The organism is Streptomyces sp. NPDC056296, assembly GCF_042268605.1.
GTDB lineage: Bacteria > Actinomycetota > Actinomycetes > Streptomycetales > Streptomycetaceae > Streptomyces.
This window is the reverse complement of sequence record NZ_JBHJRX010000009.1, coordinates 56,092-113,027: the sequence shown is the minus strand read 5'-3', so window position 1 is coordinate 113,027 and position 56,936 is coordinate 56,092. Positions and strand designations below refer to the sequence as shown.

Sequence of the window (56,936 nt, the reverse complement as noted above, 5' to 3'; positions counted from 1 at the left end):
CGTACCTCGTCATCCGTGAGCCGCAGGGCAGTCGCAACCGCTCGCCGCTCGACATCCCCGGCGTGATCCTGTCCACCCTCGGTCTGGTCGCGCTCGTCTACGGCTTCACCCGCGCCGAGTCGAACGGCTGGAGCGACGCGGTGACGGTCGGCATGTTCGTCGGTTCCGCCGTGCTGCTCCTCGCCTTCGTGCTCGTCGAGTCGAAGGTCAAGGCCCCGCTGCTGCCGCTACGCGTGATCACCGAGCGCAACCGGGGAGGGATCTACCTCTCGCTGGGCCTGGCGATCATCGCGATGTTCGGCCTGTTCCTCTTCCTGACGTACTACCTGCAGATCGTGAAGGGCTACTCGCCGGTGGAGACCGGCTTCGCCTTCCTGCCGATGATCGCGGGCATGATCGTGGGCTCCACGCAGATCGGCACCCGCCTGATGACCCGGGTCGCGCCCCGGCTGCTGATGGGCCCCGGCTTCCTGGTCGCCGCCGTCGGCATGCTGCTGCTGACCCAGCTGGAGATCGACACCTCCTACGCGGGCGTCCTGCTGCCCGGCATGCTCCTGCTCGGCCTCGGCATGGGTACGGCGTTCATGCCGGCCATGTCCCTGGCCACCATGGGCGTGGAGCCGCGGGACTCCGGTGTCGCCTCCGCGATGGTCAACACCTCGCAGCAGGTGGGCGGCGCGATCGGTACGGCGCTGCTGAACACGATCGCCGCCTCGGCGACCACGTCCTACATCGCCGACAACATCGGCGGCGCGGCCTCCCGGTCCCAGCAGCAGCTGGTCCAGCTGGAGGGCCAGGTGCAGGGCTACACCAGCGCCATCTGGTTCGCCGTCGGCATCCTGGTCGCGGCGGCCGTGATCGCCCTGACCCTCGTCAACGCCGGCCGCCCGGGCGGCACCGCCGTCACGGGGTCCGGTTCGGGCGACGCGGCCGAGGACGAGCTGCGGGTGCCGGTCGTCGCCCACTGACGACGCCGGACGCGGTACCCCTTCGGGTCTTCGGGCCACCTGTTCCATCCGTGCGCGGGGGGGAGGGGACGCCCCTCGCGCACGGTTCCCAGGACCTGCCCCGGCCGCGCGCTCAGCGCAGCCAGGGCAGGTCCGCACCCGCTTCGCTCGGCTGAAGTCCCTCGGCGACGATCCGCATGATCTCGCCGAGGGACTTCTGCTGTTCGGGCGTGAGCCGGTCGAACACGGCCTGGCGTACGGCGTCCACGTGGCCCGGCGCGGTCCGGCCCAGCACCTCGTACCCCTCGTCCGTGAGGATGGCGAACTGGCCCCGCTTGTCGGAGGGGCAGTCCTCGCGGCGCACCCAGCCGTTCTTCTCCAGGCGGGCGATCGCGTGCGAGAGACGGGAGCGGGTGATCTTCGCGTATCTGGCCAGCTCCGTCATCCGCAGCCGCCGCCGCGGTGACTCGGCGAGCTTGACCAGCAGGCCGTAGTAGACGTGCGGCATGCCCGCGTCACGCTGGAGCTGACGGTCGAGGTGGTCCTCCAGGAGGGTCGCGGCCTCGATGTAGGAGCGCCAGACGCGCTGTTCCTCGGCGGTGAGCCAGCGGGGCTCTTCGGCGGGGGCGGCCGGGATGGGTGCCGTGTTCATGTAACCCATCGTACGCAACCACTTCTTGAAGATTAAACAAATAAGGCGTAGATTCACGCAAAGAGAGATTGAGGGTTCAAGTAAGTTCAAGTGCTGGGAGCCGCCCTCATGTCCGCCGCCACTCAGGAGCGCATGCCCGCCCTCTACCTCAGTCACGGCGCCCCGCCGCTCGCCGACGACCCCGTCTGGCCCGGCGAACTCGCCGCGTGGGCCGCCGCCCTCCCGCGCCCCAAGGCGATCCTCGTCGTCTCCGCCCACTGGGAGGAGGCCCCGCTCGCCCTCGGCGCCACCCGGACCGTCCCCCTGGTCTACGACTTCTGGGGCTTCCCGGAGCACTACTACCGGGTGCGCTACGAGGCCCCCGGCGCCCCCGCGCTCGCCGAATCCGTCCGCAAGCTGCTGCGCGCCCCCGGCACGCCCGTGCAGGACGTCCCCGACCGCGGACTCGACCACGGCGCGTACGTGCCGCTCGTCGAGATGTACCCCGGCGCCGACATCCCGGTCCTCCAGGTCTCCATGCCGACCCTCGATCCCGCGCGGCTCATGGAGACCGGCCGCAGGCTCGCGCCGCTGCGCGACGAGGGCGTGCTGATCGTCGGCTCCGGCTTCTTCACCCACAACCTGGCCGCGCTGCGCCAGAGCGGCACCCCCGCCTGGTCCGCCGAGTTCGACGACTGGGGGCGGCGGGCGCTGGAGGCCGGTGACGTGGACGGGCTGCTCGACTTCGCCCGCAAGTCCCCGGCGGGCCTGCTCGCCCACCCGCGCACCGAGCACTTCGCCCCGCTGTTCGTGACGATGGGGGCGGCGGACGCGGCCGGTGAGCTGGACCTGCGTGAATCCGTGATCGACGGGTTCTGGATGGGACTGGCCAAGCGGTCGGTGCAGTTCGGCTGAGCCCCGCCCCGCGGACACGGGAAGGGCTACAGTGGCTTCTCGTACCAGGCCACGTCCCAGTACCGGCCGAACTTCCGGCCCACCTCGCGGTACGTACCGACGTGCCGGAAGCCGAAGCGTGCGTGCAGCCGGGCGGAGGCGGCGTTGGGCTGTGCGATGCCCGCGTAGGCGCGGTGCAGGTCCTCGTCGGCCAGGGCCTCGAAGAGGGACACGTAGAGCAGCGTGCCGATGCCCCGGCCGCCGGCCCGCGGGGCGACGTAGACGGTGGTCTCCACCGAGGTGCCGTACGCGGGCTTCGCGCGGTAGGGGCTGGATGTGGCGTACCCCAGAATCTCCTGTGAGTCGGCGTCCGTGGCAACCCTCAGCCGGTGCGGGCCGTCTTCAGGGTGGGAGAGCAGCCAAGGGCGGCGCTCCTCCGGGGTGAAGGGGTCGGTGTCGAACGTGATGGGCGTCTCACGTACGTAGTGGTTGTAGAGGTCGGTGAGGGCCTTGAGATCGTCCTCGATTCCCGGTCTGACCTGGACCTCCGCACGTCCCGACAGCATCGTGCCTCCTCATGTGGCGGCACAGGGTACTGCATGATCAGAAAAATCGGGGGGCGGGTTGGGAATTCTGTCCGGATTCCAGTCGTTGTTTCCATCGGATGCAGGGCACCCGAGGAGAGTCCCGAGAGGGACCGAAGACCGGATCCGGGACCGAGAAGACCGGAGACGACAACCTCACACGGCGCCCGGTGTCCACAGGACCACCCGCTGAACCACCATCGCAAGGGAGCACGCATGGCAACCCGTGCCGTCGCCCGTCGTAAGTCCGCCACCGGCGGGACCTCCGACGCGGCAACCAGCGTCCGCGCAGGCGGCGGCGAGCTCGCCGACCGCGATCTGGTCGGCATGTACCTCGACGAGATCGCACGGACCCCCCTGCTCGACGCCGCCAAGGAGGTCGAGCTGTCCCAGACCATCGAGGCGGGTGTGTTCGCGCGGCAGGTCCTCGAAGGCTACGAGGAGACCGGGGCGGACGCCACCCGGGAGGAGCTGGAGGCCCTGATCGAGGAGAGTGAGCGGGCGAAGGACGTCTTCATCCGTTCCAACCTCCGCCTCGTCGTCGCGGTCGCCCGCCGCTACCCCCGCAGTGGTCTGCCCCTCCTCGACCTCATTCAGGAGGGCAACGCCGGTCTGGTCCGCGCGGTCGAGAAGTTCGACTACCGCAAGGGCTTCAAGTTCTCGACGTACGCGACCTGGTGGATCCGCCAGGCCATCACCCGGTCGATCGCCGACCAGTCGCGCACCATCCGGCTGCCCGTCCACCTGGTGGAGGAGCTGGGCCGGATCCGGCGCGTGCAGCGCGAGTTCAACCGCGAGCACGGCCGCGAGCCGGAGCCCACGGAGATCGCCGCCGAGCTCGGTTCGACGCCGGAGCGCGTCACCGACGTACTCGACTGGGCCCGCGACCCCGTCTCGCTGAACATGTCGGTGGACGACGAGGGCGAGACCCAGTTCGGCGACCTGCTGGAGGACACCTCCGCCGTGTCGCCCGAGCAGTCGGTGATGACGCTGCTGCGCAGCGAGGAGCTCGACGACCTCATCGGCCGCCTCGACCCGCGCACGGCCTCCATCATCAAGATGCGGTACGGCATCGTCGACGGCCGCGAGCGTACGCTGACCGAGGTCGGCAAGGAGCACGGGCTCACGCGCGAGCGGATCCGGCAGATCGAGAAGCACGCGCTGCTGGAGCTGAAGAAGCTGGCCCGCGACACCGGCTTCGAGGCGGCGGCGTAAGCGGGTGGCGAGACGGCGGGCGGCAACGACGGGTTCGGGTCCCGGGTCGGGTCGCCGGGTCGGGTCGCCACCGGGACCCCCGGGACCCCCGGAGCCACCGGAGGTCGTGATGCGGGGGCGTGACGTGACGCGTGGGGCGTACGCCGGTGGCCGAACCCCGCGCAAACATGGCCGTACAACGCTGCTTCAACCGGCGGGGGCCCGGGAAAAAGAACTCCGGGCCCACCAGTTCGGGCCCGGGGGTGCCGGCCCCGAACCGGCCCCGAACCGGTCCCTTCCGCCCCTTTGGACCACGTCCCGACGCACTCCCCCCGGCGCCGGGACTTTCCCGAGCCGGGCTCGGCGCCTCTCCCCCCGAGGCGCCGCAGCCCGGCTCCTTCCGTGTGGGAGGCGGGGCACCCCGAACCTGAACCCCGGGGTGGCCCGCCGAATGGCAGATTCTGCCACAGCGGCATAGCCTGCCGAAGTGAGCAGCACCACCCCACCATCGTCGGCGGCCCCCACGCCCGGTCCGGCGCCCGTCTCCCTGACCGAGCGGCGCAAGGCCGAGACCCGGATGGAGATCGCCCGCGCGGCGGCCCGTCTCTTCGTCGGCCAGGGCCTGCGGGCCACCAGGGCCGAGGACATCGCCCGGGCGGCGGGAGTCGCCCCGCGCACCTTCTACCGCTACTTCGCGACGAAGGAGGAGGCCGTCGCCCCGCTCTACGCCCTCGGCGCCGAGCGCTGGGCGCAGGCGGTGCGCGAGGCCCCGGCCGAGCTGTCGCCGCCCGAGGCCCTGGAGTACGCCGTACGGCACACGCTGACGCCGGGCGCCGGGGTGTCGGCGCCCTCCTGGGAGTGGGCCCGCACGCTCATCCGCCTGGCCGAGACCAGTCCGGCGCTGCGGAAGGTGTGGGCGGAGGTCTGCCAGCAGGCGGAGCGGGGGCTCGTGGAGGTGCTGGCCGTGCGGACGGCACGGGGGGACGACAACGTTGCCGCGCGGCTGCGAGCCTCTCCCGAGCTGCACTTCGCGGCAGCTGTGGCGGGTGCGGCGGTGCGCGTGGCGGTGGAGTACTGGGCGACCTCCGCGGAGGGCCCCTCGTCCGAGGGGACGAGGGCCGGGAATCCACTGGAGCTGGCGTTGCGGAATCTCCGGGTGTTGCGGGAGGTCGCTTGGGAGGACGACCCCACGGGGTAGCCGACGAGCGACCGGGTGCACTTGCGCTTCGGTGCCGCCGGTTCCCGGGGGCCGGGGCGTGGCGGGGCCGCAGTATGGGGGGCGGAGGGTGGCGGAGCCGGGGCGTGGCGGGGCCGGGGCTTGGCGGCGCCGGAGCATGGCGGGGCCGCAGTATGGCGGGGTTGGAGCTTGGCGGAGCCGGGGCTTGGCGGCGCCGGAGCATGGCGGGGCCGCAGTATGGCGGGGTTGGAGCTTGGCGGAGCCGGGGCCTGGCGGGGCTGGAGCTTGGCGGCGCCGGAGGTTGGCGGAGCCGCAGTATGGTGGGGTTGGAGCTTGGCGGAGCCGGGGCGTGGCGGGGCTGGAGCTTGGCGGCGCCGGAGGTTGGCGGAGCCGCAGTATGGCGGGGTTGGAGCTTGGCGGAGCCGGGGCGTGGCGGGACCGGGGCTTGGTGGCGCCGGAGCATGGCGGGGCCGCAGTATGGTGGGGTTGGAGCTTGGCGGAGCCGGGGCGTGGCGGGGCCGGGGCTTGGTGGCGCCGGAGCATGGCGGGGCCGCAGTATGGCGGGGTTGGAGCTTGGCGGAGCCGGGGCCTGGCGGGGTTGGAGCTTGGCGGAGCCGGGGCGTGGCGGGGTCGGAGCTTGGTGGCGCCCGAGCATCGCGGGGATCGGTCACCGATCCGTTGCCGCCCTCACCAGCTTCGCCCCCAACCCCCTTACGCACTCCACCAGTTCCGCCGGCTCCCGCACCCGGAAGTCCACTCCCAGCATCGCGAGACGTACCGCCATCCACTCCACCGCGTCGGACACGGTCGCCCGCAGGACGCACGACGCGCCGCCGTCCGTCGGCTCCGGTGTTCCGAGCCACTGCGGCAGCCGTGCCGCGACGACCTCGGCCGGTGCGTCGAAGGCGACCACGAGCTCGTACGAGTCGCCGCGCCGCTGCATCGAGCGCCGCAGGTACTCCGCCGCGTCCCCGGTCGGCAGCTCCCGCGGTGCGAACCGCGCGCCGGTCGCGAACGGCTCGCTCACCCGGTCGACCCGGAAGGTCCGCCAGTCGTCCCGGTCGAGGTCGTAGGCGACCAGGTACCAGCGGCGGCCCGTCGACACCAGCCGGTACGGCTCCGTCACGCGCCGCGACTCGACGCCGTCCCCCGCGCGGTAGGCGAACCGCAGCCGCTCCCGCCCGGCCACCGTCGACGCCATGACGGTCAGCGTCTCGGGCGCGATACTCGGACCGTCCCCGCTGGTCAGCGGCGTCGTCGCGGCCTGGAGGGTGGCGACGCGGTGACGCAGGCGGCCCGGCAGCACCTGCTCCAGCTTGGCCAGCGCCCGTACCGACGCCTCGTCCACGCCCTCGACCGCGTGACCGGCGCCGGCCCGCAGCCCGACCGCGATGGCCACCGCCTCCTCGTCGTCGAGGACGAGCGGCGGCATCGCCTTGCCGGCCACCAGCCGGTAACCGCCGTCGGAACCCATGGTCGCCTGCACGGGATAGCCCAGCTCGCGCAGCCGGTCGATGTCCCGCCGGACCGTGCGGCGGGAGACGCCGAGCCGGTCGGCGAGCTCGCCGCCGGGCCATTCGCGGGGCGTCTGGAGTAGGGAGAGGAGCGTCAGGAGCCGGGCCGGAGTGTCCGTCGTCATGCGTTCGAGGATGCCGTAGATCTAGGACGTGACCTGTCCTACCGGGGTCATAGCTTTCCTCCATGACCTCAACGCACACCCCAGGGCCCACACCCGCCCAGCCCGCCGCGGGCGACCGACGTCGCTGGTTCGCCCTCGCGATCGTGATGACCGCGGCGTTCATGGACCTGGTCGACGTCACCATCGTCAACATCGCGATCCCGTCGATCCGGCAGGACGAGGGCGCCTCCTTCAGCCAGATCCAGTGGATCACCGCCGGTTACGCCCTTGCCTTCGCCGCCGGTCTGATCACCGGCGGGCGGCTCGGCGACATCCACGGCCGCAAGCGGGTGTTCCTCGTCGGCATCGGCGGCTTCACCGTCGCGTCCGCGCTGTGCGGCCTCGCCGTGAACCCGGAGATGCTGGTCGCCTCCCGCATCCTCCAGGGCGCCATGGCGGCGCTGATGGTGCCGCAGGTCCTGTCAATCGTGCACGCCACCTTCCCGGCGCACGAACGCGGCAAGGTGTTCGGGCTGTTCGGCGCGATCGTCGGACTGGGAGCCGTCTCCGGTCCGCTGCTGGGCGCCCTGCTCACCGAGTGGAACCTCTTCGGGCTCGAGTGGCGGCCCATCTTCCTCATCAACCTGCCGGTCGGTATAGCCGGACTCGTCCTCGGCAGCCGCTTCATCACGGAGTCCAAGGCGCCGCGCGCCCTCAAGCTGGACCTGGTCGGGGTCGCCCTGGTCACCCTCGGTCTGCTGATGCTGGTCTACCCGCTGACCCGGGGCCGCGAGCTGGACTGGCCGCTGTGGGGGTACCTGTCGATGGCCGGCTCGGTCGTCGTCCTCGCGGTGCTGGTGGCGTACGAGCGGCGGAAGACCGTGCGGGACGGTTCGCCGCTGGTGGAGCTGTCGCTGTTCAAGGTGAAGAGCTTCGCGGCGGGCATCGCCGTGCAGACCGTCTTCGGGGTCGCGCTCGGCATCTTCTTCCTGGTGTGGACGCTGTACATGCAGGAGGGGCTCGGCTGGACCCCGCTGCGGGCCGGGCTGACCGGCGTACCGTTCTCGATCGCCGTCGCCGTCGCGGCCGGGGTGTCGGTGCAGAAACTGGTCCCGCGCTTCGGGCGCAAGGTGCTCCAGGCGGGGGCGCTGGTGATGGCGGCCGGAGTACTGCTCTACATCTGGGAGTCCGAGCGTTACGGGCTCGGCATCACGTCCTGGCAGATGGCGCTGCCGCTCGTCGTCATGGGAGTCGGCATGGGTCTGATCGTCGCCCCGCTGACGGACGCGGTGCTGTCCCAGGTGCCGCGGGAGCACGCCGGAGCGGCGTCCGGGCTCATCAACACCGTGCAGCAGATGGGCAACGCGCTGGGGCTGGGGCTGGTCTCGGTGGTCTTCTTCGGCACGATGAGCGACCACCTGGCCCCGTCCCGCATCGGCCCGGAGTACGCGGACGGCTTCCAGAACGCGCTGGGCTGGGTCGCCGGGGTGATGGGAGTCATCTTCCTGCTGATGTTCGCGCTGCCCAGGCGGCCGGCCCAGCACGTGGAGGGGGCCCAGGAGGAGGAACGGGCGGAGGAGAAGAAGCCGGCGCTGGTCTGACGGCCGCGCTCAGGGGGGCGGGGAGGGGCGGGTCCGGTACTTCGGTGCCGGGCCCGCCCCTTCTTTCGTGATGTCCGTTCATGCCTGTTTGGGCCCGAGCGCTTCCGATTCCCTGTTTACATTCCGGAATACCGGGCGTAATCTCCGAGTGAAACCACAGGTTCGGGCACAGGTGGAGGCGAACGGTCATGTACGCACCGGAGCGGCAGCAGGAGATCCTCCGGCTCGCCCGGGACGGCGGCCGGGTGGACGTGGTGTCGCTGGCCGAGGAGTTCCAGGTGACGGCGGAGACCATCCGCCGCGATCTGAAGGCGCTCGACCGCGCCGGTCTGCTCCGCCGGGTGCACGGCGGCGCGATCCCCGCCGGGCGGCTGGACTTCGAGCCGGACCTCGCCGAGCGCGAGTCCACGGCCGCCGACGAGAAGGACCGGATCGCCAAGGCGGCCCTGGCGGAACTGCCGGCCGAGGGCACGATGATCCTCGACGCCGGTTCGACCGTGGCCCGCATGGCCGCCGCGCTCCCGCCGGAGGCGTCGCTGACCGTCGTCACCCACAGCCTGCCCATCGCGGCCCGCCTCGCCGACCACCCCGGCATCCAGCTCCACCTGGTCGGAGGGCGCGTGCGGCACCGTACGCGCGCCGCCGTGGACGCCTGGGCACTGCGCGCGTACGGCGAGATCCGCGCCGACGTGCTGGTGGTGGCGGCCAACGGCTTCTCCGTGGAGCACGGTCTGACCACCCCGGACCTCGCCGAGGCCGCCGTCAAGCGGGCCGCGGTCGCCGCCGCCCGCCGCGTGGTGCTGCTCGCCGACTCCTCCAAGCACGGCCAGGAGCACTTCGCCCGCTTCGGCGCCCTGAGCGACGTGGACCTGCTGATCACCGACAGCGGGCTGAGCCCCGAAGACGCCACCGCCATCGAGCGCGCCGGCACGGAAGTAGTACGCGCATGATCCTCACCGTCACCCCCAACCCGTCCCTGGACCGCACCTACGAGGTCCCCTCCCTCGACCGCGGCGAGGTCGTCCGCGCCACGGGCGAGCGCGTGGACCCGGGCGGCAAAGGAGTTAACGTCTCGCGCGCGGTGACGGCGGCCGGCCGGCGAACCGTCGCGGTGCTGCCGCTGGGCGGCCCGTCCGGCGCCCTCGTCACCGAACTGCTCGACGCCCAGGGCATCGAGGTCGCGCCGGTGCCGATCGCCGGGGTCACCCGGGCCAACATCGCGCTCGCCGAGTCCGACGGTGTCCTGACGAAGATCAACGCACCGGGTCCCGAACTGTCGTCGGCCGAACGGGAACTGCTCCTGGAGACCGTACGGCGGCAGTCGCCCGGCGCGGACTGGATCGCCTGCTGCGGCAGCCTGCCCCGCGGACTCGCCCCCTCCTGGTACGCCGACTTGGTCGCCCGTGCGCACGGCGCCGGTGTTCGCATCGCCCTGGACACCTCCGGGCCCGCCCTGCTCCAGGCGTTGCGCGAACGGCCCGACGTGGTCAAGCCGAACGCCGAGGAGCTCGCGGAGGCCGTCGGGCGCCCCCTGGCCACCATCGGCGACGCCGTGAAGGCCGCCGAGGAACTGCGGGAGCTGGGCGCCCGGTCCGTGCTCGCCAGCCTCGGCGCCGACGGCCAACTGCTCGTGGACGACGCGGGCACCTGGTTCGGCAGCGCCCGCGTGGACGCCGTACGCAGCAACGTCGGCGCCGGTGACGCCTCCCTCGCCGGGTTCCTCGTCGCCGGCGGTGCCGGTCCGGGCGCCCTCGCCTCCGCCGTCGCACACGGCGCCGCCGCCGTCCAGCTGCCCGGCAGTGTGATGCCGACGCCGGCCGACCTGGACCCGGGGGCGGTGACGGTCACGGCGGAGGTGCCGGTGGACCGCGCACTGAAGGAGCCGGCGTCATGAACCCCCACCCCGTCCCGGACCCCGGTGGCCCGGACCCCCGCCCCCACCGCAGTGCCCCCGTCCCCCCTCCCCGCCCCGTCCCCCTCCCCGCCCCCGCCCACCACCCCACGTTCCGGGCGATACGCGAGCTAAGGAGCCCGCGATGAGCGACATGATCACCGCGGATCTGGTCGACCTCGACCTGTCCGCCGACACCAAGGAAGTGGCGGCGCGCGCCCTCGCCGAGCGGATGGTGGCCCAGGGCCGGGTGACCGACCTGGACGGCTTCCTCGCCGACGTGGCCGCCCGTGAGGCGCAGATGCCGACCGGCCTCGACGGCGGCATCGGCATCCCGCACTGCCGCAGCGAGCATGTCACCGAGCCGACGCTCGCCTTCGGTCGCAGCGCGGCCGGCGTCGACTTCGGGGCGGCGGACGGCCCGGCCGACCTGATCTTCCTGATCGCCGCTCCGGCGGGCGCCGACGACGCCCACCTGACGATCCTCTCCGCCCTGGCCCGGCAGCTGATGAACGCCGAGTTCACCACCGCGCTGCGGTCGGTGGGCGACGCGACGGCCGCCGCGGCGCTGATCCGCGGGGAGGAGCCGGTGGCGGCCACGGAGGCCGCCGGGACCGCCGGGACCGCCGGGACCGCTGGGACCGCTGGCACCGGAGACTCCGTGGCGGTCTCGGCGGCGGCCTCCGCCGAGGCCGCCATGGGCACCCCCGACGAGCAGACCGGCGAACCCGAGCGTCCCTTCCGTGTCGTCGCCGTCACCTCTTGCCCCACCGGCATCGCGCACACCTACATGGCGGCCGAGTCGCTGGAGAACGCGGGCCGCGAGGCGGGCGTCGAGGTCGCCGTCGAGACCCAGGGCTCGGCCGGCTTCACCCGGCTCGACCCGGCGGTGATCGAGGCGGCGGACGGCGTGATCTTCGCCCACGACGTGCCGGTGCGGGAGAAGGACCGGTTCGCCGGGAAGCCCACCGTCGACACCGGCGTCAAGGCGGCCATCAACCGGCCCGGCGAGCTGATCGGCGAGGTCCGCGGCAAGGCGGCCCGCGGCGAGGTCACGGCGACCGGTGCGGGCGGCGGCGCCGGTTCCTCCGGCGCGTCGCCCGTCGAGCGCGGCGGCGGGTCCGGTGAGGGATACGGGACGAAGCTGCGCGTCTGGCTGATGTCCGGCGTCAGCTACATGGTCCCGTTCGTCGCCGCGGGCGGTCTGCTGATCGCCCTGGGCTTCGCGATCGGCGGCTACGAGATCAACAAGGCGCCGTCGGTGATGGATCACTTCGTGTGGTCCCAGGCGGACAGCTGGGCGGCGCTGCTGTTCCAGATCGGCGGCGTGGCCTTCGCCTTCCTCGTCCCGGTGCTGGCCGGGTACATCGCCTACGGCATGGCCGACCGGCCGGGCCTGGTCCCCGGCTTCGTCGGCGGCTCGATCGCGCTGACCATCAACGCCGGGTTCCTCGGCGGCCTGGCGGCCGGTCTGATCTCCGGTGCCGTGGTGATGGCGATCCAGCGGATACGCATCCCGGCGGCCCTGCGCGGCATCATGCCCGTGGTGGTGATCCCGCTGATCTCCTCGGCGGTCGTCGGGTTCCTGATGTTCGTGGTGATCGGCAAGCCCATCGCGTCCGCGCAGAAGGCGATGACCGACTGGCTGAGCGACCTGTCCGGAGCCAACGCGATCCTGCTCGGCGCCCTGCTCGGCCTGATGATGTGCTTCGACCTCGGCGGCCCGGTCAACAAGGTCGCCTACGCCTTCGCCACCGCCGGCATCGCGGTCTCCGACCCGAGCGACTCGGCGATGAAGATCATGGCCGCGGTCATGGCGGCCGGCATGGTCCCGCCGCTGGCGATGGCCCTGGCCACGACCGTGCGCGGCAGGCTCTTCAACGCCGCCGAGCGCGAGAACGGCAAGGCCGCCTGGGTGCTGGGCGCCTCCTTCATCTCCGAGGGCGCTATCCCGTTCGCGGCGGCCGACCCGCTGCGGGTCATCCCGTCCTCGATGGTGGGCGGCGCGGTCACCGGCGCCCTCTCGATGGCCTTCGGCGCCACGCTGCGCGCCCCGCACGGCGGCATCTTCGTGGTCCCGCTGATCGGCAACCCGCTGCTCTACCTGGTCGCCATCGCGGCGGGCGTCTGCGTCACCACGGCCCTGGTCATCGTCCTCAAGGGCCTGCGCAAGCCGGCGTCCGGAGCGGCGGCCCAGGGTCCCGGCGGCGCGGACCCGTCGGCCTCGACGCCGGGGGCGAAGCAGCCGGTGGCCGCGTAAGGGACGGTCTTCGTCGACGCTTCACGGGCCGGGTTCCGAGAGGGACCCGGCCCGGCGGTGTTCGTACCGCACTCCTGGAAGGCCTCTGCAAGGGCCTCTGGAAGGCATGCCGACAGGCCCGCCAGCGGGCCCGCTGGGAGATCCTGCCAGAGATCTGTCAGGAGACCTGCGCCGCGCGCAGTTCCATCGCGCGGCGGGCGGTGTCCTCGCTGTCGTACACCTCGCACATGTGCCGCCCGTCGGGTGTGGCCGTGTGCTCGACCTCCCAGAGGGAGACCTCCGCGCCGTCCCGCAGCAGGAACGCGTGCTCGTAGAGCGAGAAGCCGATCCGGGCGCGGCCCGCGCGGCCGGGGCCGCCGAACGCCTGGGTGATCTGGTGCGCGGACGCCGTCGCCAGCAGCGCGGCGACGTCGGCGCCGGGCCGGTCCGGGTTCTCCGCGCGGCGCAGCAACCGGCGGGCGTGGTCCGCCGAGGCGTCGGGGACGTAGGAGTGCCGCGGGGCGGGGACCGGGGACAACTGCACCTGCACCGGCAGCTCGAAGTCCGGTGTGTCCGGCGGCAGCGCCAGCCGCGCGGTGGCGGTGCGCAGCTCCTCCTCGTCGACGTACACCTCGTGCTGCGGTTCACTGCCCGGGGCGGTGTTGTGGACGAGCTCCCAGAGCGTGACCGACGAGCCGTCGGCGAGCAGCCAGGTGTGCCGGTACGTCTCGCGGTGCAGCCCCGCGCTGTGGTGCGCGGAGTGCAGGGAACCGTCGTGCGCCAGCGCGCAGTCCAATTGCCGAATCGTCTCGTCGGGCAGCTCGAACGAGTTCAGTGCGCGACCGAGCAGTCGCATGAGGTGCTCCTCCGGAGACTCGGGCGACTCGGGTGGTTCGTACGCTGCCGTCTCGTACGGAACGCTCAAGGTTTCTCCCGGCGTTGCTGCATGTCACCTTGTGGGTGCATACCGTAGCCCCTCGGTCGGACATCATGTCCGGGAACCGAGAAAACGTACGCCCGAAAAACGCGCGGACCGCGCGAAAAGTTCCCGCGCGACCCGACGAAACGTCAAAATCCGCTGTTCAGAGGCCTGTTCGCGACGATCACGACGTCCCCGATGAGCGAACTGTCGTAGAACCACTTGGCGGGGGTGTCACCCTGCCCGCCCTGGACGTCCCGCAACCCTGCGCTCGGATCCGGTCAACCCGCCCTGGAAGGCCTCCCGTAGAGCTCCCCGTACGACGGCCACGCCCCGCCCGGCCCGTCCACCGGCTCGGCGGCCAGGACGGCGCGCACGATCGCGCGCGTCACCATGTCCGCGCCCGCCGCCAGCACCTCGTTCAGCGCGAGCGGCTGCCCCGCGTCGAGCGGACGCTCCCCGGTCGCCAACGTGAACACCGTGTCTCCGTCGCTGAGCAGGTGCACCGGCCGCACGGCGCGCGCGATGCCGTCGTGCGCCGTGCCGGCCAGCTTCTGCGCCTGGGCCTTGGACAGGTCCGCGTCGGTGGCGACCACGGCGAGCGTGGTGTTCAGCGGGGGCGGCGCGTTCCTCGCCGCGACCTCGGCCAGACGACGCCCCGCCGCCTCGTGGACGCCCGGCGCCGGGTACTCCACCCGTCCGCCCCGGAACAACTCCCCGTACAGCACCCCCGTTTCCGGATCCGTCACCGACCCCGCCGCGTTGGCCACCACCAGCGCCGCCACCGTGATCCCCGAGTCCAGCACGGTGCTCGCGGTGCCGATACCGCCCTTCAGTGTGCCGACCACAGCTCCCGTGCCCGCCCCGACAGATCCCTCGGTCACCCCCGCGCCCGGCGCGCTCGCCTGGGCCGCCTCGGCCGCCGCCCGTCCGGTGGCCGCGTCCGGCCTGGCCCGGAAGTCGCCCCCGCGCCCCAGGTCGAAGACGCACGCCGCGGGCACCACCGGCACCACGTGCGCGGGGTCCGGGCCGACGCGCACCCCGCGTCCCCGCTCCTCCAGCCAGGCCATCACCCCGGACGCCGCGTCGAGCCCGTACGCGCTGCCGCCGGTCAGCACCACCGCCTGGACCTTCTGCACCAGGTTGCGCGGATCGAGCGCGTCCGTCTCCTTGGTGCCGGGGCCTCCTCCGCGCACGTCCACGGCGGCGACCGCCCCTCCCTCCGGCGCGAGTACCACCGTCGTGCCCGTGAGCCACCCGTCGCCGGTGCGCGTCGCGTGCCCCACCAGCAGACCGGCCACATCCGTCAATGCGTCAACTGTCATGCCGCCAGTCTCGTCCAGGCACCGGCGCCTGGCGGCGGTACCGGGGAACATCAGGGGGGGGCACCGGGGGCATCAGGGGGCAGTGCGGCATAAGGGGGACGCCCGGGGGCCTACTTGGAGATCCGCTGGGGGCCTACGGGGGGGCGCCCTGAGCCACTGCGCCGACATGGCCACCCGCATGATCACGTAGCCGAGGACGACGGCGGTCCAGTCGTGGTCCTCGAAGGCCCGCGAGACCCCGGCCGCGAGGACGAGCACACCGGCGATCTGCACCAGGGTGACGATCCGGTAGGGCACGTCGTCGTTGTCGTAGGCCGAGGCGAACCAGGTGAAGTTCATCCACGCCCACCAGATGGCGAAGAAGACCATCGCGTAGTTGAGGACGCCTTCGCCGGCGTGGCCCTCGGCGACGGAGTGCACCAGCTGGACGCCCGCCTGGGCGACCGCGACGACGAAGCACAGGTCGAAGAAGAGCTCCAGCGGCGTGGCGGCACGGTGCGCCTCGTGCCGGCCGCGGGCCGCGAGCCGGCGCACCGGCGGCCGAACGCGGGGCGGGCCGGAGGACGCGCTCGCGGGGGGAGGGCTGGACATCATGGCTCCCAGCACAGCAGAGACGGCGCGGACGCGCCCCCGGACGGCACCGGAGGGGCCGTACCCTGGAGCCATGAGCACCGGCCCCGAACCCGAGCCCCGCGCGCCCCGGCCCGCGCTGGTCTTCGACGACCCGCTGGACCAGCAGACCTCGGACGACACCGACCGGGGATGGGGCGAGCGGCCCGAGGGCGACAGCGCGGCCGACCTGAAGCGCTTCCTCGACGAGAAGCCGCCCCACCACCTGTGAGCCGTGCGGGTATCCGCACGCCGCCGGGCCCCTCCTCCCGCCGTGGGCGGTTCTACGGGCGGTCGTGACCGGAACCGCGCTGCGCGACCAGCGCGTCCCGGATCTCCTTGAGCACCTCCAGCTCGGAGACCTCCACGATCTCCTGCGTGCTCTCCTTCGCCTTGCGGCGGGCCTCCTGCCGCGCGAGGTACTTCGCCATGGGCAGGACCATCAGGAAGTAGACGACGGCCGCGGTGATCAGGAAGGTGAGGGTGGCTCCCAGCACCGCCCCCCAGAGGATTCGCACGCCCGTGGCGGTGTCGCCGGTACCGGTGCACGGACCCTTGAGGCAGGAGCTGTAGCTGTCCAGGCTCTTGGTGCCGAAGGCTCCGATCAGGGGGTTGATGACCCCCTTCACCACCGAGTTGACGATGTTGGTGAAGGCGGCGCCGATGACCACCGCCACCGCCAGGTCGACGACGTTTCCGCGCATCAGGAAGGCCTTGAAACCCTGCCAGACGCTCGGCTCGTTCTTCTCGCTCACCTCGGGGGCTCTCCTCGTGTGCACAGGTCTCGTGCGAACGGATCTCGCACGAACAGGGTGTGGAACAAAACGCTCCGCAACCTACGTCAGCGCTGTGCCATCCTGTCCAATCAGGTCCTTCGAACGAGCGACTTGACGGGCTCAGCACAGCGTCACCGCCAGCCGCGACAAGGCGCTCGCGCCGACCAACCGGTGCGCGGTGGCGCGCGGCACCGAGACCACCACCAGTGCCCCGCCGGCCGCGGTCCCGTCCATGGGCTCGGGCACCTCCGCCACCAGCGCTCCGCGCGCGATCACGGAGGCGTCGTCCGCGCCGCCGTCCCCGGCCGCGACGACGTCGACCCGGTCGCCAGGACCGAGCAGCCGCACCGTGGCCGCGTCGGCGATCCGCACCGGGGCCGTCACGAGTCGCGCGCCGTGCCGACTACCTGCCGCCTCCCTCGCCCTCGCCCTCGCCCTCTCCCTCTCCGGCTCCGTCTGCCTCTCCGGCTCCGTCACCGGGTGCCCGCGTGCCCGTTGGGTGTCCTGTGCGTCGACGCCCGGGTGCGGGCCCGCCGCGACCAGCGCCGCGGCGGTGACGGCGAGCCCGGCGGCCACGGCGCGCCGCCGGTGGCGTACGAGCCGGTGCAGCAGATGACCTCCACCGCGCACCCGGACCGGGGCGAAGTGCGGTACCTCGCACGTGGGCGGCGCGTCGGTGCCGAGCGGGAGTGGTAGCGGTAGCGGTAGCGGGGAGGGAACGGTGGAACGGGACACGGTGACCACCACCTGTGACGAGGAGACGACGAGGGATCGGCTTGCGCTCCCACGATGAGGCTTCTCGCCGTCGCCCGCCGGAGCCCGTGTGTCCCGGGCCGGTTGTGGACAACTCCCTCACCTGAACGGGACGTTCCGGCCCCCAAACCTCACCGGCCCCAGGCCACCGCCTGCCCTACGGCAGCGCGATCCCCGGATCCATCCCGCCCAGCGCCGCCCCGCACCGGCAGTCCCGCTCCCCGGTCGCCGGCAGCGCGGCCACCGCGTCGAACAGGACGCCCCGCAGCCGGTCCACGTTCGCCGCGAACACCCGCAGCACCTCCTCGTGCGAGACGCCCTCGCCGCTCTCCGCGCCGGCGTCGAGGTCGGTGACGAGGGTCAGCGAGGTGTAGCAGAGCTCCAGTTCACGGGCGAGCGCCGCCTCGGGGTGGCCGGTCATGCCCACCACCGACCAGCCTTGCGCCCGGTGCCACAAGGACTCCGCGCGGGTCCCGAAGCGCGGCCCCTCGACCACGACCAGGGTGCCGCCGTCCACCGGCTCCCAGTCCCGCCCCCGGGCCGCCTTCAGCGCGGCGGCCCGTCCGGTGGAGCAGTACGGGTCGGCCAGCGACACGTGCACCACGTTGGGCACCGTGCCGTCGGGCATCGGCAGCCCGTCGAAGTACGTCGACGGGCGGGACTTCGTACGGTCGACGAACTGGTCCGGCACCAGCAGCGTGCCCGGCCCGTACTCGGGGCGCAGGCCGCCGACCGCGCACGGGCCGAGGACCTGGCGCGCGCCGACCGAGCGCAGTGCCCACAGGTTGGCCCGGTAGTTGATCCGGTGCGGCGGCAGATGGTGGCCGCGCCCGTGCCGGGGGAGGAAGGCGACCCGCCGGCCGGCGACCTCGCCGAGGAAGAGGGAGTCGCTGGGCGGACCGTACGGGGTCTCCACCTCGACCTCGGTCACGTCGTCGAGGAACGAGTAGAAACCGGAGCCGCCGATCACGCCGATCTCGGCATTCACCTTGTTCGCCATGCCCGCACCCTAACCGCCCCGGAAAACGCCGAGGACCCCGTCGTCGGACGACGACAGGGTCCCGTAAGAAGTCCTGATGTGCCTTACGCGGCGGTGGTGCTGGAGGAGGAGCTGCCGGAGCTGGACGACGACCCCGAGCTCGACGACGACCCCGAGCCCGACGACGAACCGGAGTCCGAGGACGTCGACGAAGAAGAGGACGACGAGGACGTCGAGGACTTCGACGCCGTCGAGCTGCTGGACGAGCTGCCGCGGCTGTCGTTGCGGTAGAAGCCGGAGCCCTTGAAGACGATGCCGACCGCCGAGAACACCTTCTTCAGGCGGCCCTGGCAGTTCGGGCACTCGGTGAGGGCGTCGTCGGTGAACTTCTGCACCGCCTCGAGGCCCTCGCCGCACTCGGTGCACTGGTACTGGTACGTCGGCACTTGTCTTCCTCCTGGCACTCTCACTCGATGAGTGCTAACAGTCGTCAATAGTAACCCGTGCGGCAAGCGAATGAAGTAACGTACATCACCTGTCCACGGACAGCGGTCAGGGCTTGACCGTCATGAGGGCAATTGCCCAAGTGAGAAGTCGCGTTGGCGACGGAGTCACAGTGACGTATTCCGTGGATCTCATTCTCACGTCACATCTCACCGATCGCGGCAGGTTCGCGATGGCCTGCGCCGCGCGTGACCACTCTGGCCACGCGCGGCGGCGCCAGCCGCGACCGCAGCGCCACCAGCGTCGCCAGCGCGAGCACCGTGCCGCCCATCGGCACCAGGAACCCGGCACCGCCCCAGAGGCGGTCCTCCAACTGCCCGGAGACGGTCACGGCCGCCGCCTGGCCGAGTGCCACGGCGCCGGTCAGCCAGGTGAAGGCCTCGGTGCGGGCGCCGGCCGGGACCAGCCCCTCGACCAGCGTGTAGCCGGTGATGAGGGCGGGCGCGATGCACATGCCGACGAGCAGACCGAGGCCGGCCAGCACGAGCACCGAGTGCGCGGCCCACAGCCCGGACGCGGTCAGCGCGAGGGCGGCGTACCCGACCAGGAGGCGCCGCTGCGGGGCGACCTTCCAGGCGATGGCGCCGCAGGCCAGGCCGGAGAGCATGTTGCCCGCGGCGAAGATCCCGTACAGGACGCCGTTCAGCCCGGGCTCGCCGATCGACTCGGTGAACGCGGCCAGCGAGACCTGCATGCCGCCGAAGACGGAGCCGATGCCCAGGAAGACCACGATCAGGACGCGCACCCCGGGGATGCGCAGCGCCGGAACGTGCTCCGCGCGCGCGTGGTCGCCGTCGGCGCGGCCGACCGTCGGCTGGGTGCTCTTCTGGGCGGCGAACAGCAGACCGCCCACCAGGGTGAGCGCCGCCTCCGTGACCAGGCCCGCGGCCGGGTCGACGGTCGTGCACAGGGCGGTGGCGATCAGCGGGCCGAGGACGAAGGTCAGCTCGTCCGTGACGGACTCGAAGGCGGCCGCCGTGCCCATCAGGGGGGAGCCCTTGAGCTTCACGCCCCAGCGGGCGCGCACCATGGGTCCTACCTGTGGCACCGAGGCACCGGTGGGCACGGCCGCCACGAACAGCGCCCACAGGGGCGCGTCCGCGAGCGCGAGGGCGGTCAGGATCAGACCGGACGCCGCGTGCACGAGCACGCCGGGGAGCAGGACGGCGCGCTGTCCGTAGCGGTCCGCGAGCCGGCCGGTGTAGGGGGCGAACACGGCCATGGCGACGCCGGTGACGGCCGCGACGGCGCCCGCGACGCCGTAGGAGCCGGTGGTGTGCTGCACGAGCAGCACGATGGAGAGCGTCAGCATGGCGAAGGGCTGGCGTGCCGCGAAGCCGGGAAGCAGGAACGTCCAGGCGCCGCGGGTGCGCAGCAGCTGTCCGTATCCGGGGCGTGCGGAGTCGGTCGCGGCGTTCCGCTTCCCCTCCGGCGACTTCTTCGACGGGGTGACCGTGGATGCCACGGCCCGTGCCTTTCTGCCGCCTGGTAGCGCGGTCCGCCTCGCGGCTGTCGCCGTGCGGGAGCGCCGAGAGCTGTCCTCTTGCGCGGACTGCGGTAGATGCCGGAGCCCGGTTGGGGAGGGGGCGTGCCGGCCGCCATACGGTCGCGCCAGCTCTGCGTCAGGCAGAGTTGGTTCGATCAGGTGCCGCCTTCATCGTACAGGGGTCAAGAGGGGCGCAACCTGTGAAAGCGCGCACTCCTCTCCTTCACGCCTGCGATTGCCTCACGCTTGCGCTTGCGCTCGCCGCGCACCGCCTGCGCTCGCCGCACACCGGCCCTTGCCGCCCACCGGCCTGCCGCACACCTGCCCTTGCCGCCCACCTGCGCTCGCCTCTCACGCTCGCCGGTGATTGCCGCCGGTGTCTCCGGTGCCCAGCCAGCCGGCCAGCTTGCCGCCGTGGCCGACCGCGCGCAGCCGCGCCTCGGCGGCGTCCCGGACGGGGTCGGTGGCGACCACGAGAAGTTCGTCCCCGCGCCGCAGTCCCGTCGTGGGCAGCGGTACGAACGACTTCCCGTCGCGGACGACCAGCGTGACGGCTGCCCCGGTCGGCAGCCGCAGCTCGCTGACCTCGACGCCGTGCATCTTCGAACCCTCGGGGATCGTGACGGACAGCAGATGCCCGCGCAGCCGTTCCAGGGGCGCCGACTCGATGCCGAGGTCGGCGGCCTCGTCCCCCTTGCCCAGGCGCAGCTTGCGGGCCAGCCACGGCAGGGTCGGTCCCTGGATCAGCGTGTAGACGACGACCAGGACGAAGACGATGTTGAAGATCCGGCGGCTGCCCGCGACGCCCTCCACCATGGGGATCGTCGCCAGGATGATGGGCACCGCGCCGCGCAGCCCGGCCCAGGACATCAGGGCCTGCTCCTGCCACGGCACCCGGAACGGCACCAGGCACAGCACGACGCTCAGCGGGCGCGCCACCATGGTGAGCACCAGTCCGATGACCAGGGCGGGCAGGATGTCGTCGCCCAGCTCGTGCGGGGTGACCAGCAGGCCGAGCAGTACGAACATGCCGATCTGGGCGAGCCAGCCGAGCCCGTCGGCGAACCCGCGGGTGGCGGGCCAGTGCGGCAGCCGGGCGTTGCCCATGACCATCGAGGCGAGGTAGACGGCCAGGAAGCCGCTGCCGTGGGCCATGGCGCCGGCGGCGTAGGCCGCGACGGCGATCGACATGACGGCGATGGGGTAGAGGCCGGAGGCGGGCAGCGCCACGTGCCTCAGCCCCAACGACCCCAGCCAGCCGACCGCGAGTCCGATGGCCGCGCCGATGGTCAGCTCCAGGGCGATCTCGCCCAGCAGCACGTACCAGTGCTCGATCGGGCCGGCCGTGGAGAAGGCGACCACCAGGATGACCACCGGGGCGTCGTTGAAGCCCGACTCGGCCTCCAGGATGCCCGTTATCCGCGAGGGCAGCGGGATCCGGCGCAGCACCGAGAAGACGGCCGCCGCGTCCGTGGAGGACACCACCGCCCCGACGATCAGCGCCTGCCGCCACTCCAGCCCGGTCAGGTAGTGCGCGCCCGCCGCGGTCACGCCGACGCTGACCGCGACCCCGGCGAGTGCCATCGCGGAGGCGGCCGGCAGGGCCGGTTTCGCCTCCTTCCACTTCGTGCCGAGACCGCCCTCGGCCAGGATCACGACCAGGGCGGCGTACCCGATGACCTGGACCAGTTCGGCGTTGTCGAACTGGATGTCGCCGATGCCGTCCTGGCCCATGGCGACGCCGATCGCCAGGTAGACGAGCAGGCTGGGGAGCCCGCTGCGCGAGGAGATCCGGACCGCCGCCACGGCGATGAGCAGGACGAGCGAGCAGACGAGCAGGAGCTGGTTGAGGTGGTGGACAGTCAGCGGCCGTTCCCTTCCCTGGCGCACAGCACGGATCGCGACACGGACCACGGTGCGGATCACAGCACGGACGAGTGCTCCCGCGCGGTGCGCGAAAGTACACCCCCATGGCACACGAGACCGCAGTGCTCTGCGGACAACTACTTCGTTACCTTACCTAACTCTTGACGATTTCTTGACGCTCGGCTTGGCAAGATCGAACGCCCGTGCGTCCCGGTACCCGACTCCGCGTCAAGGGGGCGTGGGCCCTGCGCCTACAGTTGCTCCAGCGTTCAGTACAAAGCACAGCCCGCCCCTGCCGCTCGTGTTAGGACAGCAAGGACAGCGATGCCCCCCACCAACACCGCCTCCACGGGTCAGCAGCCCGGCAAGTCCGGCAGGAAGAAGGGGCGCAAGGCGCGCCTGCTCGTCCTCGTGCTGGTCCTGGCCATCATCGGCGGCCTCGCCTACGGGGCGTACTGGTCCATCAGCACCGTCCGCGCGTCCTTCCCGCAGACCAAGGGCTCGATCACGCTGGAGGGCCTGTCGGGGCCGGTGGACGTCAAGCGCGACGGCTACGGCATCCCGCAGATCTACGCCTCCTCCGACGAGGACCTGTTCATGGCGCAGGGCTACGTCCAGGCGCAGGACCGGTTCTACGAGATGGACGTGCGCCGCCACATGACCTCCGGGCGCTTGTCGGAGATGTTCGGCAAGGGCCAGGTCGACAACGACGAGTTCCTGCGCACCCTGGGCTGGCACCGGGTGGCGAAGAAGGAGTACGACGAGAAGCTGTCGGACTCCACCAAGAAGTACCTCCAGGCGTACGCCAAGGGCGTCAACTCCTACCTGGAGGGCAAGGACGGCAAGGACATCTCCCTGGAGTACGCCGCCCTCGGCTTCACCAACGACTACAAGCCCCAGGAGTGGACGCCGGTCGACTCGGTGGCCTGGCTGAAGGCCATGGCCTGGGACCTGCGCGGCAACATGCAGGACGAGGTCGACCGCGCCCTGATGACCAGCCGCCTCGGTCCCAAGCAGATCGCCGACCTGTATCCGGCGTACCCGTACGACCGGAACAAGGCGATCGTCCAGGAGGGCCAGTACGACGAGCTCACCGAGACGTTCGACGGGGGCGGCACGTCCGGCGGCGGCGACGACTCCTCGTCCGGGACCGGCACGGGCACCGGGACGGGTACGGGCACCGGGGCGGGTACGGGCACCGGGGCGGGTACAGGTACGGGCAATGGCATCGGTGCCGGCACCGGCACCGGCACCGGCACGGGCAACGCCCTGCAGGGCCAACTGGCCGGGCTCCAGAACGTCCTGGACGACCTGCCCACCGCCGTCGGCGTGAACGGCAACGGCATCGGCTCCAACTCCTGGGTCGTCTCCGGCGAGCACACCATCACCGGCAAGCCGCTGCTGGCCAACGACCCGCACCTGTCGCCGTCGCTGCCGTCCGTCTGGTACCAGATGGGCCTGCACTGCCGCAACGTCTCCGCGAAGTGCCAGTACGACGTCGCCGGTTACACCTTCGCGGGCATGCCCGGCGTGGTCATCGGCCACAACCAGGACATCGCCTGGGGCCTGACCAACTCCGGCGTCGACGTCACCGACCTCTACCTGGAGAAGATCACCGGCAACGGCTACCAGTACGACGGCAAGGTGGTCCCCTTCGAGACGCGCGAGGAGACCATCAAGGTCGCCGGCGGCGAGTCCAAGAAGATCGTCGTCCGCGAGACCAACAACGGCCCCCTGCTCTCCGACCGCGACGACGAGCTGGTGAAGGTCGGCAAGAAGGCCACCGTCGACACCGCCGCCCCCGACCGGGGCGACGGCTACGGCGTCGCGCTGCGCTGGACCGCGCTGGACGCCGGCACCACCATGGACGCCGTCTTCGCGATGGACAGGGCGAAGGACTGGGACTCCTTCCGCGAGGCCGCCGCCCTGTTCGACGTGCCCTCGCAGAACCTCGTCTACGCCGACGAGGACCACATCGGCTACACGCTGCCCGGCAAGATCCCGGTGCGCGCCGAGGACCACGACGGTTCGGTCCCGGCACCGGGCTGGACCTCCAAGTACCGCTGGACCGGCGAGTACATCGACCCGGACGAGCTGCCGTACGAGTACGACCCGGAACGCGGCTACATCGTGACCGCCAACCAGGCCGTCGTCGACGCCGACGAGTACCCGTACACGCTGACCACGGACTGGGGCTACGGCACCCGCAGCCAGCGGATCACCTCCCTGATCGAGCAGAAGATCAAGGACGGCGGCAAGATCTCCACCGACGACATGCGCCAGATGCAGCTGGACAACAGCAGCGAGATGGCCAAGTTGCTCGTCCCCCAGCTGCTGAAGATCGACGTCGGGGACAAGGACGTCCGCGAGGCGCAGAAGCTGCTGGAGGGCTGGGACTACACCCAGGACGCCGACTCGGCGGCCGCCGCCTACTTCAACGCCGTGTGGCGCAACGTCCTCAAGCTCGCCTTCGGCAACAAGCTGCCCAAGGAGCTGCGGGTCGAGGGCCAGTGCCTGTGGGTCGACCCGGTCAACACCACCGGCCCCGCGGACGAGACCAACAAGGTCCGCGAGTGCGGCCAGCGCGACACCGACCAGGCGCAGCCGGATGGCGGCGACCGCTGGTTCGAGGTCGTGCGCCAGCTGATGGAGAAGCCGAAGAGCGACTGGTGGACGACGCCGGCCAACGGCACCCGCAAGGGCGCCGACCACAACCGCGACGACCTCTTCAAGCGCGCCATGATCGACGCCCGCTGGGAGCTGACCGCCAAGCTCGGCAAGGACATCGACACCTGGAACTGGGGCCGCCTGCACCGCCTGTTCCTGAAGAACCAGACTCTGGGCACCGAGGGCCCCGGCTTCCTGAAGTACGCCCTCAACCGCGGCCCGTGGAAGCTCAGTGGCGGCGAGGCGGCGGTCAACGCCTCCGGCTGGAACGCGGCCGGCGGCTACGGGGTGGTGTGGGTGCCGTCCATGCGGATGGTGGTCAACCTCGGCGACCTCGACAAGTCGCGGTGGATCAACCTCACCGGCGCCTCCGGACACGCCTACAGCGCCCACTACACGGACCAGACGGAGAAGTGGGCGGACGGAGAGCTGCTGCCGTGGGCCTTCTCGAAAAAGGCGGTCGACGCGAGTACGAGCGACACACTGGTGCTCAAACCGTAGCCACCGGTGCTCAAACCGTAGCCACCGGCTGACACCCCGAGGCGGACCCCACGCGCGCGTGGGGTCCGCCTTCGCGTTCACGTGAACCTGCGCACTCCCGACGGCGTCACCACCGCGTCCACCGGCCGGTCGTGGGGCTCGGCGGGGACCTGCGCGACGACCTCGGAGTCGTACAGCAGGACCAGCAGCGCCGGACGCGCGCCCGCCCGGTCCAGCCGCGCCAGGACCCGGTCGTACGACCCGCCGCCGCGCCCCAGCCGCATGCCGCGCCCGTCGACCGCCAGGCCGGGCAGCAGTACGACGTCGGCCTCCGTGACCGAGTCCGGCCCCAGGCGCTCGCCGGCGGGCTCGGACAGGGCCATCCGCCCGCCGTGCCGCACGAGCGTCAGGGAGTCCACCCCGGCGTACTCGCCCCAGTCCAGGTCGTTGTCCGGCAGCAGCGCCGGCAGCAGGACGCGCACCCCCCGCGCGCGCAGCGCGTCCAGGAGCGCGAGGGTGCCCGGTTCGGCGCCCACGGAGACGTATGCCGCCACGGCGTGCGCCCGCGCCACCTCCGGCATCGCGAGCGCCCGTGCGGCCAGTGACTCCGCGGCTTCCCGCACGTCATCCGCCGTCAACCCGTTCCTCACCGTGAGGAACTCCCGCCGCAACGTCCGCTTGTCAGGTTGGGCAGTAGGTCCGATGTGACTCAATGGTCGCTCCCGTACCGCTCTAATGTGCTCATATGAGCGCCAGCCATCCGGAGTCACAGATTCTCCCTATTGGCACCGGATATGGTGGCGCGCATGACTCAGTCCCACCCCAGGATCAGCAAGGCTGTCATCCCAGCAGCCGGTCTCGGTACCCGGTTCCTGCCGGCCACCAAGGCCACTCCAAAGGAGATGCTGCCGGTCGTCGACAAGCCGGCGATCCAGTACGTGGTCGAAGAGGCCGTGGCCGCGGGCCTCGGCGACGTCCTCATGGTCACGGGCCGCAACAAGCGCCCTCTGGAGGACCACTTCGACCGCAACTACGAACTGGAGTCCGCCCTCCAGAAGAAGGGCGACGCGGGCCGGCTGGCCAAGGTCCAGGAGTCCAGCGACCTCGCGATGATGCACTACGTCCGCCAGGGCGACCCCAAGGGCCTCGGCCACGCCGTCCTGTGCGCCGCCCCGCACGTCGGCAACGAGCCCTTCGCGGTCCTGCTCGGCGACGACCTGATCGACCCGCGCGACCCGCTGCTGCAGCGCATGATCGAGGTCCAGGAGCAGTACGGCGGCAGCGTCATCGCCCTCATGGAGGTCGCGCCCGAGCAGATCCACCTCTACGGCTGCGCGGCCGTGGAGAGCACCGAGGACGGCGACGTCGTCAAGGTCGGCGGACTGGTCGAGAAGCCCGACCCGGCCGACGCGCCCTCCAACTACGCCATCATCGGCCGCTACGTGCTCGACCCGCACATCTTCGACATACTCCGCAAGACCGAACCCGGCCGCGGCGGCGAGATCCAGCTGACCGACGCCCTCCAGCAGCTCGCCGAGACGCATACAACAGCGGCTACCGCCGAGGGAAAGGCCGGCGGCCCGGTGCACGGCGTCGTCTTCAAGGGCCGCCGCTATGACACCGGTGACCGGGGCGACTATCTGCGTGCCATTGTCAGACTCGCGTGCGAACGTGAAGACCTGGGCCCGGACTTCCGGACCTGGCTTCGCAGTTACGTAGCCGAGGAGATGTAGGGACGTTGAGCAGCGCAGCGCACCGTGACACCGGCCACGACCACGCCCCCGCGGACTTCGGTCCGGACCGGCTGTGGTCGGTGCAGGACCACCTGGACGACATCCTCGCCACCGTCCGCCCCCTGGAACCCATCGAGCTGAACCTGCTCGACGCCCAGGGCTGCGTCCTGGTCGACGACATCACGGTGCCGCTCTCCCTGCCGCCGTTCGACAACAGCTCCATGGACGGGTACGCGGTGCGGGTCGCCGATGTCGCGGGCGCGAGCGAGGAGTTCCCCGCCGCCCTGGTGGTCGTCGGGGACGTCGCCGCCGGCCGGGCCGACCCGCCGTCCGTGGGCCCCGGCCAGGCCGCCCGCATCATGACGGGCGCCCCGCTCCCGCCCGGCGCCGAGACCGTCGTCCCCGTCGAGTGGACCGACGGCGGGCTCGGTGAGGGCCCGGTGGCCCAAATGCGCGCCCGCAGCCTCGCCCCCGAGGGCGCCGAGGGCCAGGTCCACGTGTACCGCCCGGCCGAGGCACGCGCGCACGTCCGCGCGAAGGGCAGCGACGTCAGGTCCGGCGACCGCGCCCTGGAGGCCGGCACGGTCCTCGGCCCGCCGCAGATCGCGCTGCTCGCCGCGATCGGCCGGGGCAGGGTCCGCGTCCACCCGCGCCCCCGCGTGGTGGTGCTCTCCACCGGCAGCGAACTCGTCCAGCCCGACGAGGAACTGGCCCACGGTCAGATCTACGACTCCAACAGCTTCGCCCTCACCGCGGCCGCCCGCGGCGCCGGCGCCATCGCCTACCGCGTGGGCGCCGTCGCCGACGACGCCGAGACCCTGCGGTCCACCATCGAGGACCAGCTGGTCCGCGCCGACCTGATGGTCACCACCGGCGGGGTGAGCGTCGGGGCGTACGACGTCGTCAAGGAGGCGCTGGCACACGTCGCCGACGAGGACGAGCCGGGCAGCGGAGTGGACTTCCGCAAGCTCGCCATGCAGCCCGGCAAGCCCCAGGGCTTCGGCTCCATCGGCCCCGACCACACCCCGCTGCTCGCCCTGCCCGGCAACCCGGTGTCGTCGTACGTCTCCTTCGAGCTGTTCGTCCGCCCCGCGATCCGCACCCTCATGGGCCTCGCCGACGTCCACCGCCCGACGACCACCGCGTCTCTGGCCACGGAGAAGGCGCTGACCTCGCCGAAGGGGCGCCGGCAGTTCCTGCGCGGCAGCTACGCCGACGGCTCGGTCACCCCGGTCGGCGGCTCGGGCTCCCACCTGGTGGCCGCCCTCGCGCACGCCGACGCGCTGATCGTCGTCCCCGAGGGCGCCGAGTCCGTCGAGCCCGGCGCCGATGTCGAGGTGGTCCTGCTCGGCTGACCCCGCCCGCTTGGCGGTACCGTGTCGCGCACAGCAGGCCCACGCGCCGCACCGCGCCGGGCCCGGACCGGGAGCGCCACACGAGCATGAGTACGCAGGACCGACCCCCGCACCACGGCCAGGACGCGCACGACCCGCAGGACCGGCTGACGCACATCGACGAGGCGGGCGCCGCCCGGATGGTCGACGTGTCCGCCAAGGAAGTGACCGCACGCACCGCGCGCGCGAGCGGACGCGTCCTCGTCGCGCCCCGTGTGGTCGAGCTGCTGCGCGGCGAGGGGGTCCCCAAGGGCGACGCCCTCGCCACCGCGCGCATCGCGGGCATCATGGGCGCCAAACGCACCCCGGACCTGATCCCCTTGTGCCACCCGTTGTCGGTCTCCGGTGTGAAACTGGACCTGTCGGTCGCGGACGACGCCGTGGAGATCACCGCCACGGTGCGCACGACGGACCGCACGGGTGTCGAGATGGAGGCGCTCACCGCGGTCTCCGTCGCCGCGCTCACCGTGATCGACATGGTCAAGGCGGTCGACAAGGGAGCGGTCATCACGGACGTGCGCGTGGAGGAGAAGACGGGCGGCAAGTCGGGCGACTGGAGCCGGGCATGACACTGGACGGACCGAGCGGAGGCGCCCTCCTCGCGCCGTACAGCGCCCTCGTGGTCACCGCCTCCAACCGGGCCGCCGCCGGGGTCTACGAGGACAAGGGCGGGCCGCTGATCGCCGAGGGCCTGCGCCGCTTCGGCTTCGCCGTCGACGGCCCCCGGGTCGTCCCCGACGGCGACCCCGTCGAGGCCGCCCTGCGCGCGGGCGCCGAGGCGGGCTACGACGTGATCGTCACCACCGGCGGCACCGGCATCTCGCCCACCGACCGCACCCCCGAGGCGACGCGGGCGGTGATCGACTACGAGGTCCCCGGCATCGCGGAGGCCGTCCGGGCGTACGGCCGGGACAAGGTGCCGACCGCGGTGCTCTCCCGGGGCCTGGCCGGAGTGGCGGGCGGCACGCTGATCGTCAACCTGCCGGGTTCCTCCGGCGGGGTGAAGGACGGCCTCGCCGTGCTGGAGCCGCTGCTGACGCACGCCGTGGACCAGCTCCGCGGCGGCGACCACCCCAAACCCGCCAGTGGTGGGGGTGCGAACTGAACAGCCCATCCTGGCCCGCGGAGCTGGTGGACGGCGACATCGTCCTCAGGCCGATAAGGCTGCGCGACCAGCGGGCCTGGCGGGAGGTCAACCGGCGCAACCGCGACTGGCTGCGACCGTGGGAGGCGACGATCCCGCCGCCGACGCCCGGCGGCCCGCTCACGCACCGGCCCACCTACCGCCAGATGGTGCGGCACCTCCGCTCCGAGGCCCACGCGGGCAGGATGCTGCCGTTCGTCATCGAGTACCAGGGGCGGCTGGTCGGGCAGTTGACGGTGGCCGGCATCACCTGGGGCTCGATGTGCTCCGGACACGTCGGCTACTGGGTGGACGAGTCGGTGGCCGGCCGCGGGGTGATGCCGACCGCCGTGGCGATGGTGACGGACCACTGTTTCCGCACCGTCGGACTGCATCGCGTCGAGGTCTGTATTCGCCCCGAGAACGCGCCCAGTCGCCGGGTCGTGGAGAAACTCGGATTCCGCGAGGAGGGCCTCCGGCCGCGTTATCTCCACATCGACGGAGCCTGGCGCGACCATCTCGTCTTCGCGCTCACCGCGGAAGAGGTCCCGGAGGGGCTGCTGCGGCGCTGGCACCGGTCACGGGACCGGAGTACGCGGAAGACCGGTAATTGAATAAACGTTCGAAATTGGCCCGTGTGACACCTGAGTGCGACCGTCCGAAACGGATAATTTCGCGACTCTGGTAGTCGGCTGATCGCATCGGTCACAAAAAAAGTTCGAAATATCAGCCAGATCGTGCGACACACCGGCTCAATTGGCGGATGGCCCCAAGCAAACCCCTCTACCGTGTGAGGCGTGAGCAGCAGCGGCCTCATCTACGCAGTCATCGTCGGGGCCTGGGCCGCCTACTTGGTGCCGATGTGGCTCCGTAGGCAGGACGAGCTGAACGAGGCCCGTCCGACGGAACGCTTCAGCACCGCCATCCGGCTGCTGTCCGGACGGGCGGGCATGGAGCGCCGGTACGCCAAGGACCTGCGGTCGCGCTCCGCCGACGAAGCGGAGCCCGACGCCGACGCCCCGGACGCCGCCACCGACTCGGTGGACGTCCGGGCCTTCGCCGTGTCCAGAACGCACCGGCAGCCTCGGCCCGACGCACGGCAGCAGCCCGCGGCCCAGCCCGCGGAGCAGCCCGGACCGGCACGGCAGACCGAACCGGCGCACCAGGAGACCGGCGGACGCCCGCACGGCCCCAGATCCGAACAGTCCTCCGGAGCCGGAGCCGGAGCCGGAGCCGGAGCCGGTGCGGCAGCGGCGCGCAAGCGCGTGCCGCAGGCCCGGCAGGCACCCGTCTCACCGGCGGCCGCGGCCCGTGCCCGGCGCACCAAGGTGCTCGCGCGCCGCCGGCGTACGACGGTGATGCTGTTCCTGGCCTTCACGCTCGGCTCGGTCGTCGCGGCCGTCGGCGGGCTCGCCTTCCTGTGGGCACCCGGGGTGCCCGCCGTGCTGCTCAGCGCCTACATCGTCTACCTGCGTTCGCAGGAACGCCACCGGTTCGCCTTCCACATGGACCGCCGCCAGGCGGAGGTCGCCGCGCAGCGGCTGCGCGACGGCGACCGCCGGCCGCGCCGGCGCACGCCCGCCGACCCCGCCGACCCCGCCGGCACCGTCGGCGACCCCGATGCCGAGGAGCCGGACGACGGACCCGAGGAGGAGCCCGACTCCGGCCTGTCGGCGCTCGCCGCGGACCGGCGCGCGCTGGTGGAGCAGACCGACCACGCCGAGTGGGTCGACCAGCAGCGCGAACGGCAGCGGCGGCCGCAGGGCGACAGCTGGGACCCGGTGCCCGTACCCCTGCCCACCTACGTGACCGCCCCGGTCGCCCCCCGCGCCACGCCCGACGTGGACCTCGCGGCGCCGGACGCCTGGAGCTCGGCACGCTCCAGCGCCGTCGCCGACCAGGAGGACGTGGCGGCCGACCCCGGGCCGGACCACCCGGCGGCCCACACCGAGGACCGGGCGGAGACCCCGGGGCGCAGCGACGCCCGCCGCGCCGCGTCCGCCCGCCGGTCCCGGGAGCGGGGCCGGACCCCGCTCTTCGACCAGTACGAGGACGGGGACCGCCCCCGCGCGGCCAACGAGTAGCCTCCCGCCCGGGCCGCCTGCTCGCCGGTCGGAAGCGATTTTTGAGCAGGCCGGTCGGGGTGCTAAAGTTTCACTCGTCGCAAGGGCCTGTGGCGCAGTCTGGTAGCGCACCTCGTTCGCATCGAGGGGGTCTGGGGTTCAAATCCCCACAGGTCCACGCACATTGGCGAAGGCCCCGTCCGGTCATCACGATCGGACGGGGCCTTCGTCGTATCCGGGTCGCACCCGTAGTCGTTCCCGTACGACCCCGTACGACCCCGTACGACCCTGGCGGACCGTGGCCCGTAAGGCCGAGATAAATCCGTGACCGGGCATCGTGCAACCTTCACCGTTACCAGTGGGTCACCTGTGAGCGGCGTCACCGCAGTGGCGCCGTCTTGTCGTCTGGGGAACGGAAAAGAATATGAGACGTAGCTCCCTGCGCGCGCCGTGGGCTCGCGCGGCAGTGGCCGGAGTGGCCGCTGCGGGACTCGCCACGCTCGGCCTGGCCGGAGTCGCACAGGCGGAGGACGGCCAGGCGCCGCTGCCCGTCACCATCACCGGTCCGGACAAGGTGGACCTGGCGCTGGACGGGGCCGAAGGCGAGCCGGGGGAGCCGCAGATCCGGCTGGGAATCACCGGGCCGGGGGAGTACGACCCGGACAGCGACACGGATCCGGAGCCGGTCCCGAACAACGGCTACAGCGTCACCATCGACGCCACCGCGCTCAACGGCTTCGCCGAGGTCGACCTGCCCTCGTCCTGCGACGTGGACGGACTGACCGCCGTGTGCAACACGAGCAGCCTGTACCCCGGCGACTCCTACAACCCGAGCTGGAGCATCCGCCTCGACCTGAAGGACGGCGCCGAGGCCGGGGACTTCGGCAAAATCGAGGTGACGGGCGAGGGCGAGGGCCTGGAGTTCAACGAGCACACCGTCGACGTCCTGGTCGGCGGGCCGGAACTGCTGAAGAAGAAGCTCCCGGCCGAACCCGGCGACTTCGAGGCCGGTGACACCTACAGCGCCCCCCTCGGCTTCCGCAACGTCGGCAGCATGTCGGCCGACGGCGTGGTGCTGCGCTTCGGCGGCTCGCGCGGCCTGTCCTTCCCCGACTCGTACGACAACTGCTCGTACGCGGAGGAGAACAAGGACGACCTGATCCGCTATCAGAAGGTCGCCCTGTGCACCTTCGAGGGCGAATTCCTGCCGGGCACGGCCTACGAACTCAGCGAGCCGGTCCGGGTGAAGACCGCGGACTTCGCGCTCGGCGACATCTTCCACTACGGCTTCGACGCGGTCGGCGCCAAGGAGGTCGGCGCCCTGCGGTCGGGCGCCGACTACCGGCAGGGAACCGGCGAGACGCTCACCCTGAAGCCGGTCGAGGGCGGCCGGAACGGCGACTACACGAAGTACGCCGAGATCGACCTGCCCACGCAGAACAGCTACGACCTCGACCTCACCGGTGCGCGCGTCGACGGCGAGCAGGGCGAGACCGTCACGGTCGACATCGCCCTGAGCAACCACGGGCCCGCCTGGATCGGGGCGCTGCGCTCGGGCGGTGAGCCGCTGGGCTTCAGCGTGCGGATCCCCGAGGGCGCGAGCGTCGTGGACAGCCCCTGCCGTCCCATGAACGACGAGGCCACGTCCGAGTACCTCTGCTTCGCCGACACCCCGTTCCTGGAGGACGACCGGCGCACCTTCGCCTTCAAGCTCCGCATCGACAGGGTCGTCGAGGGCGCCAAGGGCAAGATCGCCCTTCCGGAGTGGGACAACCCGTGGGAGGGCGACCCGTCCAACGACGCCGGGTGGATCGTGCTGAACGGCACCGGCGACGAGGAGACGCCGGGCGACACCGGCGGGACCACGGGCGGTACCGACGGCGGCGCCACGGGCGGTGCCGGCACCACCGGCGGCTCGGAGACCACGGGCGGCACCGGCACGACCGGCGGCTCGGCCTCCACCGGGGGCGCCACCGGCGGCACCGGCACGGGCGGCGCCGGGTCCACCGGTGGCACGACCGGCGGCCAGTCGCCGCAGGGCGGTCAGGACGGCCAAGGCGGCCTGCTGGCCTCCACCGGCTCCACGGCTCTGCTCGTCTCGGCCGGCGCGGCGCTGGCACTCGCCGCGGGCGGCGTGCTGTTCGCCGTCTCCCGCCGCCGCAGGGCAGCCGACACGGTCTGACGAGGGCCTGATGGTCCAGCGCTACGGGACCTGGAGAGCCTTCGCGTAGCAGAGGCTCTCCTCGTGGAAGCGGTAGAAGCCGAACTTCCCACACGGTTCGTAGCCGCTGGAGGTGTACAGGGCCACGGCCTCCGGCTGCTTGGTGCCGGTCTCCAGCACCATGCGGGTGCGGCCCGCCGCACGGGCGTCCTCCTCCAGGGCGGCCAGGACGCGGCGGGCCAGCCCACGGCCGCGCACCTGCTCGATCACGAACATCCGCTTGAGCTCGGCGTCCCCGTCGAGGTAACCCTCGTCGTTGGTCTCCTGGCTGCGCCAGCCGCCGGAGGCGACCGGGACGTCGTTCTCGTCGTACGCGATCAGGTAGAGGCCGTTCGGCGGCGCGAAGTCCGACGGGTCCAGGTGCGTGGCGTCGCCGCCGTCGCCGTAACGGACGTCGTACTCCGCCTGGACCTCGTCGTTGAGCTTCACGGCGTCGGGGTGGTCGAAGGGGACCCGGCGTATGTTCATGCTACCTACCGTATATTAATGCGTCATCCGGAGCGGGACATCGTCCAGTGTGCCGGTATCGTGCCCTGGTGCTCACCGTGACCAGTGTCAACGTAAACGGTCTGCGCGCCGCCGCGAAGAAGGGCTTCGTGGAGTGGCTCGCCGACACCTCCGCCGATGTGCTGTGCCTCCAGGAGGTGCGGGCCGAGCCCCAGCAGCTGCCCGAACGCGTCCGCACCCCCGACGGCTGGCACGTGACGCACGCCCCCGCCGCCGCCAAGGGCCGCGCCGGTGTCTCCCTCTACACCCGCCGCGAGCCCGACCGCGTCCAGGTCGGTTTCGGCTCGACGGAGTTCGACGCCAGTGGCCGGTACGTCGAGGCCGACCTGCCCGGTGTGACGGTCGCCTCCCTCTACCTCCCCTCCGGCGAGGTCGGCACCGAGCGCCAGGAAGAGAAGGTCCGCTTCATGGGCGAGTTCTTCGCCTACCTCAAGGAGCTTCGCGAGCGGGCCGCCGCCGACGGCCGCGAGGTCGTCGTCTGCGGCGACTGGAACATCGCCCACCGCGAGGCCGACCTCAAGAACTGGCGCGCCAACAAGAAGAACTCCGGCTTCCTGCCGGAGGAGCGCGAGTGGCTGGGACGCGTCCTGGACCCGGCGGAGGGCGGCTACGTCGACGTCGTACGCGCCCTGCACCCGGATGTCGAGGGGCCGTACTCGTGGTGGTCTTACCGGGGGCGGGCCTTCGACAACGATTCCGGATGGCGCATCGACTACCACGTGGCCACCGCGGGGCTGGCCGCCAAGGCGGTCAAGGGCCACGTCGAGCGGGCCGCCACGCACGCCGAGCGCTGGTCCGACCACGCGCCGGTGACGGTCGTCTACGACCGCTAGACACTCGTCAGTCCTCTCCGCCTTCTCTGCTCGGCTGCCGTATCCGCCGGTCCAGCGCCAGGGACAGTTCCGCCTCGATCACGCTGCGGGCGAGCGGGCGCAGGCGGTGGAGTTCCTGTTCGGGGGCGTGGCGCAGGATCAGGTCGGCGAAGAGGTCGGCGAGGGCGTCGGCGTGTTCGCGGACGAGGGCGCCGGCCTGGAGGACCTCGCCGAGCGGGATGCCCTCGCGGACCAGGGCCGAGGAGACCTCCAGCAGGCGGTGGCTGATGTGGACGAGTTCGTCGCCGTCGGTGCCGAGGTAGCCGAGGTCCATCGCGGCGGCGAGGTTCTCCGGGGTGACCTCGCCCTCGAAGCGGGCGGCGAGTTCCTCGGGGGTGAGGCGGACCGGGGTCTCCTCGGTGGGTTCGCCGAGGCCGAGCAGGTCGCCGACGTCGCGGCCGTGGTCGAAGGCGTCGGCGAGTTCCGCGATGCCGTTGAGGGTGTGGCCGCGTTCCAGGAGTGCCGCGATGGTGCGCAGGCGGGCCAGGTGGTGGTCGTCGTACCAGGCGATGCGGCCCTCGCGGCGGGGCGGGGGGATCAGTTTGCGTTCGCGGTAGAAGCGCAGGGTGCGCACCGTGATGCCGGCCAGCCGGGCCAGGTCCTCCATGCGGTATTCGCGCTTCTCGGTCACGGCGTCGAGCCTACGGCGTACCGTCGGTAACTTTCCTCGCGTGCCCCCTACCCATCAGTACGGTGCTGCTCTACTCTCCCCATTGCGCCAGTGTTCACTGGCAGAGTTCTAGGCGACGCGTGGAGGCTTCGGGATGGCCGAGCACGAGCAGGTTCAAGAACACGTGCGGGTGGCGGTGATCGGGTCCGGCTTCGGCGGGCTGGGGGCCGCCGTGCGGCTGCGGCGCGAGGGGGTCACGGACTTCGTGGTGCTGGAGCGGGCCTCCAGCGTCGGCGGCACGTGGCGGGACAACAGCTACCCCGGGTGCGCCTGTGACGTGCCGTCCCACCTGTACTCCTTCTCCTTCGCCCCCAACCCGGAGTGGCCGCGCACCTTCTCCGGGCAGGAGCACATCCGCGCCTACCTGGAGCACGTGACCGACACCTTCGGGCTGCGCCCCCACCTCCGCTTCGACTCGGAGGTGAAGCGGATGGCGTGGGACGGCGAGCGGCTGCGGTGGGAGATCGAGACCACGAGCGGGAATCTCACCGCCGACGTCGTCGTCTCCGCCACCGGGCCGCTGTCGGACCCCAAGACGCCGGACATCCCGGGTCTTGACTCCTTCCCCGGCAAGGTCTTCCACTCGGCCCGCTGGGACCACGACTACGACCTCACCGGCAAGCGGGTCGCCATGATCGGCACCGGTGCCTCCGCGATCCAGATCGTGCCGGCCGTCCAGCCGAAGGCCGGCCGCCTCACCCTCTTCCAGCGCACCCCGGCCTGGGTGATGCCCCGCATGGACCGGCCGATCAGCGGCGCCGAGCGAGCCCTGCACCGGGCACTGCCCGTCACCACCAAGCTGCGCCGCGGGCTGCTGTGGGGCATCCGGGAACTCCAGGTGCAGGCCTTCACCAAGCACCCGAACGAGCTGGGCTTCGTCGAGCAGATCGCCAAGCGCAACATGGGTGCCGCCATCAAGGACCCGGCCCTGCGCGCCAAACTCACCCCCGACTACCGCATCGGCTGCAAGCGGATCCTGCTGTCGAGCGAGTACTATCCGGCGCTCGCCAAGCCCAATGTGGACGTCGTCGCGAGCGGGCTCAGCGAGGTGCGCGGCTCGACCCTCGTCGGCGCCGACGGCACCGAGGCCGAGGTGGACGCGATCATCTTCGGCACCGGTTTCCACGTCACCGACATGCCCATCGCCGAGCGTGTCGTGGGCGCGGACGGGCGGACCCTCGCCGAGACCTGGAAGGGGGGCATGGAGGCGCTGCGCGGTGCCTCGGCGGCCGGCTTCCCGAACTTCATGACGGTCATCGGGCCCAACACCGGCCTCGGGAACTCGTCGATGATCCTGATGATCGAGTCGCAGCTCAACTACATGGCCGACTACCTGCGCCAGATCAACGTCCTCGGCGGCCGGGCCGCCCTCGACGCCCGCCCCGCCGCCGTGCGGAACTGGAACCACCGGGTGCAGGAGCGCATGAAGCGCACGGTGTGGAACACCGGCGGCTGCACGAGCTGGTACCTGGACGCGAGCGGCCGCAACACCACCGTCTGGCCCGGCACGACCGCCGAGTTCCGGCGCGTGACGCGGCGCGTGGATCTCGCGGAGTACGAGGTGCTGCGCCCGGCCGTCGCCGGGGCGCGCGTCGGAGCAGCCGCCGGGGCGTCCGCGAACACCGGCGCGGACGCGAACGCCAAGGCCGAGGCGGCCCCCGGCGGCGCGGGCGCGAACGCCGAGGTGGCCCCCGGCGGCGCGGGCGCGAACGCCAAGGTGGCCCCCGGCGGCGCGGGCGCGAACGCCAAGGTGGCCCCCGGCGGCGCGGGCGCGAACGCCGAGGTGGCCCCCGGCGGCGCGGGCGCGAACGCCGAGGTGGGCGCGTGAGCCGTCTGCTGCACGTCGCCGCCGGGCCGTACGCGCCGCCCGTCCCCGCCCGGGAGCTGACCGTCACCGCCGCCGACGGCGCCCGGATACACGTCCAGGTGCACGGCCCCGAGCACGCCCCCGCGGTCGTCCTCGCGCACGGCTGGGCCTGCTCGACCGCCTTCTGGGCGGCGCAGGTCCGCGCGCTGGCCGTCGACCACCGGGTCGTCGTGTACGACCAGCGCGGGCACGGCCGCAGTCCGGCGAACCCCGCGTGCGGCACCGAGGCCCTCGCCGACGACCTCGAAGCCGTCCTCACGGCCACGCTCGCGCCGGGCGAGCGGGCGGTGATCGCCGGGCACTCCATGGGCGGGATGACGGTGATGGCCGCCGCGACCCGGCCCGCGGTGCGCGAACACGCGGCAGCCGTCCTGCTGTGCAGTACGGGCAGTTCGCGGCTGGTGGCCGCCTCGACCGTGGTGCCGCTCGGGGAGGGCCGGGTGCGGACCTGGCTGACCCGGCGGATCCTCGGCTCCCGGGCGCCGCTCGGGCCGGTCACGCCCCTCGCGCGCAGGATCCTCAAGTACGGGACGATGGGCCCCGGTTCGGCCCCGCACATGGTCGACGCCTGTGCCCGCATCGTGCACGCCTGCCCGCGCAGGGTGCGCCACGCCTGGTCGGAGGTGCTGGACCTGCTCGACCTCGACCAGGGCATAGGGGAGTTGACGATGCCGGTGGAGGTCGTCGTCGGCACCGCGGACCGGCTGACCCCGCCCGTGCACGCCCGCTCGCTGGCGGCCGCGCTGCCGAACTGCGTGGGTCTGACGGAGCTTCCGGGTCTCGGCCACATGACGCCGGTGGAGGCGCCGGAGCTGGTCACCGGGAAGATACGGGCCCTCGCCGCCACCTACATATCCGAGGCACGCAGCGAGCGTGCCGTACACGCCGAGGAGAGCGCATGAGCAGGGTGAGCCTGGAAGGGCGGGTCGCGGTCGTCACCGGAGCCGCGCGGGGCGTCGGGGAGTTGCTGGCCCGCAAGCTGTCCGCGCGCGGGGTGAAGGTGGCGCTGGTCGGTTTGGAGCCGGACGCGCTCAAGCAGGTCTCCGCCCGGCTGCACAGCGAGAGTGAGCACTGGCACGCCGACGTCACCGACCACGAGGCGATGGCCCGGGTCGCGGGCGAGGTCAAGGAACGCTTCGGCCGGATCGACATCGTCGTCGCCAACGCGGGCGTCGCCACCGGCGGGCCCTTCGTCGACTCCGACCCGGAGTCCTGGCGGCGGGTCGTCGAGGTCAACCTGATCGGCTCGGCGGTGACGGCCCGCGCCTTCCTGCCGGCGCTGCTGGAGAGCCGCGGCTACCTGCTCCAGATCGCGTCCCTCGCCGCCATCACCCCCGCGCCGATGATGAGCGCCTACTGCGCCTCCAAGTCCGGTGTCGAGGCGTACGCGCACTGCCTGCGCGGCGAGGTCGGGCATCGGGGCGTGAAGGTCGGCGTCGGCTACCTGTCCTGGACCGATACCGACATGGTGCGCGGCGCCGACCAGGACGACGTCATGCGCGAACTGCGCCAGCGGCTGCCCTGGCCGTCGAACAAGACGTATCCGCTGGGCCCGGCGGTCGACCGGCTCGTGGAGGGCATCGAGCGCCGCTCGGCTCACGTCTACGGGCAGTGGTGGCTGCGCGGCATGCAGGGGATGCGCGGCTACCTGCCGGCCGTCATCGGCACCGTCGGTCAGCGCGAGATGCGGCGCTTCGGGGACCGGCTCGACAGTGTGCGCACGGGCCTGGTCGGTGCGGGCGGAGCGGCCGACGAACAGCGTCCGACCAGCACGACTACGGTCCGTAAGTGATCGACATGCGCACGGTCACGGCCCATGTGAATCTGATCGAGCCAGGCCGATCCGGCCGGGCCCGAACATCACAGGAGTGAACCCACATGGGTATGAAGGACCAGTTCCAGGACAAGGCCGAGCGCATGCAGCAGCAGGGCAAGCAGCGGGCCGACCAGGCCAGGGAGCAGTTCCCGAACCGCGACCGCCGTCGTGACGAGGACGAGATGGACCCGTCGCGCCGCCGGGACGCGGAGGAGCGTGAGCCCTCGCGCCGCCGCGACGCGGACGAGCGGTTCGAGGAGAGCTACGACGCCTGACGCGCCGTCGCCGAGTTGAAGGGGCGCCCCCCGTTCGTCACGGGGGGCGCCCTTCCTCATGCCCTGGGTGGCAGCGGCGGCCGTGACCGGTCGGGTACGTCGTCGTAACCGGGCGGCGTCGCGGGCGGGTTGCTCTCCAGCAACTCCAGCGCCAGCCGGACCGCCTCGTCCAGCACCGGGTAGCGGCCCTCGGCCCAGTCCAGTGGCGTGCGCAGCGCCTCGACGTCGGGGGCGACGCCGTAGTTCTCCACGGACCAGCCGTACGCGTCGAACCAGGCCGCGTTCATCGGCACCGTGATCACCGTGCCGTCGCCGAGGCGGTGCCGGCCGGTCATGCCGACCACCCCGCCCCAGGTGCGCTGCCCGACCACCGGGCCGAGCCGCAGCAGTCTGAACGCGGCCGTGATCATGTCGCCGTCGGAGGACGTCGCCTCGTCCGCGACCGCCACGACCGGCCCGCGCGGGGCGTTGGAGGTGTACGACACCGGCTGCGCGTCGCGCGTCAGGTCCCAGCCGAGGATGGTGCGGGTCAGCTTCTCGATGACGAGTTCGCTGATGTGCCCGCCCGCGTTGCCGCGCACGTCCACGATGAGCGCGGGCCGGGACACCTCCATGCGCAGGTCGCGGTTGAACTGCGCCCAGCCGGAGCCGCCCATGTCGGGGATGTGCAGATAGCCGCACCGCCCGCCGCTCAACTCCCGTACCACCTCGCGGCGCTTGGCCACCCAGTCCTGGTAGCGCAGCGGCCGTTCGTCGACGAGCGGTACGACGGCGACCCGGCGGGCAGGCCCCGGGCCGCCCCCGCCCGGTGTGAAGGTCAGCTCCACCGTCGTACCGCCCGCTCCCGCCAGCAGCGGGTACGGACCCGCCACCGGATCCACCGGACGGCCGTCCACGTGGGTCAGTACGGCGCCCTCGCGGATGCCCGTGCCGGCCAGCGGGGAGCGGGCCTTGGAGTCGGAGGAGTCGCCGGGCAGGATGCGCTTGACCACCCAGTGGCCGTCCCGGCACACGAAGTTGGCGCCGAGCAGGCCCTGCCAGCGCTGGTAGTGGGCCGGGCCCTCGTTGCGCCGGGCGGCGGCGACGTACGCGTGCGAGGTGCCGAGTTCGCCGAGCACCTCGCGGAGCAGGTCGGCGAACTCGTCCGGGGAGGCGACCCGTTCGAGCAGCGGCCGGTACTGGTCCAGCACCGCGTCCCAGTCGATGCCGCACATGCCGGGGTCCCAGAAGTAGGCGCGGATCAGGCGGCCCGCCTCGTCGTACGCCTGGCGCCACTCGGCGGCCGGGTCGACCTCGTGCAGGATGCGGCGCAGGTCGATCCAGGTGGTCGAGTCGCCGTCGCCCGCCTCGGTCGCCGGTACGGCGCGCAGGTCGCCCTCGTCGAGCACGACCAGGCGGCTGCCGTCGCCGCTGACCCGGAACCAGTCCAGGTGGTCGACCAGTTCGGACTTCTTCGCCTTGGCGAGGTTGAAGTGCTCCAGGGTGGGCCGCTCGCTCGGGTCCGCCGGGTTGGCGAAGGTCTCGCCGAGCGCGCCGGAGATCGGCCAGCGCAGCCAGACCAGGCCGCCGCCCGCGACCGGCTGCAGCGCCGAGTACTTGGACGCGGTGACCGGGAACGGGGTCACCCGGCTCTCCAGCCCCTCCACCTCGACGGTCACCGCGCCGCCCTCGCCGGGCTCGTCCTCCAGCGGGTCCAGCCCCCCGGCGGCGGGACGGCCCTCCGGGTTCAGCGCGAAGGGGGAGGGGGTCGCGGAGGACAGCGGCACCAGGTAGGGGCGGCAGCCCAGCGGGAAGGACAGGTCGCCGGTGTGCACGTCGTACACCGGGTCGAAGCCGCGCCAGGACAGGAAGGCGAGGTAGCGGCCGTCCCGGGTGAACACGGGGTTCTCGTCCTCGAAGCGCCCGTCGGTGACGTCGACGACGAGCGGGCCCTGCTGTCCGTGCTGTCCGTGCTGCCCGTGCTGCCCGTGCTGTCCGTTGTTCCCGTTGATCCGGGCCATCTTGATCTGCCGCAGGGAGCGTCCGATGCCCGGGTGCGACCAGGTGAGCCAGGTCCCGTCCGGGGAGAAGGCGAGGTCGCTCACGGGACCGTTGACGGACCGGATCAGCTCGGTGACGGGCCCTCCGGCGGCCTCGGTGAGGCCGGGGGCGCCCACCGTGCCGCTGCTGGTGTCGGTGTCGGTGTCGGCCACCGTGTCCGCCGCCTCCGCCGGACTCCCCGTGCCCACCGCGTCCACCGCGTCCAGCGCCTGGGCGGCCTCCGCGTCCTCCTCCGAGACGTCGAGCAGCAGAAGCCGACCGTCGTGCGAGGCGATGGCGAGTCGCTCGCCCGCCGGGTCCGAGACCAGCTCCAGGACCCGGCCCAGCCTTCCGGAGGCGAGCCGCCTGGGCGGGCGGCCCCCGGTCGCGCGCGGCAGGTGGGCGATCTCGACGGCGTCCTCGCCCTCCGCGTCCGTCACGTACGCGATCCGCCCGCTCTCCCCGAGCATCTCCGGCAGCCGCACCCGAACCCCCGGCGTGTCGGCGAGGGTGCGGGCCGGGCCGTCGCGGTGGGTGAGCCAGTACAGGCTGCCGCGTACGACGACGGCGCTCGCGCGGCCCGTCTCGTCGACGGAGATGCCGCCCACGTGCTGGGCTGCGGGCACCTGGTACGTACGCCGTCCCGCGCGGGGCCCGCTCAGCCGGACGTCGAGCCGGCGCGGCACCGAGCCGGGCGCCAGGTCGTCGACGATCCACAGGTCGCCCGCGCACTGGTACACCACGCGGTCGCCGTCGCTCGCGGCGTGCCGGGCGTAGCAGGCGTCGTGGTCGGTGTGGCGGCGCAGGTCGGAGCCGTCGTGGGCGCACGAGTAGAGGTTGCCGACGCCCTCGTGGTCGGAGAGGAAGGCGATCCGGCCGCCGACGAACATGGGGGAGTGCAGATGGCCCCGGAGGTCGGGCAGGAGCCGTTGCCCGTGCAGCCAGAGCCGGCCGGTGGCGCCGCCCCGGTAGCGCTTCCAGGCGGCGGGTTCGTGCGGCGGGGTGCCGGTGAGCAGGAGCGTCCTGCGTTCCCCGTCGAGGTCGGCGGCCTGGATGTCGGTGACCGGGCCCCAGGGCAGTTTGCGGCCGGGGTCGCCGTCGGGGGTGACCTTGTGGGCCCAGGTCAGGTGGGAGAAGGGCTCGCCGTGCGAGGCGACGGCGAGGATGGCGGCGTGGCCGTCGGGTTCGGGGGGCGACCAGCCGCAGACCCGGGTGTCGAGGCCGCCCCAGTGGGTGAGCTGCCGTCCGGGACCGCCGTCCACCGGCACGAGGTGGACCTCCGGCGACAGGCTGCGCCAGCTGGTGTAGGCGATGTGGCGGCCGTCGGGCGAGAAGCGCGGGTGGCCGGCCTTGGTGCGGTCGACGGTGAGCCGCCAGGCACGGCCCGGACCGTCGAGGTGCGCGAGCCAGAGGTCGTCCTCGGCCACGAAGCACAGCTGGTCGCCACTGAGGTGCGGAAGGCGCAGATAACTCACCCACCCCATGCTTTGCCGGTGGCCGGGCCCCGGCAACTCGGCCCGCGCTCTCGACCCGGACTTCGGCCCCCGGCCCGCGCGCTTATGCGTAGCCGACAAACGTGACCCAGAGCACGTACGAAACCGTTTCGTTTCGCTAGGGGGCAGGGTACATTGGTCATGTACGAAACGGTATCGTTCAGACGGAGTGGACGGAGAGGGGTGAGCGAGATGACCGAGGCAGCCACCGCGCGTCGCAGTCGGATCACTCCCGAGCGCGAGGCCGAGCTCTACGAGGCCGTGCTCGACCTGCTCCGGGAAGTCGGCTACGACGCCCTCACCATGGACGCCGTGGCGGCCCGTACCCGGTCCAGCAAGGCGACGCTCTACCGCCAGTGGGGCGGCAAGCCCGAGCTGGTCGTCAAGGCCATCCGGCACAACAAGCCCGAGAAGATCGGCGACATCGACACTGGTTCCCTCCGTGGCGACCTGCACGCCCTGATGGCCCACGAGGACGACTGCACCATGGAGCAGAACTCCGCGCTGATGCGGGGTGTGGCCATGGCGATCCACCAGAACCCCGACCTGCGTCAGGCGTTCCGGGAACAGCTCATCGAACCCGAGATGGTGGAGTTCCAGCGCCTGCTGCAGCGCGCCATCGACCGGGGCGAGATCAGAGCGGACTGCCCGGCGCTGGACTTCCTCGTGCCCATGCTGGTCGGCGGATTCGCCACCCGCACGCTGCTCGAGGACCAGCCCCCGACCCGGGCCTTCCTCACCTCCTACATCGACGCCGTGATCCTCCCCGCCCTCGGCGCCCCCACCACCTGACGCGTCCCCCAGCGCGAGTCCCCCCGAGCCCCACCTGACGTAACCGCTCACGTCGTCGGGCCGATCCCCCCTGCCCTGAAGATCCCACGACCTGACCGGGAGTACGCCCTCGTGGCCACGTTCCTCTACAAACTCGGCCGGCTCGCGTTCCGCCGACGGCACTTCGTCGCCCTGATATGGGTGGCGCTGCTGACGCTCGCGGGCGTCGGCGCGGCCAGTGCCCCGCCCGCCGGCACCACCTCCTTCTCCATCCCCGGCACCGAGGCGCAGAAGGCCTTCGACCTGCTGGAAGAGCGCTTCCCCGGCACCAGCGCCGACGGGGCGACCGCACGCGTCGTCTTCAAGGCACCGTCCGGCGAGACGATGACGGACGCCGGGAACAAGGCGACCGTCGAGAAGACGGTCTCCGACCTGGCCGACGGCTCCGAGGTCGCCTCGGTCGCCGACCCGTACACCGGCAACGCCGTCAGCAAGGACGGCACGATCGCCTACGCGTCGGTGAAGTACGACGTCTCCGGCATGGAGCTGGAGGACTCGACCAAGGACGCACTGGAGGACGCCGCCCAGCAGGCGCGCGACGCCGGCCTGACCGTCGAGGTCGGCGGTGACGCGCTCCAGGCCGTCCCGCACACCGGCGCCACCGAGATCATCGGCATCGCGGTCGCCGCCGTCGTCCTCGTCATCACCTTCGGCTCGCTGGTCGCGGCCGGACTGCCCCTGCTCACGGCCCTGATCGGCGTCGGCATCGGCGTCTCCTCGATCACGGCGCTCGCCAGCGCGCTGGAACTGGGCTCCACCACCTCCATCCTGGCGATGATGATCGGCCTCGCGGTCGGCATCGACTACGCCCTGTTCATCGTCTCCCGCTACCGCGCCGAACTCGCCGAGGGACGTGAGCGCGAGGAGGCCGCGGGCCGGGCGGTCGGCACCGCCGGATCGGCGGTCGTCTTCGCCGGCCTCACGGTCGTCATCGCCCTGGTCGGCCTCGCGGTCGTCAACATCCCGATGCTGACCAAGATGGGCATCGCGGCGGCCGGCACCGTCGCCATCGCGGTCCTGATCGCCCTCACGATGGTCCCCGCACTGCTCGGCTACGCCGGCCGCAGGGTGAAGCCGACCGGCGCGAAGAGCAGGCTTCTGGGCGGCGCCGGCAAGAAGAACGACGCGGAGGCCGACGGCAAGCCCGCCAAGGCCAACCTCGGCACCCGCTGGGCGAGCTTCGTCGTCCGCCGCCCGCTGGCCGTCCTGCTCCTGGGCGTCATCGGCCTCGGAGCCGCCGCGATCCCCGCGGCCTCCCTGGAACTGGGCCTGCCCGACGACGGCTCCCAGCCGACGTCCACGACCCAGCGCCGGGCGTACGACCTCCTGTCGGAGGGCTTCGGGCCGGGCTTCAACGGCCCGCTGATGGTCGTCGTCGACGCGAAGGGCAGCGACGCCCCGAAGCAGGTGTTCACCGACGTCTCCAACGAGATCAAGGGCCTCGACGACGTCGTGGCGGTCACCCCGCCCGCACCCAACAAGGGCGGCGACACCGCGACCATCACCGTGATCCCGGACTCCAAGCCGTCCTCCGTCCAGACCGAGGACCTGGTCCACGCCATCCGCGACGCGGGCGCCGACATCAAGGCCGACACCGGCGCGGAGACCCTGGTCACCGGCTCGACGGCGATGAACATCGACGTCAGCCAGAAACTGAACGACGCGCTGGTGCCGTACCTGGTCCTGGTCGTCGGCCTGGCCTTCCTCCTCCTGATCGTGGTCTTCCGCTCGATCCTGGTCCCGCTGAAGGCGGCCCTCGGCTTCCTGCTCTCCGTCATGGCGGCGCTGGGCGCGGTCGTCGCGGTCTTCCAGTGGGGCTGGCTGTCCGGCCTGATGGGCGTGGAGGAGACCGGCCCGGTCATGTCGATGATGCCGATCTTCATGGTCGGCGTGGTCTTCGGCCTGGCGATGGACTACGAGGTCTTCCTGGTCACCCGCATGCGCGAGGCCTACGTCCACGGCGAGAAGCCGGGCCAGGCGGTCGTCACCGGCTTCCGGCACGGAGCGAGGGTCGTCACGGCCGCGGCGGTCATCATGATGGCGGTCTTCGCGGGCTTCATCGGCTCCAGCGAGTCGATGGTCAAGATGATCGGCTTCGGCCTGGCGATCGCCGTCTTCTTCGACGCGTTCGTCGTCCGCATGGCCATCGTCCCGGCGGTACTCGCGCTGCTCGGCAAGAAGGCCTGGTGGCTGCCGAAGTGGCTGGACCGCGCGCTGCCCAACGTGGACGTCGAGGGCGAGGGCCTGCGCACGGCCGAGGAGCGGGGCTCGGGCCCCGACGAGGACCGGGAGCTGGCACGCACCTGACGCGCCACCTCTGACGGCCTCCGACAGGAGGACGACAAGACCAGCCGGTGAGGGCTCCGTGGGGACGGGGCTGCCCTCACCGGCTTCCTGTCGCGCGGGGCCGCCGCAACCAGGTCGCCTGCCGGCTACACGTACCGCTACGGTGCCGTCCATGACGACGACCGACGACGCCTCCGGAACCCCTGCCGCCCACCCCCGATTCGCCGAGGCCCTGCGCGAACTCGGCCTCGGTGACCTGGCCGGACGGGCCCGGCGCTTCCCCGAGGCCACCCGCACCGCCGCCGAGGCCGCCGCCGCGATCGGGTGCGAGCTGAGCCAGATCTGCAAGTCGCTCATCTTCGCCGCCGACGGCGTGCCCGTGCTGGTCCTCATGGACGGCGCCTCGCGCGTCGACCTGGACCGGGTCCGGGAGGAGCTCGGCGCGGAGAAGGTCACCCGGGCCAAGGCCGACGTCGTACGGGAGACCACCGGATACGCCATCGGCGGCGTGCCGCCCTTCGGGCACCGGAGCAGGACCCGGGTACTCGCCGACCGGTCCCTTCTCACGCACGAGGTCGTCTGGGCCGCCGCCGGCACCCCGTACGCCGTCTTCCCGATGGAACCCAAGGAGCTCGTCGCCACCGCCGGCGCCACCCTGCGCGAGCGCTCCGAGTGACACCCCTGGTCACCGGTGCCGTCCTGCTCGCCGCGGTCACGCACGCGAGCTGGAACGCCATCGCCCACCGGATCACGGACAAGCTGACCGGCTTCGCGCTGATCTCGGGCGGCGGGATGCTCATCGGGCTCGCGCTGCTGCCGTTCACGGCGTTCCCGGCGGCCGGCGCGTGGCCGTACCTGCTCGTCTCCGCGGCCATCCACATCGCGTACTACGCCCTGCTGATGCGGTCCTTCCGGCTGGGCGACTTCGGGCAGGCCTATCCGATCGCGCGCGGCAGCGCGCCGCTGCTGGTCACCGTCCTCGCCGCCGTCTTCGCGCACGAGGTGCCGGACGGCTGGGCGACCGCGGGCATCCTGGTGTCCTGCGCGGGGCTGACCGGCGTCGCCCTGTGGGGGCTGCGCGGGCGCCGGCCCGACTGGGCGGCGATCGGCGCGGCCCTGGCGACCGGGGCGACCATCGCGGCGTACACGGTCGTCGACGGCCTTGGCGTACGCGCCTCCGGGTCCTCCCTCGGGTACATCGCCTGGCTGATGGCGGTGCAGGGGACGGTCCTCCCGGCGTACTTCCTGTACCGCCACCGCACCGGTGCCTGGGCGCTGCTGCGGCCGCACGCCGGGCTCGGGCTGCTCGGCGCGGCCCTGTCGGTCACCGCGTACGCGCTGGTCCTGTGGGCGCAGACCCGCGCCGAACTCGCGCCGATCGCCGCCCTGCGCGAGTCCTCGATCCTGGTCGGCGCGGCGATAGGGGCCCTCTTCTTCAAGGAGCGGTTCGGCGCTCCCCGGATCGCGGCGGCGGGCCTCCTCGTCGTCGGGATCGGACTGATGCTGCACACGGGATAGTGCGCACGGCGGCTGCGAGGAGCACCCTGGAAGCAGGTCTTCCGGAGGTGATCGTCATGATGCACACCGCAGTGGGATGGCACGTCGAGCTGGAGTTCATGGAGGACGACCAGCACACGCGGGCGGTCGCGATGGTGCGGCTCCCCGACGGCAGCGAGGTCCGCGCGCACGGCCACGCCAGCCGGCACCGCGTCGACTCGCATCAGCCGAGGGTCGGCGAGGAGGTCGCGGGGGCGCGCGCTCTGAACGAGCTCGCGATGCAACTGCTCACCAAGGCGCACGACGAGATCGACGCGGCGTCGGGGAGGACCTCACACCCCATCCACGTCTGAGCCGGTCCGCCGGAGCGACGCCCGCACCGCACGCACCAGCGCCTGCGCCCGCGGGTCCGCCGTCACGGTCTTGCGGAAGCCGTTGGTGACGTAGCCGAAGGCGATGCCCGCCTCCGGGTCGGCGAAGCCGAGCGCGCCGCCGCGGCCCGGGTGGCCGAAGGAGCCGGGGGACAGGAACGGGGACGCGCTGCCGTGCAGCATGTAGCCGAGGCCGAAGCGGGTGGGCACGACGAGGATCCGGTCCGGCCCGGCCGACTCCTCGGCGCGGGCGCGCTCCAGCGTCGCCGGGTCGAAGAGCCGGGCGTGCCGCGTCACGCCGTCGACCTCGCCGATCAGCGCGGCGTAGAAGCGTGCCAGCCCGTCGGCCGTCGCGATGCCGTTGGTCGCGGGAAGGGCCGCCGCGCGGTACGCGGGGTCGTTCTGGTCGGGGAACGGGGTGACGGCGGCGAAGGCGCGGCGGGTGAGGGAGTCCGGGTCGGCGTAGGCCTCGGTGACGGCCCGCTTGGGGCGCAGGCGGGGGCCGCTCCCCGACGGTTCGGCCTCGTCGAGGCGCCCGACCCGGCCCGCCCGGCCCGCCGCCTCCTCCGCGGCCGGCAGGCCCAGCCACAGGTCCAGACCCAGCGGGCGGGCGATCTCGTCCGCGAGCCACTCACCGGTGCTCCGCCCGCCCGTCACCCTGCGCACCAGCTCGTCGAGGAGCCAGCCGTAGGTGAGCGCGTGGTAGCCGTGGTCGGTGCCGGGTTCCCAGATGGGTGCCTGCGCGGCGACGGCCTGCGGTCCGCGCAACGAGTCGAGCGCTTCGTCCGGGGTGAGCGGGCGGTCGAGGACCGGCAGCCCCGCCCGGTGGTTCAGCACGTGCCGGACCAGCACCCGCTCCTTGCCGTGCGCCTTGAACGCGGGCCAGTACTCGCCCACCGGCGCGTCCAGGTCCAGCTCCCCGCGCTGGTGCAGCAGCAGCGGTACGGCGGCGGCGACGCCCTTCGTGGCCGAGCGCACGACCTGGGCGGTGCCCCGGCGCCAGGGTTCGGTGCCGGCTGTGTCATCGACGTCCCTGGTGCCGCCCCACAGGTCGACGACCTTGCGCCCGTCCCGGTAGACGGCGACCGCCGCGCCCCGGTCACCGAGCTCCGCGAAGTTCCGTGCGAACGCGTCCCTGACCGGCTCGAAGCCCTCGGCCACCGTGCCCCGCACGTCAACGTCCGCGCTCACTTCTCCACCCGTCCCTTCGGATCGCCTGCGACAGTGGGTGCAACCGTCGCCGGCCGCCTGCGATTCCTCACCCGCTCGCCGACACCGACCACGGGTCGAAGCCGAAGGGCAGTTCCAGGCGGTGGGCGCGCATCAGCTCGTCGTCGGAGAGCAGGCCGGCCGTCGGGCCGTCCGCCGCGATCACGCCGTCGCTGAGGATCAGGGCGCGGGAGCACAGCTCCAGGGCGTAGGGCAGGTCGTGGGTGACCATCAGGACCGTGACGTCCAGGGAGCGCAGGATGTCGGCGAGTTCGCGGCGGGAGGCCGGGTCGAGGTTGGACGAGGGCTCGTCCAGGACGAGGATCTCCGGCTCCATCGCGAGCACGGTCGCCACCGCCACCCGGCGTCGCTGGCCGAAGGAGAGGTGGTGCGGGGGCCGGTCCTTGAACTCGCCCATGCCGACCAGCGCGAGCGCCCGGTCCACCCGCTCCTCCAGCTCCGCCCCCTTCAGCCCGGCCGCCGCAGGTCCGAACGCCACGTCCTCGCGCACGGTCGGCATGAAGAGCTGGTCGTCGGGGTCCTGGAAGACGATGCCGACCCGGCGCCGGACCTCCGCCATGTTCCGCTTGTCCACGGGCAGCCCGGCGACCGTGACCGTGCCGGTGCCGCCGGTCAGGATGCCGTTGAGGTGGAGGACGAGCGTCGTCTTGCCCGCGCCGTTCGGGCCCAGCAGCGCGACCCGCTCGCCGCGGGCGACGGAGAAGTCCACGCCGAAGAGGGCCTGATGCCCGTCGGGGTAGGCGTAGGCGAGGCCGGAGACGTCCAGAGAAGCGGTCACAGCACTCATCCCAGCACACCCATCGCAGCGCCCCTCACAGCGACCATCCCAGCAGACAGACGACGAGCGCCGCACACGGGAGGGCCAGCGCGTACGACCACTGCGCCCGGGAGGCGGTCACCTCGTCGATCACCGGCATCGAACCGGCGTACCCGCGGCTGACCATGGCCAGATGGACGCGCTCGCCGCGCTCGTAGGAGCGGATGAAGAGGGCTCCCGCGGACTTGGCGAGCACGCCCCAGTGCCGGACGCCCCGCGCCTCGAAGCCGCGCGACTCCCGGGCGATCCGCATCCGGCGCATCTCGTCCGCGATGACGTCCCCGTACCGGATCATGAAGGACGCGATCTGCACCAGCAGCGGCGGCAGCTTCAGGCGCTGGAGGCCGAGCAGGAGTTCACGCAGCTCGGTGGTGGAGGCGAGGAGGACGGAGGCGGCGACGCCCAGGGTGCCCTTGGCCAGTACGTTCCAGGCGCCCCACAGGCCGTTCACGCTCAGCGACATGCCGAGCACCTCGATCCGCTCTCCCTCGGCCACGAACGGCATCAGCACCGCGAACGCGACGAACGGCACCTCGATCAGCAGCCGCTTGAGCAGGAAACCGGCGGGCACGCGAGCCGCGTACGCCACCGTCGCCAGCAGCAGCGCGTAGAGGCCGAAGGCCCACATCGCCTCGCGGGGCGTCGACACCACGACGATCACGAAGGCGAAGGTCGCGGCGAGCTTGGTGTGCGGCGGCAGACCGTGCACGGGGGAGTGACCGTGCCGGTAGAGCCGGTGCGCTCCCCCACTGCTGAACGCGTGGGAGGTACCCCCATCGGCGCCCACGTCAGGCGCTCGTGTCCGTGCGGTCCGGGACGCTCGTCGGCGAGGTGTCGTCGCCGCGCCGCCTGCGCACCGACCAGAACACCGCGCTGCCCGCGACGACCGTGACGCCGACGCCGATCACGCCCGCGAGGCCGCCGGAGACGCGGGCGTCGGTGATGTCCTCGACGCCGTAGTCGGCGAGCGGGGAGCCGGCGCTCGCGTGCTCCTCGGTCTTCTCGTCGATGCCCTTGTCCGCGGCGACCTTCTCCAGGCCGTCGGGGTCGGCGGAGGCGTAGAAGCTGACGAAGCCGGCCAGGACCAGCGAGGTGACCAGGCCCGCGATCCACAGCTTGCGGTGGGAGCGGGCGGCGGTGGGCGCGGCGGCCGGCTCCGCGTCGGGGACGTCGACGAGTTCGCCGTTCACGCGCAGCTTGAGCTTCCGCGTGAGGCCGCGCGCCCCGTACACGAGGTCCGGGCGTACGGCGATGACGGCGCCGACGGTCAGCGCGGTGATCGCGGCCTCGCCGATGCCGATCAGCACGTGCACGCCGATCATCGCGGTGGCGACCTTGCCGATGGCGACGTCGGTGGTGCCGCCGATCCAGTACAGGAACGTGAAGGCGAGGGCGGCGGCCGGGACGGAGACGAGGGCGGCGACGAAGGAGGCGACGGTGACCGAGCGGCGGGTGCGCGGCAGGACCTTCACCAGGCCCCGGAAGAGGGCGTAGGCGACGACCGTGGTGACGATCGCCATGTCGGTGATGTTGACGCCGAGCGCGGTCAGGCCGCCGTCGGCGAAGAGGATGCCCTGCATGAGCAGGACGACGGAGACGCAGAGCACCCCTGTGTAGGGGCCCACCAGGATCGCGGCCAGGGCACCGCCGAGCAGATGTCCGCTGGTGCCCGCGGCGACGGGGAAGTTCAGCATCTGCACGGCGAAGATGAACGCCGCGACCAGTCCCGCGAGGGGCGCCGTCCGCTCGTCCAGCTCGCGCCGCGCGCCGCGCAGGCTGACCGCGATGGCGCCCGCGGCGACGACTCCGGTCACGGCGGAGGTCGGGGCGTTGATGAATCCGTCAGGTACGTGCACGACTCGATGATAGGGACTAGTTGCAACCCCTTTGCAAGAGCGAGGTAAAGGCTGATCTCACATGTGATATACGCCCCGAAGGGCATGGCCGGGGAAATATGGGACATTGGAGAAGGGGTGGACGCAGAGCATTCGCACAGGTGGCACAGCGCAAGGGGCGATCCGATGTCCGTTGTCGAACAGTACGCACGAGCCCATGTCCTGACGGACTCGGACCTTCCGGACGAGGACGACGGCGGAGCGATACCCGTCGTGCTGCGCTACGACCCCGACCACGATCCGCGGTCGGTGTGCGTCGGGCTGCCCGCGCGGGGCCGCGGTTCCGGTCCCGGCCTCCGTGAGTGGACCTTCGACCGGGCGCTGCTCGAACAGGGCCTGCGCGCCCCCGCCGGGAGCGGCGAGGTACGGGTGTGGCCGTGCGGCCGGGTGCAGGCGGTCGTCGAGTTCCACACCCCGCAGGGCTGCTCCGTGGTCCAGTTCGAGACCAAGGCGCTCATCCGGTTCCTGCGCCGGACCTACACGGCGGTGGCCCAGCCGGTGGCCCACTGAGCCACCGGCCGCACGTGCCCGCCTCGACGGCCGGCCGCCGTCTCAGCCCGCGTTCTTCAGCAGCGCCGCGACGATCGGTCCCGCCGACTCGCTGCCGTGGCCGCCCTGCTGGACCACGCCCGCCGCGGCCACGTCGCCCCGGTACGCGGTGAACCAGCCGTTGGGCTTCTCCTGGCCGTCGACCTCCGCCGAGCCGGTCTTCGCACCGGCGTCACCGCCGACCCCGGCCATCGCCTCCGCGGCGGTGCCCGCCGCCGCCGTGTAGGACATCAGCTCGCGCAGTTGCGCCAGCGTGGACGACGACATCGTGCGGGAGGCCGTGGCGAGCTTGCGCCCGTCGACCGACGGGGCGACCAGGTACGGCTGGTGGAAGCTGCCGGACTTCACGGTCGCCGACACGGACGCCATGTTCAGCGGGTTCATCCGCACCCCGCCCTGGCCGATGAGGGAGGCGGCCATCGGGGCCGCGCTCTGCACCGGCACCGAGCCGTCGAAGGTGGGCACGCCGACCGACCAGTTGTTCATCGAGAGGCCGAACACCTCCTTCGCCTGCTTGGTCAGGTCGTCGTTGGCCAGCTCGGGGGCCTGGCTGATGAAGGCGGTGTTGCAGGAACGGGCGAAACTCGCCTTGAAGGTGCCGTCCTTGATCTCGAACTTGTCGTCGTTCTGGAACTTCCAGCCGCCGTAGCTGAAGTACTTCGGGCACGGGTGCTTCTTGTCCATCGACGCCAGGTCCTTCTCGATCAGCATCGAGGCGGTGATGACCTTCATCGTGGAGCCGGGGGCCAGCGAGCCCTGGAAGGCGGTGTTGAAGCCGTGGCCGCCGTTGGCGACGGCGAGGACCTCGCCCGTGGAGGCGCGCAGCAGGACCACCGACGCCCGCGCTTTCCCGGCCACCTGCTTCTCGGCGGCGGCCTGGAGGGCGGGGTCCAGGGTCGTCTTCACGGTGCCGGGCGTGCCCTCGCTCAGCTCCAGCAGCGTCTTGTCGGAGGCCTTCGCCGCCTTCGACTCCTTGCCGCGGACCACGCGCAGCTCGATGCCCGGGGTGCCGCCGGCCTGCTCGCCGTATTTCTCGCGCAGGCCGTCCAGGACGGTGCCGAGCGACGGGTACTTCGCGGCGGTGATCTCCGCGCCGTCCCGGTCCAGCGCCTCGACCGGCGGGGCCCCGGCCTCCCCGGTGACCAGCTTGTCGCCGTCCTTCAGTTCCGGATGGACGACGGCGGCGTGCCAGTCGACGCGCGGCTCGCCGTCGCCGGCCCGGCGGACGACGGTCAGCGCACTGTCGTACGCCAGCGGCTTCGTCGTCTCCTTGTGGGTGACGGTGGCCTTCACCGAGAACGGCACCTTGTCGCCGGCCGGGGTGCCCGCGGTGAGCGTGACGTCCTTGACGTGGGCGTCCTTGGCGTAGCCGGTGAGCAGGGCTTTCGCGGCCTCGGCGTCGTCGGTGGCGGCGGCCGCCCCGGCGACGTCGCCCTTCTGCCAGGCGGTCAGGAACCGCTGGGCCGTCGTGGTGACCTCGGCCGCCTTCAGGGGGCCCGACTTCGCCTTCTCCCCGGCCGCCGCGGACGTCGTCCGCGCGCTGTCCTCGGTGCCGGCCCCGCCGCCGTACATCGCGTAGGCGCCGAATCCGGCGCCGGCCACGACCACGGCGGCCACGCTGCCGATCACGGCGGGTTTCGTCCTCCGCCGCTCGCCCGCGGCCCTTCTGCTGCCCACTGTGTCCCGTTCCTCCGCGGCGCCCGGATTCCCGGGGTCCCTCGGTGCCCTCGTTGCCTCACGCTTCCAACGACGGCGACCACAGTAGGGGCACCCGTCGCCTCCGGCCTGTCTCAGCCCCCCGCCCGCAGCACGTCCGCCACGATCGGGCCGGCCGCGTCACCTCCGTGGCCGCCCTGCTCGACCATGGCCGCCGCCGCGACGTCGTTGCGGAAGCCGGTGAACCAGCTGTCGGAAGTGGACTCCCCGTCGACCTCGGCCGACCCGGTCTTGGCGCCGATGTCGCCGCCGAGCCCTGACATGGCCTCGGCGCCGGTGCCCTGCGTGGCGGTGAGCCGCATCATCTGCTTGAGCTGGGAAGCGGTGCTCTGCGGCAGGCCCTTGGCGGTGGCGAGCTGACGGCCGTCCAGGTCGGGCGGGACCAGGTAGGGCTGGCGGAACTCGCCGGTGATGGCGGTCGCCGTCACGGACGCCATGTTCAGCGGGTTCATCTGGACCTGGCCCTGGCCGATGGCGTTGGCCGCGCGGTCCGGGCCGCCGGACGCGGGCACCCTGCCGTCGAAGGAGACGATGCCGGTCTGCCAGTTGTCCCCCTTCAGCCCGAAGCGCTCCTCGGCCTCCGCCGTCAGCGAGGCGTCCGTGAGCGGGTTCTCGTCGACGAGCTTGATGAAGCCGGTGTTGCAGGACCGCATGAAGGTGTTGGCGAGGGTGGCGCCCTCGTCGGCCTTCATGCCGGTGAGGTTCTTGAAGGTCTGGCTCTGCCAGGTCGCCGTGTCCGGGCAAGGCGCCGGGCCGTCCATCGAGGTCACGCCGTTGTCGATGAGCATCGCCGCGGTGATGATCTTCATGGTGGAGCCGGGGGCGACGCGTCCCTGGAAGGCCGCGTTGAAGCCGTCCGCGCGGTTGTTCGCCACGGCCAGCACCTCGCCGGTGCTCGGCTCGACCGCCACCACCGAGGACTCGCCGTACCGCTTCACCGCCTTCTCGGCCGCCGCCTGGACGTTCGCGCTGAGTGTCGTCTCCAGCTTTCCGGGCTCGCCCTCGGTCAGCGTCAGGAGCGACGTGTCGGCGGCTTCGGCGGCCGTGTGCCGGACCATCAGCTCGACGCCGGGGGTGCCGCCCGCCTTGTCGCCGTACTTCTGGCGCAGCGTGTCGAGGACCGGGCCGAGGGAGGGGTACTTCTCCTTCGTGAGCACGGTGCCGTTGCGGCCGACCGCCTGGATCTGGGGTGTCGACGACTCCTCGGTGACCAGGGTGTCGCCGTCCTTCAGCCGGGGATGGACGACGGACGGCTCCCAGTCGACCAGCGCGCGTCCGCTGGTCTCGCCGCGCACCACCGTCAGCTTGCTCTTGTACGTCAGCGGCTTGGTCGCGCCCTCGTACGACACCTTCGCCTGCACGGTGAACGGCACGGCGGTGCCGGTCGCCGTGCCGGGAGTGATCTCGACGTCGGTGATGTGCGCCGCCTCGCCGTAGGCGGTGAGCAGCGTCCCGGCGACCGTGGCGTTGTTCGTGTACGACGCCGCCGTGGTCGCGTCGCCCTTCTCCCAGGCCGTGAAGAACTTCTCCGTCGTCTCCCCGACCTCGTCGCCGCTCGGCGGCCCGCTCTTCTTCGCCGTCCCCGCGGACCCCGAGCCCCCGCCGCCGTCCAGCGCCGACACGACGTTGTAGGCGCCGTATCCGGCCCCGCCCACCATCACGGCGAACACGCCGCCTATGACGGCGACCTTCACCCCCCTGCCCATCGGCAGTCCCTCCCCATCCCCGGATCCCCGTTCAGACTTCCGCCCGCTCTCTTGAACGCGTTCAGAAGCAATCGTGGGTTGCACTCTATGTGCAGGGCGTGACCGGCGGTACGGATGTTTCCGTTTGGTGGCCGAATGGAGATGCGGCGTCTTCGGGCCCGGACTCAGACCCAGGTGTCGAGCCACATCCGCGCCCGCCAGTCCTCCATCGGGATCGCCGTGCCCGTGTAGATGGGCCAGAAGTAGATGAAGTTCCACGCGATCAGCAGCACCAGTACGCCCGCTCCCGTCGCCCCCGCGACCCGCCGGGCGTCGCCGCAGCCCGGCCGGCCCACGATCGCCCCCAGCAGCATCGCCACCGCCAGGCACAGGAACGGCAGGAAGACGACGGCGTAGAAGAGGAAGATCGTGCGCTCCTGGTACAGGAACCAGGGCAGATAGCCGGCCGCGATGCCGCAGGCGATGGCGCCCGCGCGCCAGTCGCGGCGGAAGACCCAGCGCCACAGGACGTACAGCAGGGCGAAGCAGCCCACCCACCACAGCAGCGGGGTGCCGAGCGCCAGGACCTCGCGGGCGCACTTCTCGCCCGCGTCGGCCGGGCAGCCGTCCGAACCGGCCGCCGGCGACTCGTAGAAGTACGAGACCGGACGGCCCAGGACGATCCAGCTCCAGGGGTTCGACTGGTAGGTGTGCGGCGAGGTGAGGTTGGTGTGGAACTCCAGCACCTGCGTCTCGTAGTGCCACAGGCTGCGCCACCAGTCCGGGAAGAGCCAGGACCAGGAGCTGTTCCTGCCGTCGGTCGCCGCCCAGTCGCGGTAGTAGCCGCCGCTGCCGTCGGCGGGGGA

General features: G+C 72.1%; 50 protein-coding genes, 1 tRNA gene and 1 pseudogene (2 of these 52 only partly in view). 29 read left to right on the top strand and 23 right to left on the bottom strand.

Annotated elements, in window-relative coordinates:
• Positions 1-968, top strand: the 3' portion of a protein-coding gene (locus ACFCZF_RS08845; protein ID WP_375914250.1) for an MFS transporter. The gene continues 568 nt to the left of window position 1, outside the view; 968 of the gene's 1,536 nt are visible here — the last part of the coding sequence; its start codon lies off the left edge, out of view; the stop codon is at positions 966-968.
• A 112-nt stretch (positions 969-1,080) separates the two neighbouring features.
• On the opposite strand, the gene ACFCZF_RS08840 is transcribed toward ACFCZF_RS08845, so the two are convergent.
• Positions 1,081-1,599 (bottom strand): MarR family winged helix-turn-helix transcriptional regulator, encoded by a 519-nt coding sequence (locus tag ACFCZF_RS08840; protein WP_376671063.1) that lies wholly within the window; start codon positions 1,597-1,599, stop codon positions 1,081-1,083.
• A 108-nt stretch (positions 1,600-1,707) separates the two neighbouring features.
• Here ACFCZF_RS08840 and ACFCZF_RS08835 point away from each other — a divergent pair, with 108 nt between their 5' ends.
• A complete protein-coding gene (locus ACFCZF_RS08835) occupies positions 1,708-2,493 on the top strand; it encodes a dioxygenase (protein ID WP_375914256.1) in 786 nt (261 codons plus the stop codon).
• A gap of 26 nt (positions 2,494-2,519) precedes the next feature.
• Here the strand turns inward: ACFCZF_RS08835 and ACFCZF_RS08830 are convergent, their stop codons facing one another.
• Positions 2,520-3,035 (bottom strand): GNAT family N-acetyltransferase, encoded by a 516-nt coding sequence (locus ACFCZF_RS08830; RefSeq protein WP_376671124.1) that lies wholly within the window; start codon positions 3,033-3,035, stop codon positions 2,520-2,522.
• A 237-nt stretch (positions 3,036-3,272) separates the two neighbouring features.
• Here ACFCZF_RS08830 and ACFCZF_RS08825 point away from each other — a divergent pair, with 237 nt between their 5' ends.
• Together ACFCZF_RS08825 and ACFCZF_RS08820 are read left to right on the top strand one after the other, a co-directional pair.
• Entirely contained in the window at positions 3,273-4,271 is a 999-nt protein-coding gene (locus ACFCZF_RS08825; RefSeq protein WP_375914259.1) for an RNA polymerase sigma factor RpoD/SigA, read from the top strand.
• Positions 4,272-4,827: 556 nt separating this feature from the next.
• On the top strand, positions 4,828-5,448 hold the full coding sequence (locus ACFCZF_RS08820) for a TetR/AcrR family transcriptional regulator (RefSeq protein WP_376671123.1): 621 nt from the start codon (positions 4,828-4,830) through the stop codon (positions 5,446-5,448).
• Between the two features lie 646 nt (positions 5,449-6,094).
• On the opposite strand, the gene ACFCZF_RS08815 is transcribed toward ACFCZF_RS08820, so the two are convergent.
• Entirely contained in the window at positions 6,095-7,066 is a 972-nt protein-coding gene (locus ACFCZF_RS08815; protein WP_376671062.1) for a helix-turn-helix transcriptional regulator, read from the bottom strand.
• Positions 7,067-7,128: 62 nt separating this feature from the next.
• Here ACFCZF_RS08815 and ACFCZF_RS08810 point away from each other — a divergent pair, with 62 nt between their 5' ends.
• The 4 genes from ACFCZF_RS08810 (at position 7,129) to ACFCZF_RS08795 (ending at position 12,797) form a co-directional block, all read left to right on the top strand.
• Complete coding sequence (locus ACFCZF_RS08810; RefSeq protein WP_376671061.1) at positions 7,129-8,646, top strand: MFS transporter; 1,518 nt, start codon at positions 7,129-7,131, stop codon at positions 8,644-8,646.
• Between the two features lie 188 nt (positions 8,647-8,834).
• Positions 8,835-9,596, top strand: coding sequence for a DeoR/GlpR family DNA-binding transcription regulator (locus ACFCZF_RS08805; RefSeq protein WP_376671060.1), 762 nt, complete (start codon positions 8,835-8,837; stop codon positions 9,594-9,596).
• Positions 9,593-10,540, top strand: a complete 948-nt coding sequence (gene pfkB, locus ACFCZF_RS08800) for a 1-phosphofructokinase (RefSeq protein WP_376671059.1) — start codon at positions 9,593-9,595, stop codon at positions 10,538-10,540. Before ACFCZF_RS08805 ends, pfkB begins: the two co-directional genes overlap by 4 nt.
• Positions 10,541-10,682: 142 nt before the next feature.
• Positions 10,683-12,797, top strand: coding sequence for a fructose-specific PTS transporter subunit EIIC (locus ACFCZF_RS08795; protein WP_376671058.1), 2,115 nt, complete (start codon positions 10,683-10,685; stop codon positions 12,795-12,797).
• Positions 12,798-12,954: 157 nt separating this feature from the next.
• Here the strand turns inward: ACFCZF_RS08795 and ACFCZF_RS08790 are convergent, their stop codons facing one another.
• The 3 genes and pseudogenes from ACFCZF_RS08790 to ACFCZF_RS08780 all read right to left on the bottom strand — a co-directional run.
• A complete protein-coding gene (locus ACFCZF_RS08790) occupies positions 12,955-13,701 on the bottom strand; it encodes a DUF6227 family protein (RefSeq protein WP_376671057.1) in 747 nt (248 codons plus the stop codon).
• A gap of 275 nt (positions 13,702-13,976) precedes the next feature.
• Positions 13,977-15,020: a P1 family peptidase gene (locus ACFCZF_RS08785; protein WP_376671056.1), complete on the bottom strand. Its 1,044-nt coding sequence runs from the start codon at positions 15,018-15,020 to the stop codon at positions 13,977-13,979.
• 120 nt (positions 15,021-15,140) lie between these two features.
• A pseudogene (locus tag ACFCZF_RS08780) lies at positions 15,141-15,611 on the bottom strand (low temperature requirement protein A); the annotation flags it as partial.
• Positions 15,612-15,684: 73 nt separating this feature from the next.
• On the opposite strand from ACFCZF_RS08780, the gene ACFCZF_RS08775 reads away from it, so the two are divergent.
• Entirely contained in the window at positions 15,685-15,861 is a 177-nt protein-coding gene (locus ACFCZF_RS08775) for a hypothetical protein (protein WP_376671055.1), read from the top strand.
• Positions 15,862-15,913: 52 nt separating this feature from the next.
• On the opposite strand, the gene mscL is transcribed toward ACFCZF_RS08775, so the two are convergent.
• From mscL to ACFCZF_RS08745, 6 genes are all read right to left on the bottom strand, one after another.
• On the bottom strand, positions 15,914-16,384 hold the full coding sequence (gene mscL, locus ACFCZF_RS08770; RefSeq protein WP_376671054.1) for a large conductance mechanosensitive channel protein MscL: 471 nt from the start codon (positions 16,382-16,384) through the stop codon (positions 15,914-15,916).
• A gap of 141 nt (positions 16,385-16,525) precedes the next feature.
• Positions 16,526-17,152 carry a hypothetical protein gene (locus tag ACFCZF_RS08765; protein WP_376671053.1) on the bottom strand — a complete coding sequence of 209 codons (627 nt, stop codon included), beginning with the start codon at positions 17,150-17,152 and terminating at the stop codon, positions 16,526-16,528.
• A gap of 163 nt (positions 17,153-17,315) precedes the next feature.
• Positions 17,316-18,158 (bottom strand): S-methyl-5'-thioadenosine phosphorylase, encoded by an 843-nt coding sequence (locus ACFCZF_RS08760; protein WP_376671052.1) that lies wholly within the window; start codon positions 18,156-18,158, stop codon positions 17,316-17,318.
• 83 nt (positions 18,159-18,241) lie between these two features.
• Positions 18,242-18,583 (bottom strand): FmdB family zinc ribbon protein, encoded by a 342-nt coding sequence (locus ACFCZF_RS08755; protein WP_376671051.1) that lies wholly within the window; start codon positions 18,581-18,583, stop codon positions 18,242-18,244.
• Between the two features lie 200 nt (positions 18,584-18,783).
• Positions 18,784-20,106: an MFS transporter gene (locus tag ACFCZF_RS08750; RefSeq protein WP_376671050.1), complete on the bottom strand. Its 1,323-nt coding sequence runs from the start codon at positions 20,104-20,106 to the stop codon at positions 18,784-18,786.
• 372 nt (positions 20,107-20,478) lie between these two features.
• A complete protein-coding gene (locus ACFCZF_RS08745; protein ID WP_376671049.1) occupies positions 20,479-22,041 on the bottom strand; it encodes a potassium/proton antiporter in 1,563 nt (520 codons plus the stop codon).
• Between the two features lie 276 nt (positions 22,042-22,317).
• Between ACFCZF_RS08745 and ACFCZF_RS08740 the strand changes: the two genes are divergently transcribed.
• Entirely contained in the window at positions 22,318-25,161 is a 2,844-nt protein-coding gene (locus tag ACFCZF_RS08740) for a penicillin acylase family protein (protein ID WP_376671048.1), read from the top strand.
• A gap of 77 nt (positions 25,162-25,238) precedes the next feature.
• Here the strand turns inward: ACFCZF_RS08740 and ACFCZF_RS08735 are convergent, their stop codons facing one another.
• Positions 25,239-25,853 carry a 5-formyltetrahydrofolate cyclo-ligase gene (locus ACFCZF_RS08735; protein ID WP_376671047.1) on the bottom strand — a complete coding sequence of 205 codons (615 nt, stop codon included), beginning with the start codon at positions 25,851-25,853 and terminating at the stop codon, positions 25,239-25,241.
• 93 nt (positions 25,854-25,946) lie between these two features.
• On the opposite strand from ACFCZF_RS08735, the gene galU reads away from it, so the two are divergent.
• The 8 genes from galU to ACFCZF_RS08695 all read left to right on the top strand — a co-directional run bounded on the left by galU (position 25,947) and on the right by ACFCZF_RS08695 (position 33,635).
• Positions 25,947-26,873: a UTP--glucose-1-phosphate uridylyltransferase GalU gene (gene galU / locus ACFCZF_RS08730; protein WP_375909757.1), complete on the top strand. Its 927-nt coding sequence runs from the start codon at positions 25,947-25,949 to the stop codon at positions 26,871-26,873.
• 5 nt (positions 26,874-26,878) lie between these two features.
• A complete protein-coding gene (gene glp / locus ACFCZF_RS08725) occupies positions 26,879-28,228 on the top strand; it encodes a gephyrin-like molybdotransferase Glp (RefSeq protein WP_376671046.1) in 1,350 nt (449 codons plus the stop codon).
• A gap of 86 nt (positions 28,229-28,314) precedes the next feature.
• Complete coding sequence (gene moaC / locus ACFCZF_RS08720) at positions 28,315-28,836, top strand: cyclic pyranopterin monophosphate synthase MoaC (RefSeq protein ID WP_345632714.1); 522 nt, start codon at positions 28,315-28,317, stop codon at positions 28,834-28,836.
• Positions 28,833-29,372 (top strand): molybdenum cofactor biosynthesis protein B, encoded by a 540-nt coding sequence (locus ACFCZF_RS08715; RefSeq protein WP_376671045.1) that lies wholly within the window; start codon positions 28,833-28,835, stop codon positions 29,370-29,372. Before moaC ends, ACFCZF_RS08715 begins: the two co-directional genes overlap by 4 nt.
• Positions 29,373-29,395: 23 nt before the next feature.
• A complete protein-coding gene (locus ACFCZF_RS08710) occupies positions 29,396-30,004 on the top strand; it encodes a GNAT family N-acetyltransferase (RefSeq protein ID WP_375909785.1) in 609 nt (202 codons plus the stop codon).
• A 183-nt stretch (positions 30,005-30,187) separates the two neighbouring features.
• The gene (gene glpR / locus ACFCZF_RS08705) at positions 30,188-31,474 is read left to right on the top strand and encodes a gephyrin-like molybdotransferase receptor GlpR (protein WP_376671044.1); all 1,287 of its coding nucleotides are present in this window, start codon (positions 30,188-30,190) and stop codon (positions 31,472-31,474) included.
• 83 nt (positions 31,475-31,557) lie between these two features.
• A tRNA-Ala gene (locus ACFCZF_RS08700) sits at positions 31,558-31,631 on the top strand.
• A gap of 246 nt (positions 31,632-31,877) precedes the next feature.
• Entirely contained in the window at positions 31,878-33,635 is a 1,758-nt protein-coding gene (locus ACFCZF_RS08695) for a hypothetical protein (protein ID WP_376671043.1), read from the top strand.
• A gap of 21 nt (positions 33,636-33,656) precedes the next feature.
• Here the strand turns inward: ACFCZF_RS08695 and ACFCZF_RS08690 are convergent, their stop codons facing one another.
• Positions 33,657-34,142 (bottom strand): GNAT family N-acetyltransferase, encoded by a 486-nt coding sequence (locus tag ACFCZF_RS08690; protein WP_375909747.1) that lies wholly within the window; start codon positions 34,140-34,142, stop codon positions 33,657-33,659.
• Between the two features lie 68 nt (positions 34,143-34,210).
• On the opposite strand from ACFCZF_RS08690, the gene ACFCZF_RS08685 reads away from it, so the two are divergent.
• Positions 34,211-35,014, top strand: coding sequence for an exodeoxyribonuclease III (locus ACFCZF_RS08685; protein ID WP_376671042.1), 804 nt, complete (start codon positions 34,211-34,213; stop codon positions 35,012-35,014).
• Between the two features lie 7 nt (positions 35,015-35,021).
• Here ACFCZF_RS08685 and ACFCZF_RS08680 read toward each other — a convergent pair whose 3' ends face one another.
• Entirely contained in the window at positions 35,022-35,684 is a 663-nt protein-coding gene (locus ACFCZF_RS08680) for a MerR family transcriptional regulator (protein WP_376671041.1), read from the bottom strand.
• 133 nt (positions 35,685-35,817) lie between these two features.
• On the opposite strand from ACFCZF_RS08680, the gene ACFCZF_RS08675 reads away from it, so the two are divergent.
• The 4 genes from ACFCZF_RS08675 (at position 35,818) to ACFCZF_RS08660 (ending at position 39,681) form a co-directional block, all read left to right on the top strand.
• Entirely contained in the window at positions 35,818-37,551 is a 1,734-nt protein-coding gene (locus ACFCZF_RS08675) for a flavin-containing monooxygenase (protein ID WP_376671040.1), read from the top strand.
• Positions 37,548-38,492 (top strand): alpha/beta fold hydrolase, encoded by a 945-nt coding sequence (locus ACFCZF_RS08670; protein WP_376671039.1) that lies wholly within the window; start codon positions 37,548-37,550, stop codon positions 38,490-38,492. Before ACFCZF_RS08675 ends, ACFCZF_RS08670 begins: the two co-directional genes overlap by 4 nt.
• Positions 38,489-39,382 carry an SDR family oxidoreductase gene (locus tag ACFCZF_RS08665; protein WP_376671038.1) on the top strand — a complete coding sequence of 298 codons (894 nt, stop codon included), beginning with the start codon at positions 38,489-38,491 and terminating at the stop codon, positions 39,380-39,382. The genes ACFCZF_RS08670 and ACFCZF_RS08665 overlap by 4 nt, the downstream gene beginning before the upstream one ends.
• Positions 39,383-39,468: 86 nt before the next feature.
• Positions 39,469-39,681, top strand: a complete 213-nt coding sequence (locus tag ACFCZF_RS08660) for a hypothetical protein (protein ID WP_376671037.1) — start codon at positions 39,469-39,471, stop codon at positions 39,679-39,681.
• A 56-nt stretch (positions 39,682-39,737) separates the two neighbouring features.
• Here the strand turns inward: ACFCZF_RS08660 and ACFCZF_RS08655 are convergent, their stop codons facing one another.
• Positions 39,738-43,184 carry a S41 family peptidase gene (locus ACFCZF_RS08655; protein WP_376671036.1) on the bottom strand — a complete coding sequence of 1,149 codons (3,447 nt, stop codon included), beginning with the start codon at positions 43,182-43,184 and terminating at the stop codon, positions 39,738-39,740.
• Between the two features lie 201 nt (positions 43,185-43,385).
• On the opposite strand from ACFCZF_RS08655, the gene ACFCZF_RS08650 reads away from it, so the two are divergent.
• From ACFCZF_RS08650 to ACFCZF_RS08630, 5 genes are all read left to right on the top strand, one after another.
• The gene (locus tag ACFCZF_RS08650; protein ID WP_376671035.1) at positions 43,386-43,985 is read left to right on the top strand and encodes a TetR/AcrR family transcriptional regulator; all 600 of its coding nucleotides are present in this window, start codon (positions 43,386-43,388) and stop codon (positions 43,983-43,985) included.
• 111 nt (positions 43,986-44,096) lie between these two features.
• On the top strand, positions 44,097-46,331 hold the full coding sequence (locus ACFCZF_RS08645; protein WP_376671034.1) for an MMPL family transporter: 2,235 nt from the start codon (positions 44,097-44,099) through the stop codon (positions 46,329-46,331).
• Between the two features lie 151 nt (positions 46,332-46,482).
• Positions 46,483-46,986: a YbaK/EbsC family protein gene (locus tag ACFCZF_RS08640; protein ID WP_376671033.1), complete on the top strand. Its 504-nt coding sequence runs from the start codon at positions 46,483-46,485 to the stop codon at positions 46,984-46,986.
• Complete coding sequence (locus ACFCZF_RS08635) at positions 46,983-47,828, top strand: EamA family transporter (protein WP_376671032.1); 846 nt, start codon at positions 46,983-46,985, stop codon at positions 47,826-47,828. Before ACFCZF_RS08640 ends, ACFCZF_RS08635 begins: the two co-directional genes overlap by 4 nt.
• Positions 47,829-47,884: 56 nt before the next feature.
• Entirely contained in the window at positions 47,885-48,160 is a 276-nt protein-coding gene (locus ACFCZF_RS08630) for a DUF1876 domain-containing protein (protein WP_375909726.1), read from the top strand.
• On the opposite strand, the gene ACFCZF_RS08625 is transcribed toward ACFCZF_RS08630, so the two are convergent.
• The 4 genes from ACFCZF_RS08625 to ACFCZF_RS08610 form a co-directional block, all read right to left on the bottom strand.
• Positions 48,140-49,369 carry a serine hydrolase domain-containing protein gene (locus ACFCZF_RS08625; RefSeq protein ID WP_376671031.1) on the bottom strand — a complete coding sequence of 410 codons (1,230 nt, stop codon included), beginning with the start codon at positions 49,367-49,369 and terminating at the stop codon, positions 48,140-48,142. The two genes, ACFCZF_RS08630 and ACFCZF_RS08625, sit on opposite strands and share 21 nt — an antisense overlap.
• 67 nt (positions 49,370-49,436) lie before the next feature.
• Complete coding sequence (locus ACFCZF_RS08620) at positions 49,437-50,195, bottom strand: energy-coupling factor ABC transporter ATP-binding protein (RefSeq protein ID WP_376671030.1); 759 nt, start codon at positions 50,193-50,195, stop codon at positions 49,437-49,439.
• Positions 50,196-50,220: 25 nt separating this feature from the next.
• Positions 50,221-51,012, bottom strand: a complete 792-nt coding sequence (gene cbiQ, locus ACFCZF_RS08615) for a cobalt ECF transporter T component CbiQ (RefSeq protein WP_376671029.1) — start codon at positions 51,010-51,012, stop codon at positions 50,221-50,223.
• Between the two features lies 1 nt (position 51,013).
• A complete protein-coding gene (locus ACFCZF_RS08610; protein WP_376671028.1) occupies positions 51,014-52,081 on the bottom strand; it encodes an energy-coupling factor ABC transporter permease in 1,068 nt (355 codons plus the stop codon).
• Between the two features lie 165 nt (positions 52,082-52,246).
• Between ACFCZF_RS08610 and ACFCZF_RS08605 the strand changes: the two genes are divergently transcribed.
• Positions 52,247-52,630 carry an SsgA family sporulation/cell division regulator gene (locus tag ACFCZF_RS08605; protein WP_376671027.1) on the top strand — a complete coding sequence of 128 codons (384 nt, stop codon included), beginning with the start codon at positions 52,247-52,249 and terminating at the stop codon, positions 52,628-52,630.
• 42 nt (positions 52,631-52,672) lie between these two features.
• On the opposite strand, the gene ACFCZF_RS08600 is transcribed toward ACFCZF_RS08605, so the two are convergent.
• The 3 genes from ACFCZF_RS08600 to ACFCZF_RS08590 form a co-directional block, all read right to left on the bottom strand.
• Positions 52,673-54,298, bottom strand: coding sequence for a penicillin-binding transpeptidase domain-containing protein (locus ACFCZF_RS08600; protein WP_376671026.1), 1,626 nt, complete (start codon positions 54,296-54,298; stop codon positions 52,673-52,675).
• 161 nt (positions 54,299-54,459) lie between these two features.
• On the bottom strand, positions 54,460-56,091 hold the full coding sequence (locus tag ACFCZF_RS08595; RefSeq protein WP_376671025.1) for a penicillin-binding transpeptidase domain-containing protein: 1,632 nt from the start codon (positions 56,089-56,091) through the stop codon (positions 54,460-54,462).
• A gap of 164 nt (positions 56,092-56,255) precedes the next feature.
• Positions 56,256-56,936, bottom strand: partial view of a dolichyl-phosphate-mannose--protein mannosyltransferase gene (locus tag ACFCZF_RS08590; protein WP_376671024.1) — the end only. 1,065 nt of this gene lie beyond the right edge of the window; 681 of the gene's 1,746 nt are visible here — the last part of the coding sequence; its start codon lies beyond the right edge, outside the window; it ends in the stop codon at positions 56,256-56,258.

Coding starts and splice junctions, on each gene's coding strand:
- ACFCZF_RS08820 (WP_376671123.1), top strand. CDS start 4,828: ATGGAGATCGCCCGCGCGGCGGCCCGTCTCTTCGTCGGCCAGGGCCTG.
- ACFCZF_RS08815 (WP_376671062.1), bottom strand. CDS start 7,066: ATGACGACGGACACTCCGGCCCGGCTCCTGACGCTCCTCTCCCTACTC.
- ACFCZF_RS08650 (WP_376671035.1), top strand. CDS start 43,386: ATGACCGAGGCAGCCACCGCGCGTCGCAGTCGGATCACTCCCGAGCGC.
- ACFCZF_RS08675 (WP_376671040.1), top strand. CDS start 35,818: ATGGCCGAGCACGAGCAGGTTCAAGAACACGTGCGGGTGGCGGTGATC.
- ACFCZF_RS08795 (WP_376671058.1), top strand. CDS start 10,683: ATGAGCGACATGATCACCGCGGATCTGGTCGACCTCGACCTGTCCGCC.
- ACFCZF_RS08825 (WP_375914259.1), top strand. CDS start 3,273: ATGGCAACCCGTGCCGTCGCCCGTCGTAAGTCCGCCACCGGCGGGACC.
- ACFCZF_RS08655 (WP_376671036.1), bottom strand. CDS start 43,184: ATGGGGTGGGTGAGTTATCTGCGCCTTCCGCACCTCAGTGGCGACCAG.
- moaC (WP_345632714.1), top strand. CDS start 28,315: ATGAGTACGCAGGACCGACCCCCGCACCACGGCCAGGACGCGCACGAC.
- pfkB (WP_376671059.1), top strand. CDS start 9,593: ATGATCCTCACCGTCACCCCCAACCCGTCCCTGGACCGCACCTACGAG.
- ACFCZF_RS08840 (WP_376671063.1), bottom strand. CDS start 1,599: ATGAACACGGCACCCATCCCGGCCGCCCCCGCCGAAGAGCCCCGCTGG.
- ACFCZF_RS08740 (WP_376671048.1), top strand. CDS start 22,318: ATGCCCCCCACCAACACCGCCTCCACGGGTCAGCAGCCCGGCAAGTCC.
- ACFCZF_RS08695 (WP_376671043.1), top strand. CDS start 31,878: ATGAGACGTAGCTCCCTGCGCGCGCCGTGGGCTCGCGCGGCAGTGGCC.
- ACFCZF_RS08835 (WP_375914256.1), top strand. CDS start 1,708: ATGTCCGCCGCCACTCAGGAGCGCATGCCCGCCCTCTACCTCAGTCAC.
- ACFCZF_RS08810 (WP_376671061.1), top strand. CDS start 7,129: ATGACCTCAACGCACACCCCAGGGCCCACACCCGCCCAGCCCGCCGCG.
- ACFCZF_RS08715 (WP_376671045.1), top strand. CDS start 28,833: ATGACACTGGACGGACCGAGCGGAGGCGCCCTCCTCGCGCCGTACAGC.
- ACFCZF_RS08620 (WP_376671030.1), bottom strand. CDS start 50,195: ATGAGTGCTGTGACCGCTTCTCTGGACGTCTCCGGCCTCGCCTACGCC.
- ACFCZF_RS08785 (WP_376671056.1), bottom strand. CDS start 15,020: ATGACAGTTGACGCATTGACGGATGTGGCCGGTCTGCTGGTGGGGCAC.
- ACFCZF_RS08660 (WP_376671037.1), top strand. CDS start 39,469: ATGGGTATGAAGGACCAGTTCCAGGACAAGGCCGAGCGCATGCAGCAG.
- ACFCZF_RS08775 (WP_376671055.1), top strand. CDS start 15,685: ATGAGCACCGGCCCCGAACCCGAGCCCCGCGCGCCCCGGCCCGCGCTG.
- ACFCZF_RS08805 (WP_376671060.1), top strand. CDS start 8,835: ATGTACGCACCGGAGCGGCAGCAGGAGATCCTCCGGCTCGCCCGGGAC.
- ACFCZF_RS08630 (WP_375909726.1), top strand. CDS start 47,885: ATGATGCACACCGCAGTGGGATGGCACGTCGAGCTGGAGTTCATGGAG.
- galU (WP_375909757.1), top strand. CDS start 25,947: ATGACTCAGTCCCACCCCAGGATCAGCAAGGCTGTCATCCCAGCAGCC.
- ACFCZF_RS08595 (WP_376671025.1), bottom strand. CDS start 56,091: ATGGGCAGGGGGGTGAAGGTCGCCGTCATAGGCGGCGTGTTCGCCGTG.
- ACFCZF_RS08760 (WP_376671052.1), bottom strand. CDS start 18,158: ATGGCGAACAAGGTGAATGCCGAGATCGGCGTGATCGGCGGCTCCGGT.
- ACFCZF_RS08665 (WP_376671038.1), top strand. CDS start 38,489: ATGAGCAGGGTGAGCCTGGAAGGGCGGGTCGCGGTCGTCACCGGAGCC.
- ACFCZF_RS08640 (WP_376671033.1), top strand. CDS start 46,483: ATGACGACGACCGACGACGCCTCCGGAACCCCTGCCGCCCACCCCCGA.
- ACFCZF_RS08690 (WP_375909747.1), bottom strand. CDS start 34,142: ATGAACATACGCCGGGTCCCCTTCGACCACCCCGACGCCGTGAAGCTC.
- ACFCZF_RS08605 (WP_376671027.1), top strand. CDS start 52,247: ATGTCCGTTGTCGAACAGTACGCACGAGCCCATGTCCTGACGGACTCG.